We start from the raw sequence: 57,671 nt of genomic DNA on the forward strand, positions 1-57,671 counted from the left end.
CGAACCCGGGGAACTGAAACATCTAAGTACCCGGAGGAAAGGAAATCAACGATACTCCGTTAGTAGTGGCGAGCGAACGCGGACCAGCCGAGCCGTGAGAACGAGTGGAATGGTCTGGAAAGGCCAGCGATATGGGTGACAGCCCCGTACACGAAGTTTGATCGGACGCATTAAGTAGGGCGGGACACGTGTAATCCTGTCTGAAGATCGGGGGACCACCCTCGAAGGCTAAGTACTCCTTGCTGACCGATAGCGAACCAGTACCGTGAGGGAAAGGTGAAAAGCACCCCGACGAGGGGAGTGAAACAGTTTCTGAAACCGGACGCCTACAAGCAGTCGGAGCTTCCTTGAGAAGTGACGGCGTACCTTTTGTATAATGGGTCAACGACTTGGTCTTACGAGCAAGCTTAAGCCGATAGGTGTAGGCGCAGCGAAAGCGAGTCTTAAAAGGGCGACGAGTTCGTGGGATCAGACCCGAAACCAGATGATCTAGCCATGTCCAGGATGAAGGTTGGGTAACACCAACTGGAGGTCCGAACCGACACCCGTTGAAAAGGGTCCGGATGAGGTGTGGCTAGGGGTGAAAGGCCAATCAAATCTGGAGATAGCTGGTTCTCCGCGAAAGCTATTTAGGTAGCGCCTCGGACGAATACCTGCGGGGGTAGAGCACTACATGGATGATGGGGGCCCACAGCCTTACTGAGTCTAAGTAAACTCCGAATACCGCAGAGTACTATCCGGGAGACACACGGCGGGTGCTAACGTCCGTCGTGAAGAGGGAAACAACCCTGACCAACAGCTAAGGCCCCCAATTCGTGGCTAAGTGGGAAAGCATGTGGGATTTCCAAAACAACCAGGAGGTTGGCTTAGAAGCAGCCATCCTTTAAAGATAGCGTAACAGCTCACTGGTCTAGTCAAGAGATCCTGCGGCGAAGATGTAACGGGGCTCAAGCCACGAGCCGAAGCTTTGGATGTGCAGCAATGCACGTGGTAGCGGAGCGTTCTGTGATATAGCACCGCCCGACTTTAGCTCTCCTTCGGGAAAGCCTTGGTCGGACAGGTGCTGACTGTGAAGCCGGCCTGTGAGGGATCCGGTGGAGTGATCAGAAGCGAGAATGTTGACATGAGTAGCGACAAAGAGGGTGAGAGACCCTCTCGCCGAAAGTCCAAGGGTTCCTGCTTAAAGCTAATCTGAGCAGGGTAAGCCGGCCCCTAAGGCGAGGCCGAAAGGCGTAGTCGATGGGAACCACGTTAATATTCGTGGGCCAGGAGGATGTGACGGATGCTCACTGTTGTTCGACCTTATCGGATTGGTCGGGCAGCTGCGGTGTCCCTGGAAATAGCCCTCCATATGACCGTACCCTAAACCGACACAGGTGGACAGGTAGAGTATACCAAGGCGCTTGAGAGAACCACGTTTAAGGAACTCGGCAAAATGCCTCCGTAAGTTCGCGAGAAGGAGGCCCCATTGATAGGCAACTATCGGTGGGGGGCACAAACTAGGGGGTGGCGACTGTTTACTTAAAACACAGGGCTCTGCGAAGCCGTAAGGCGACGTATAGGGTCTGACGCCTGCCCGGTGCTGGAAGGTTAAAAGGAGGGGTGCAAGCTCCGAATTGAAGCCCCAGTAAACGGCGGCCGTAACTATAACGGTCCTAAGGTAGCGAAATTCCTTGTCGGGTAAGTTCCGACCTGCACGAATGGCGTAACGATCTCCCCGCTGTCTCAAACGTGGACTCAGCGAAATTGAACTGTGTGTCAAGATGCACACTACCCGCGGTTAGACGGAAAGACCCCATGAACCTTTACTCCAGCTTTGCACTGGCATCAGGATTGTGATGTGCAGGATAGGTGGTAGCCTTTGAAACCGAGACGCCAGTTTCGGTGGAGGCTCCCTTGAGATACCACCCTTCGCACTCTTGATGTCTAACCGCGGCCCGTTATCCGGGTCCGGGACCCTGCATGGTGGGGAGTTTGACTGGGGCGGTCGCCTCCCAAATCGTAACGGAGGCGCGCGAAGGTAGGCTCAGACCGGTCGGAAATCGGTCGTTGAGTGCAATGGCAAAAGCCTGCCTGACTGCAAGACTGACAAGTCGAGCAGAGACGAAAGTCGGTCATAGTGATCCGGTGGTCCCAAGTGGGAGGGCCATCGCTCAACGGATAAAAGGTACTCTGGGGATAACAGGCTGATGATGCCCAAGAGTCCATATCGACGGCATCGTTTGGCACCTCGATGTCGGCTCATCTCATCCTGGGGCTGGAGCAGGTCCCAAGGGTATGGCTGTTCGCCATTTAAAGAGGTACGTGAGCTGGGTTTAGAACGTCGTGAGACAGTTCGGTCCCTATCTGCCGTGGGTGTAGGATACTTGAGAGGAGTTGCCCCTAGTACGAGAGGACCGGGGTGAACGTTCCACTGGTGGACCAGTTATCGTGCCAACGGTAGTGCTGGGTAGCTATGAACGGACAGGATAAACGCTGAAGGCATCTAAGCGTGAAGCCCCCCTCAAAACAAGGTATCCCTTGAGGGCCGTGGAAGACCACCACGTCGATAGGCCGGAGATGTAAGTGCAGCAATGCATTCAGTTGACCGGTACTAATTGCCCGATTGGCTTGATTTGATCCAGTAGCAGCAAGGCTCATGATCAAAAGCAGGTGTACACAAGGTTAGAAAAGAACGCTCCGCGCAGGCGCAATGCCGGAGGCCGCATCCGCGGCACGCGAGCTTCTCCTGATACGCGACTTGGACATGGCTTCTTCCTCGGTTTGGTGGTCATAGCGTTGGCTAAACACCCGATCCCATCCCGAACTCGGCCGTTAAGGGCCAACACGCCGATGGTACTGCGTCTCAAGACGTGGGAGAGTAGGTCACCGCCAAACCTAGTAAGAAGCCAACGTTCTCTCAAAACGATACCAAATACCCCGATCGCAAAACAAAGCCCTCGGGACTAACGCGGGGTGGAGCAGCCCGGTAGCTCGTCAGGCTCATAACCTGAAGGCCGCAGGTTCAAATCCTGCCCCCGCAACCAACGTCATTTGCCTCAAGCCCGTAGCACCGCTGCGGGCTTTTGTGTTTTGGACGATCTCCCCGCTGCAACGCACGTCTCTGCGTCGACCCGGTGCGCAGCGCTTGCTTCCCGTCTTGCGTTCAGCACGTCGCGCCAGTCCCCCAACTTCGACAGAAAAACGACCAAGTAATTGATTTCATTATGGCGAAGATGGCCAAAATGTAACTACAGGCTGGATTTCAGGTCGGTTTCGGCAGGTTGAGGGTGTCGAAGAGGTCCAGTTGTTCGGGGCTCGGTGTGGTGATGCCCTCGAGATTCCGGTCGGCGATCCGTGCCTGGTGGCGATGGATGCGCGCCAACAGATCGAGGGCGGTGCGGGGGCTGGCGGCGTGGCCCTTGGCCTTCAGCCGCATGCGCATCACGCCACATAAACACCACACCAGAAAAACCGCACCAGCACGCATAAGCGGGCAGGCGCAGGCGAAACTGGCTGAACGAGGCACCTAGAATTCGACGCAAATCCCTGCAGTCCACATGCGCTCCCGACGCCCGATTTGACGGTGCAAGCCGTATCCGTCGGGGGCGAGGCCGCGTAACGGCGGCATCCCCTGTTCGTTTGATCACCGACGCCGCAGTCTGGAGCTCTTGCCCAAGAGAAACGCGGCAATGCCCTCGAGCGCCTGCGCTCGGGGTGCTCCCACCAGATCGGCGATCGTCGCCTCGCCACGAATGGCCAAAAGCGCCACCTTCGCCTTGATACCCGGCTGCCATTCTTCGGTTTGCCAGCCGCGCTGTGCGTCCGCGTCTGCATTGGCGGCAAGCTTCGCAAAATGCCGCTGGCGGGGACCACCTCATTTTGCCTGCGAAACATCCGCCGCGACCAGGATAGATAGCGGGACTGGACCTAGACCAGCCCGACGACATCAATCAGCCGCGCGCCGGCGGGCAGGCGTGCGGGCAGGTCGGCAAAGCCGTCATGGCGGACGAGCACGCAGATCACATCGGCCTGAAGCGCCGCCTCCAGACCGACCAGCTGCACGGGCAGGCCGTCGAGCGCGGCGGGCAGGGTCTCGACATGCGGCTCCACCGCCAGAACCTGGCAGCCCAGCTGCCCGAAGGCGCGGGTGATCTCCAGCGCGGGGCTTTCGCGCAGATCATCGATGTTGGGTTTGAACGACAGGCCAAGACAGGCGACCGTCATCTGCGACAGGCTGCGCGACGGGTCGGCCGCCAGCGCTTCGAACAGGGCGGTGCGGCCCTTGTTCAGCGTAAGCGATGGTTTTCCCCATTGAGGTCGAAGCTTTCCGCCTGAGCGTTTGCGGTTGATCCTTCGCGCGACTGCGTGCGGAGGCAAGAGATGGGCGAAGGGTTCATGGGATCGTTTCGGGTCCTGGACGAGACGATGGGGCGGCGGACGTGGCCTGACGAGGAGAAGCTGCGGATTGTCATGGAGAGCTACGTTCCCGGCGCCCGGGTCGGTGACGTGGCGCGGAAGTATCGCCTGCTTCCGTCGCAACTGACCACTTGGCGGCGGATGGCGCGCGAGGGGCGTTTCGGTCTGCCACCGGACGTGTCCGGCGTTCCGGATGTCGGCGCCTTCGTGCCGCTGATGCTGGATGGCGGGTCGGCGGCCCCTCAGGCGATCCGGGATGATCGGATCGAGATCGCGTTCGGCGAAGTGACGATCCGCCTGCCTGCCACGGTGTCGGCCGCACAGCTGGCCGAGATCGCCGGGGCACTTGGGGCGCGGCGCGGATGATCATCCCCGGCCAAAGGATGCCGATCGTGATCGCGACACGGCCTGTGGACTTTCGCTGTGGCCATGACGGGTTGGCGGCGAAGGTCCAGAACGAGCTGAAGCTCGATCCGCATTCCGGTTTGACGGTGGTGTTCCGATCGAAGCGCGGTGACCGGTTGAAGATCCTTGTGTGGGATGGCAGCGGCCTGGTGCTGATCTACAAGCGGCTGGAGAGCGGCAGCTTCGTCTGGCCGAAGGTGCAGGACGGGGCGATGCGGCTCTCGCGGGCGCAGTTCGAGGCGCTCTTCGAAGGTCTGGATTGGCGCCGGATGATGGCGCAGCGCATTGCCCCGCCGACTGCGGCGTGTTGAATCAATCCCCTTGTTTTGCTGGGTTCGGGGCGGTTCCTCGGGTAAAATCGGTCCATGTCCACCGCGCTCGACCCCGATCTTCTGGCCCAGTTGCCGCCCGCCTTGCGCGCGGCGCTCGAGGCGCAGGTTCAGGCGCTTGCGCTGGAGAATGCCGAATTGAAGAGCCGCAACGCGCGGCTTGAACATCTGGTGCGGGAGCTTCAGCGCGCCCGTTTCGGGCCGCGTTCCGAGAAGCTGCATCCCGAGCAGATGGAACTGGCATTCGAGGATATCGAAGTGGCGCTGGCTACGGCGACAGAAGAGCACGACACGGCCGTCTCGACCCGGACCGGGGAACGCCCGGCGCGGACACCGCGTGGCCCGCGGTCTCTGGCGAAGGATCTGCCGCGCGAAGAACGGGTGCTTGAGCCGAAGGATCTGAGCTGCCCTTGCGGCTGCGGGCAGATGGTGCGGATCGGAGAAGACCGGTCGGAACGGCTCGACGTGACGCCCGCGCAATTCCGGCTGATCATCACCATTCGCCCCCGCTACGCCTGCCCGAAGGGGCGCGCCGGGATCCGTCAGGCGCCGCCAGCCCCCGCCCTGATCGAAGGTGGTCTGGCCACCGAGGCACTCCTGGCGCATGTGGCGGTGGCCAAATTCGCCGATCACCTGCCCCTATACCGCCAAAGCCAGATCATGGCCCGGCAGGGGATCGAGATCGACCGTTCGACCCTGGCCGACTGGATGGGCAAGGTCAGTTTCCACATCGCCCCGATCGTCGACAGGATGGCCGCGGAGTTGAAACGCTCGGGCAAGCTCTTTGCCGACGAGACCACGATGCCGGTTCTGGCGCCCAGCACGGGCAAGACGAAGAAAGGCTTTATCTGGGCGATGTTGCGGGACGATCGGCCATGGGGCGGCGCCGACCCGCCGGGGGTCGTGTTCACCTATGCCCCCGGCCGGGCCGGCATTCACGCCGAGACGATGCTGAAGGGCTTCGAGGGTGTGCTGCAGGTCGATGGATACACGGGGTACAACCGCCTCGCCGATGGCCGACGGGCTGAAGGGGGCCGGGTGCAACTCGCCTTCTGCTGGGCACACGCAAGGCGCAAGCTGATCGACGCGCGCCCCGCCGCAGGATCCTCTTTCGTCGACGAGGCCCTGAACCGGATCGCCGAACTCTATGTCCTCGAAAAGGAAGTCCGTGGCCAGAGCCCTGAGGCCCGCCTGGCGACCCGGCAGGAACGCTCGGTGCCGCTGCTGACGGCGATGCACCCCTGGTTGTTGCAACAGGCGGCCCGGCTCCCGGCAAAATCGAACCTCGGGATGGCCGCTGCCTATGTCCTCGAACACTGGCCCGGCCTCATCCTCTTCGCCGGAGACGGCAGGATCGAGATGGACTCGAACCTCATCGAGAACCGCATCCGGCCGCTGACCCTTGGCCGCAAGAACGCCCTCTTTGCCGGCCATGACGAGGGCGGACAGTCCTGGGCGCGCTTCGCCTCGGTCATCGGCACCTGCAAGCTGAACGGTGTAGAGCCTTATGCTTGGCTGAAATCCACGCTCGAAGCGATTGCCGCCGGGCATCCGAACTCCCAGATCGACGCGCTGCTCCCGTGGAACTTCCCCAAGGCTGCAATCAAAACTGCAGCTTAAGCCGCAAACGAAGCCCTGTCAGGCGACCCGAACGGCTTCAAAAGCCGCAATCTCAATGGGGAAAACCATCGCTTACTGTTCAGCACCCAATGCGGCTTGCTGTCATTGCGCTGCCGCGCCGCCCGGATCAGCTGTGCCTCTTCGGGGGCAGAGGCGACGATGAACCAGGGGTCCACCGCGATGCAATGTCCGCCGACGCCCGCCCCCGGCTGCAGGATGTTGACCCGCGGATGGCGGTTGGCCAGCCGGATCAATTCCCATACGTCGATGCCAAGCCGGTCGCAGATCATCGAAAGTTCGTTGGCAAAGGCGATCTGCACATCGCGCGAGGCGTTTTCGGTCAGCTTGCACATTTCGGCCGTGCGGGCGTCGGTGATGACGCAATCGCCCCGCACCACAATCTTGTACAATGCAACCGCCATCTCCGAGGCGCGGCGCGTCATGCCGCCGATGATGCGGTCATTTTCCACCAGTTCCCGCACCACCTGGCCCGGCAGAACCCGCTCGGGGCAATGTGCGACCTGAACCTCGGCCGCCTCGCCCGCCTGTTGCGGAAAGCTCAGATCGGGGCGCAGCTCTGCCAGCCAGGCCGCCATCTGCTCGGTGGCCCCGACCGGAGAGGTGCTTTCCAGGATCACCAGATTGCCCTTTGCCAGCACCGGGGCGATCTTTTCGCAGGCCGCGCGGATGAAGCTCAGGTCTGGCTGATGCCCCTCGGCAAAAGGGGTGGGCACGGCGACGATGAAGGCATCGGCCGGTGCGGGCACCAGTGTCGCGCGCAGCTTGCCCGCGGCCACTGCGATATGCACGATGCCCGCCAGTTCCGGTTCCACGATGTGGATCTGGCCTGCGTTGATGGTGTCCACCACGCGGGGCGACACGTCCACCCCGATCACGTCCATCCCGCGCGCGGCAAACAACGCCGCCGTGGGCAGCCCGATATAGCCCAGACCCACCATCGAGATCGTCTTGAACATCTGTACCTCTCCTTGCGTGGGTCAGGGTTGCAGCACGGCGGCGATCCGCCGCGATGCCTGGCCGTCGCCATAGGGGTTCAGGGCCCGGGCCATTTCGGCATGGGCCGCCGGGTCGTCCAGAAGGCGCAGCGCCTCGGTTTCAATCCGGTCGGCGTCGGTCCCGACCAACCTTACGGTGCCCGCCGCCAGCGCCTCGGGGCGTTCGGTGGTTTCGCGCATCACCAGCACCGGCTTGCCAAGCGCCGGCGCCTCTTCCTGCACCCCGCCCGAGTCGGTGATGATCAGATGCGCCCGGTCCATCAGCCAGACAAAAGGCAGGTAATCCTGCGGTGCGATCAGATGCACCGCCTGCGCATCGCCCAGGATCCGGCGCACCGGTTCCTGCACATTGGGGTTCAGGTGCACGGGATAAACCACCTGCACCTCACGCGCGGCGGCGATGCGTTTCAAGGCCTGGCAGATCTGTTCAAAGCCGGTGCCGAAGTTTTCGCGCCTGTGGCCGGTGACCAGGATCATCCGCCGCCCGCCCGGCGCATCCAGGAAGGGAAACCGCGTCGCGATATCGGCTTGCAGGCCCTCATCTTCCCGCAGGCGCGCCACCACCTCTTGCAGCGCGTCGATCACCGTGTTTCCGGTCACATGGATCGCCCCGTCGGCCACGCCCTCGGCCCGCAAGGCGGCACGGGCGGTTTCCGTCGGTGCGAAATGCAGATCGGCGATGCGTCCGACCAGACGACGGTTCATTTCCTCGGGCCAGGGCGCGAAAATGTTGCCGGTGCGCAGCCCCGCCTCGACATGGCCAACCGGAACACGCGCATAAAACGCCGCAAGCGAGGCCGCCATCGTGGTCGTGGTGTCGCCATGCACCAAAAGCCGGTCATAGGCGCCGTTGGCCAGGACATCCCGCAGCGCGGTCAGGATCGCGGCGGTGATATCGGTCAGATCCTGTCCGGGCTTCATGATGTTCAGATCGACATCGGGCACGATGCCGAACAGCGCCAGAACCTGGTCCAGCATCTGCCGGTGCTGGCCGGTGACGCAGACATGCACCTTCAGGCCGGGGGTGGCTTGCAGGGTCTTGACGACAGGCGCCATCTTGATGGCTTCAGGCCGGGTCCCAAAAACGATCAGAATTTTCACAAATCTGTCCTTATGGAAGCGTCAAACACCAACCTTGATAGCGACGTGCCCTGAAATTGCAACTGAACAGCCGTTGCCGGGCTCATGTTTGCTGCTCAATCCGCGGGACGCCGAAAATAAGGGCATCCGGCACGGCCCCGGCCGCCGCAGCCAGATCGGCGGCCCGCGCCCGCGCCGCCGCCGAAGCCACCGCCAACAAATCCGGCGAAGCGGTCAGCTCCGCCAGCGCCGCCACCACCGCTGCCGGGTCATCGGCCGCCACCACCCGGCCCGCCCCGCTGTCGCCCAAAAGCGCCGGCGGCGTGCCGCGATCATAGCAGATCACCGGCCGCCCCGCCGTCAGGGCTTCCAGCACGGTACGGCCATAACTTTCGGCGAAATGCGACAGGCTCAGCACCACATCGACTTGCGCCAGCGCAGCCACGGGGCCGTCGGCATAGCCCGCATGCTGCAGGTTGTCGGGCAAAGGGCCAAGGGCCGCCAGATCCGCCGTCGCAGGCCCGATCAGCACGAAGCGAAGCGCCAGCCCCCGCGCCGCCGCCAGCTGCGCCACGGCGCGCAGATCGCCGATCCCCTTCTTGGCGGTGTTCGATCCGATCAGCCCGACCCGCAGCGGGTTTTGGGGCGCGAAAGGCAGGGCGGCAAGATCCGGGTCGGCGCTGTTGGGCAGCACCACCAGCCGGTCGGAGGGCATGGCCCCCTCCGGGTCGATCCAACGCGCCGTGGCTTCGGAATTGGCAATGAAACGGTCGGCCTGTGCCAGCAAGGCCCTGCGCAGGGGCTCCGCCCGCTGCCCCAGCCGGGCGCAAAGTTCGTCATCCTGATCGGGGCGTTCGCGCAGATGCACCACCGCCGGGACCCCGGCGCGGCGGGCCGCCAGCAGCGGCGCGTCCAGCACCAGCGTGTTCTGATGCAGCTCGATGGCGCCGCTGTCGCGGATCAGCCCCTCGATCCGGGCCAGCGTGGCCGGATGCGGCACCCGACCGGCCCGCCGCCAGGGACAGGGCAGCACATGCACCCGGCGCGCCCGCGCCCGGATCGCCGCCAGATAGCCGGGGTCAAGGCATTGCGGCAGCGCCACCTCTGGCACCATCCCCGCCCGAAGCGCGCGGTCCAGCAGGTGCAGCAGGCTGCGCTCTGCCCCGAACTGCTGACCAAGCGCCTGATGTGCAAAGACCAGCAGCACCGGCCCCTGCTGGTGCGTCAGCATGCCGGGCAGGCTGGGCAGCCCAGCCTGTGGCAGCGCCGTGTTGGCCTGCAGCCGGTCCAGATGGTGCAGCAGCGGGTTTTGTCGGCCGGTCTCGGCCTGGAGCCGGTAACCGCTGCTGGAAAACAGCGGGCCGGGGTCGCGCCCCTCGGCCGCGCCATGGGTCAGGTAATGCCAGGCCGGATCCACCGTCCAGCTTCGCCCCAGCCGACGCAGGCCGGTCAGATCGGGATAGCTGCTCAGATACCAGTCCGCGTCGAACAGGGGCGTGTTGCGCAGGCGGGCCCGGTCGCGCCACAGTCGCCACAGCCGCTTCATGCTTTGGCCTCCCCTGCACGGGCGGCGGCCGGGGCGGGCTCCAGCTGCGGCGGAACGGCAAAGGGGCGTGGGCCGGGACCGGCGGGCAGATAGGGGGCGGGATCGGCCGCATGCCATGCGGCGGCCGCGGCCAGATAGGCGGTCCGCGCCGCCGCCCCGCTTTGGGTAAACAGCCCGGTTTCGGCCGCGCGCGTCAGCGAGCCGTGCCAGACCCGGCCAAAAGCCAGCGGCACCCCGGGCAAGACAGGGCGAATGGCCGTCGCGCCATAGACGCGGGCGATCCGGGCCAGATATTCGCTGTCTGCCGCGCTGCGGACCTGATCCCAATAGCCGATCCTGTCCACCACCGCGCGTCGCATCAGCAGGGATGACAGGTTCGGATGCACGATCCCCACATCCGGGCGCAGGCCGGTGGGCAAAAGCGCCTCGGTCATCCGGGCCCAGAACGACAGACAGGCCGGTGCGTCGGGGGCGCTGCGCAGCATCTGCATCTGGCGGGCGATCCGATCGGGGTGCGACCAGTCATCGGCGTCATGCAGCGCGATCATCGCCCCCGCCGCCTGTTGCAGGCCAAGGTTGCGCGCGCCATAGGCCCCCCGCGCCGCCGCACCGTCGATCACGCGGATCCGCGGGTCGCGCGCCTGCCATCGCGCCAGACGCGATGCGGTGTCATCCTGCGAGCCGTTGTCGACGACCAGGATCTCCAGCTGGCGCCAGCTTTGTGCGACCAGCCCCGACAGGGCGGTGTCGAGCATGGCGCCGGCATTGCGGCTGGGCAGGATCACGCTCACCAGCGGCCCATCGGGGATCACCGGACCGGGGGCGGCCGTCAGCCGATCAAAGGCGCTGTCGCCGACGGCGCTCTCCGGCACAGGTATTGCCAGACCGGCAGAGCGGTAGAGCGGGGCCAGAGGCCGCCGCCAGGCCGCGGGGGTGCCCCCGGGGGCCGACAGCGCCAGCCCGGCCCGGGCCAGGCGCAGGGCCGCCCCTTGGCCAAAGGCCCGCGCGGTCTGGCGCAACAGCCGCTCGGCGTGCTGGCGCCGGCCCAGATGCCAGCAGATTTCGGCCCAGAGCAGCAGCGGCCCCGGCAGGCCCAGATGGTGTTCAAGATCCGCCACCGGGTCCAGAGGGTCCAGCCAGCGCGCCGCGCCGCCCCAGTCGCTGGTGGCTGCCGCGACCCGTGCCAGCGCCAGCCGCGCCCAAAGCCGTTCGGGCGGCTGGTCCGCCCGGCTCAGCCGATCAAGCGTGGCCAGCGCCGTGCCATCCCCGGCCCAAAGCGCGGCTTCGGCTTCGGCGGCGGCGATGGCGCAGGGCAGGCGGCCCTCATGGCGGCCGTGTCTGAGCCAATGCAGCCACACCCCGCCGCGCGCGCCCGCCAGATCGGGATATTGCCGAGCATACCACCCGGCGTCGAACGCCTGCGGCAGCCGCCAACGGCCTGGCAGCGCCCTGTGCAGCGCCCGGTGCAGGGGCCGGGCCACGGCGTTGCGCAGGGTCATCCCCTGCCTGCCGCTCCGGTTCCGGCCCGGGACGTGGCGGCGATCCGCACTGGAATTTTCTTTACTTCATGGCGCATCAAGGCCACTTTCGATCCATCCGTTATTTTTAATCAAACTGACACAACCATAGACCATCCGGGATGTCACGTGCTACGCCCTGAACAGTCCTCTTCTGCCCGTGCCTCGGTCGAGGGGATCCCCCCCGTCCTTCTGGAGATGCAGCGTCGTCATGAGGCGCTGTTCCTGGCTGCAAAAACCCAGGAGCGGCTGGCCATCAGCCTGATTGGCCGTCGACCCCGGCCGTTCCGGCGCCCGGCCCGGCCCGGTTTGCTGACCCGGGGTCTGATGCGGCTGCTGCCCCCGCTTGCGAAGCGCTGGCAGCTGAAGGTGCTGCGCCAGTCCGGCCTGTTCGATGCGGACTGGTATCTGCGGCAGTATCCGGATGTGCGCGACAGTGGCGCCGACCCGGCGCGGCATTTCCTGAACTGGGGCCTGCTGGATGGCCGCGATCCCGGTCCCGGCTTTTCCACCATGCATTACCTGCGGCTTTACCCGGATGTGCGGGCGGCCGGGATCAATCCGGTGATCCATTATCTGACCGCCGGCTGGGACGAGAAACGCTCGATCCACCCGATGATGCCGGAGGGACAGGCATGAGCAATCCGGCCCGATCGGCGGGCAACTGGCGCTTTCCACGCCGTCTGGCCTATGTCGTCAGTCACAGTCAGCCCTGGTCCAGCAATGGCTATGCCGTGCGCACCGATGCGGTGGCCCGCGCGCTGGCCGACGCGGGACATGAGGTGATCGTCTTCACCCGCCCGGGCCGCCCCTGGGATATCGAGGGGTTTCCGGCCGAGACCGAGGTGCCGCTGGATCAGCGCATCGACGGGCTGCGCCACATCTGTCTGCCGCTGCCGCCGCTGCCCGGCGCCACCCCGACCGCGCGGATCCGGGCTGCGGCCGATATCCTGACCGAGGCCTTCTATGCCTTCCGGCCTGCGGCGGTTCTGGCGGCGTCCAGCTGGGAAAATGCCGAACCTGCCCGGCGGGCCGCGGGGCGGACCGGGGCCGCGTTCTTTTATGAGCAGCGCGGCCTTTGGGACATGGACGGCACCGCGGAAACCGAGGCGGAGCGGACCGCGCGCCGCCACGAGGCGGAGATCGCCAAATCGGCCCGTGCCGTCTTCACCCTGAACGGGCCGCTGCGCCAGACGCTGGTGCAGACGGGAGTGCCCGAGGGCCGCATCCATCTGGTGCCCAATGGCCTGCCGCTGCGCCCCAAGGCGGCACGGCGGCTGACGCGCGAGGCGATCGGGTGCCGGACGCGCTATCTGCTGGGCTATATCGGCTCGCTGTCCGCCTATGAGCGGACCGAAGACCTGCTGCATCTGACGGCGCTGCTGCGTCGGGGCGGAGCGCATGGACCGGCGCTGGATACCGGGCTGCTGATCGTGGGATCGGATGCGCCGAAGGGGCTGGTGGCGCAGACCGGCGGCGGGGCGTCCCCGGCGCAGGACCGGCTGCGTCGGCTGGCGGCCGATCTTGGAATCGCCGGTGCGGTGACATTCGTGCCGCAACTGCCCGAGGCCGATGCGGCCGCCTATTACCCGCTGTGCGACGCCTTCATCCTGCCCCGTGGCCGCGACCGGATGACCGAGATCGTGCCGCCGGTAAAACCCTATACCGCCGCGGCCTGGTCGCTGCCCGTGTTCATGACCGATCTGCCGCCCCTGGCCGAGATCGCCGCCGAGATCAACGGCAGCTTGTTCCCCGAAGGCGATATTCCGGCCCTGGCCGCGATGGTGCACAAGGCCCTGACCCAGGGGCATCCGGCGCTCCTGCGGCCGCTGAACCCGGATCTGGACTGGAGCCGCCGGGTGCGGCCGATCCTGCGCGAGCTGGACCTTGTGGCCGATGCCGAGCGCCTCCGCAATGCCGGGCTGTTCGGCGAGCTTGCGGCCTCGGCTGCGGCGACCGGCTTCGCCGCGTCAGGGACGCCGCGCGGATTCGATCTGTCGATCCTGCCCTCTGTCGCGCTGCAACGCGATCTGGGGCAGGGCCATCTGGCCTGGATCGGGCCCGAGGCCGCGCATCCGCCCGCCGATGCCGCCTGGGTGACGGTGCTGACCCGGACCAACCTGCTGGACGTTCTGGCCCGGGCCGAACCCGGGCGGTTTGTCATTGATTGGGCCGGGCTGCAGGCGGCGCCCCCGGGGGGCGCGTGGGCCGGGTTGTGGTCGATCGACGACATGCGGCTGAACCGGCAGATCATGGATGCGGTGCGGATCGCCACCGACCGCGGCTGGCGAGTGCAGGTCCGTGGCCCCGTGCACCGCTCCGAGGCGCCGCTGTTTCGCACGGTGGCGGCACTGGTCGAGGAAATCGGGCCGCCCGCCGGTCTTGCACCCGTTGACGGAGGGCAGGCATGAAGGTCGCAATCCTGGCGGAACAGAATTTCAACCTGATCGATGGCTCGACGATCTGGTTGCTCAATGTCTGCAAGCTGATGGCGCGTCTGCCCGGGCTCGAGGTGACGGTGCTGTTGCGGTATCCTTTGACCGACCGCATCCTGGCGGATGAGGTGCCAGCCAGCCTGCGGCTGATCGATGCGACCGAGATCGCCCGCGTGACGGGGCTGCATCCGGCGGTGCTGGAGCCTGCGACGCTGGTGCGCAGCCTGCGCGACTGGGAACAGGCGCGCGGCCGTTTCGACAGGTTCTTCGTGCGCGGCGAAGACTTTCTGTCGGTGCTGCTGGCCGATCCCGATCTGGCGCCGCGGGTCATCGGCTATGCTCCGGGGGCCATTCCCGACATCTCGCGGCCCGAACCGGATTGGCTGGTGCGGGGGCGGGCCGGGCGCACGCCCTTCGTGGTGCAAAGCGAGCCGGCCAAGCGGGCGATGGAATCGCTGTTCGATTATCCCGCGCATGTGGTGCATGTGGTGCCGCCCATCGTGTTCCACGATGCCGGGGCCCCGCCCCCCCGGCGCGATCCGCGGGCGGCGGTGCTGTGCTATTCCGGCAAGATCGACCTGCATTACGGTCTGGACTGGCTGATCGCGCTGGCCCGTCGTCTGGGGGCCGAGGCCACGCCCGATCTGGCGCTGAAGGTCAGCCTGATTGCCGGCAAGGACACCTGGCGGCCCCGCTATCCCGACTTCTTCAAGGCGATGGATGGCTTTCGCGCCGATGTTGCGGAAGGGCGGCTGCCGCAGGTCTCGGTGGTGACAGGTGTCCCGCATGCGACCGCCAAGGCCCTGATGGCCGAAGCGGATTTTGCCTGGTGCCTGCGCCATGACCGCTATGATGACGTGATCGAGATTTCCACCAAGATCGTCGAATTCTGCACCGCGGGCGTGGTGCCGATCCTGAATGACACCGCGTTGAACCGGGCGCTGTTCGGGGCGGATTATCCCTATCTGCTGGATATCGTGACCGAGGATGTCGAGGCGCGAGTGATTGCCATGCTGCGCGGCAAGGGCGGGCCCGATCATCTGCGCGCCCGCGCCCGTATCGCCGAGGTTGCGGCCCGGTTCTCGGCCGATCGGCTGGCCGGTGCCCTGGGGCGCGCGATCCTCGGCCCGGGCCATGTGATCCAGACCGAGGGCGGGGCGGTGGCCCCCGCCGCGCCGCTGAGCCCCCGGCCGCGCCATATCCTTCTGGCCACCCATGATCCCAAGTTTCTGCAGCCTTTCCTCGACCGGGTGCAGGGCGCCCCGCAGGTGCGGCTGGATCTGCAGCCCTGGCTGGACACCTCCCGGCCCGCCGCCGCGCCGCAGGTTCCCGCCGGGGTGGATACGGTGTTCTGCGAATGGGTCTGCGAAAATGCGGTCTGGCACAGCCACAACAAACGTCCGGGGACCCGGCTGATCCTGCGCCTGCACCGGTTCGAGGCGTTTCGCGATTTTCCCGCGCGGGTGAACTGGTCGGCGGTCGATGCGCTGATCGTGGTGTCGGAGCATTTCCGCGACCTGATGGTGCAGGGCCATGGCCTTGACCCGGCCCGGGTCCATGTGATGCCGCAGTTCATCGACTGGCATGAATTGCGCCGTCCGAAACTGCCTGCGGCCCGTTTCACCCTTGGCCTGGTCGGGATCAACCCGTTCGAACACAAGCGCTTTGACCGCGCAGTCGAATTTGTGGCGGCCTTGCGGGCCAGAGATCCGCGCTTTCGTCTGGCGGTGCGCAGCGTCATGCCGTGGAAGATCGACTGGGTCTGGAACAACCGCCCCGAGGACCGGGCGCGGTTCACGGCGGTATTCGCCCGCCTGCAGTCCGATCCGCTTCTGGCGGGGGCCGTGCGGTTTGACCCGGCCGGCCCGGACATGGAGGAATGGTATCGCGGCATCGGCACCATCCTGTCCTCCTCCGACAGCGAGGGGTGTCACACCTCGGTGACGGAGGCGATGGCCTCGGGCTGCCTGCCGGTGGTGCATGACTGGCCCGGTGCCCGGTCGCTGTTCGCGCCCCATGTCCATGCCGACATGCGCGAGGCGCTTGCGGAGGTCATCGCCTTTGCCGAGGCCGACGATCCCGCCGCGCGCGAGGCGCTGTCGCAATCGGTGCGGCCGCATGACATCGAAACCTTTACCCGCGCCTTCTTTCAGCTTTGAGGTTGTCCGACATGTCGATCCCGTCCACTACCCCCCCCAAGATCACCTTCGAAGAGGTCGAACGGAAGCGGCGGGCCTTTGCCAGCGCGCTGAAGGAGTTTACCGCCCAGAAGGGGCGTTATCACAACCCCGCACCGGCCCTGCCGGCGGAAAAGCTGGTCGGCTGCGAGGTTCTGCCGAACCGCTTTGCCATTCTTGACCGGCTGCCCAAGGGCGGCGTGATCGCCGAGGTGGGGGTGGACCGCGGTGATTTTTCGCTCGAGATCCTGAACCGGTGTCAGCCGGAGCGGCTGCATCTGTTCGACATGGACCTGACGCGTCTGACCAACAGCGCCGTGCTGCAGGCGATTGCCGGGCACGACGGCCGGATCAAAACCCATGCAGGCGACAGTTCCACCAACCTGAGCAAGATGCCCGACGGCTATTTCGACATGATCTATATCGACGGCGACCACACCTATGACGGGGTGATGCGCGACATCCGCGCGGCGGTTCCGAAGCTGAAGCCGGAAGGCGTGATGGTGTTCAACGACTATACCGTCTGGTCGGCCACATCGATGTTCCATTGCGGGGTGGCCCGCGCCGTGCACGAGTTCTGCCTCGACAATCCGTGGAAATTCCGCTATATTGCCCTGCAAAGCATGATGTACAACGACGTCATGCTGGTGCGCGCCTGATCCGGGCCGCATCGGGTTTTTGGCTCGCCCCGGTCGGGGCGGCCATTTCGCCAGTTGAACATGCTGGCGTTGGCGATCTCAAGAACATTCGTCGCCAGGCCCGGACTGGTAAAGTTGCGGCCGTGCCCAGGCTCTGATCTGGCCCGGTGCCGCCTGACTTCTCCGGCGCGCCTGATCCGCGCGTCGTGACGCATTTGCCTGACCTGCCTCCCCCCGTGCCCGAACTTGAGAGTGCCGCATGAGTTTTCTGTCTGAAGATACCTTTTTCTACAAGAACGCGGGCGAAAGCTGGAGCCAGTCCGTCTCCGGGGACGGAACCTATCGGTTCGAGGTCCGGGACGGCGACTATTACGTCAATCCCAGGGGCACCGATCCCGACAGCGACGAGGCGCAGGGCAAGAACCGCAGCGAACTTGTGACGCTGCAGAAACTGCAGGAAGGCCGGGCCTTCACCTTTGACTTCGATTTCATGGTCGAACCCGGCGCCAGCAACACCGCCGACTGGCTTTTGCTGGCGCAGTTCCACCAGACCGAGGACATCGCCGCCGATGGCACGCTGCTTGATTCGGCCGCGGCCAGCCCGCCTTTGGCGCTGCAGCTGCGCGGCGAACGGCTGGGAATCGTCGGCCGGGCCGATCAGAATGCCAGCACCGTGGTGTCGCCGCCCAATATCCAGATGTATCTGGCCGACGACCCGATCGTCCGCGGCCAGTTCTACAACATCCGTTTCGAGATGGTGTTCGATGATGCCATCGGCGGCGAGGGGCGGTTGCGGGTCTTTCTCGACGGGGTGCAGATCGTCGATTACAGCGGCCCGCTGGGCTATAACGACGCGATCGGCGCCTATGCCCAGTTCGGGGTTTACCGCGAACAATCGCCCGAGGCCTTCGCGGCCCAGTTCCGCAACCTGTCGCTGGTCTCGAGCGAGCCGACCCCGCCGATCAATGGCACGGCGGGCAATGATGACATTTCAGCCGACAGGGTGGGTTTTCTCGAAAACGAGGTGCTGAACGCCTATGGCGGCAATGACACCCTGAACGGAGGCTATGGCGTCGACACCATGAACGGGGGCGCCGGTGACGACTGCTATATCGTCAACAATGTCGGCGACATCGTCAATGAACGCGCGGGCAGTGTGGATCAGGGCGGCCAGGATCTGGTGCGAAGCTATGTCACCTATGCGCTGGCCGAGGATATCGAAGACCTGACCCTGCAGGAGACGGCCAATATCAACGGCACGGGCAATGCCAAGTCCAACGTGCTGCGCGGCAACACCGGCCATAACGTGCTTTCGGGACTGGGCGGGCATGACCGCATCCTGGCCGATCTGGGCAATGATGTCCTGTATGGCGGGGACGGGCTGGACACGCTGCTGGGCGGGGACGGCAATGACACGCTTCATGGCGATGCCGACAATGACCGGCTGCAGGGCGAGGCGGGCAGCGACCTGCTGCGCGGCGGCAGCGGCAATGACAGTCTGGAGGGCGGAACGGGCAGCGATACGCTCGAGGGTGGCGCGGGCGACGACGCCTACACGGTCGAGGACGCCCGGGATGTGGTGATCGAAGCCGCCAATGCAGGCCGCGACACCATTCGCGCGGCCGTTTCTTACGATGCGGGCGCGACCGGCCAGATCGAGGTGCTGAACACCACAAACCAGAGCGGCACCGGCACGATCCACCTGTCGGGCACCGATCTGAACAATGAAATCCGCGGCAACAACGGTCGCAACATCCTGTCGGGCCGGGCCGGGCATGACCAGGTCTTCGGCTTCCTCGGGAATGATGTGCTGCGTGGCGATGACGGCAACGACACCCTGTATGGCGGCAGCGGCCATGACAGCCTGGCAGGGGGCGCCGGGGCCGATCTGCTGCACGGCGAGGATGGCGACGACACGCTGACCGCGGACCTTGGCAATGACAGTCTTTATGGCGGCTTGGGCCGTGACAGTCTGTACGGTGGCGGGGGCGACAACGCCCTTTATGGCGGCACCGAAGCCGATCTGATGCAGGCCGGCGCTGGCAATGACCGCATGGAAGGCGGCACCGGGGCTGACACGATGGAAGGCGGCCTGGGCAACGACCTCTATGTGGTCGATGGCCTGGGCAGCGTGGTCCGCGAATTGGCCGGGCAGGGGGTCGACACGCTGCGGGCCTCGGTGTCGATCGATATCGGCGCGGTGAACGGGATCGAGTTTCTGGCCACCACCAATCAGGCCGCGACCACCGCCATCGATCTTGCCGCCGATGACGGCGCCAATGAGATGCGGGGCAATGACGGGCGCAACCGCCTGACCGGGCGCGGGGGAGATGACCGTCTGTTCGGCTATGGCGGCAATGACACGCTGGATGGCGGTCTTGGGGCCGACAACCTGCTGGGGGGCGAGGGGGCCGACAGTCTTCTGGCGGGCGCTGGCAACGACACGCTGACCGGCGAGGCCGGGAATGACACGCTTTATGGCGGTGCAGGCGATGACAGCCTGCTTGGCAGCGGCGGCAATGACAGCCTGCATGGCGAGAGCGGCAATGACGTGCTGCGCGCGGATGAGGGCAGCGATACGCTGTTCGGCGGCGAGGGCAACGACAACCTTTACGCCGGGGCGCTGGCGACGGTGCTGGACGGTGGCGCTGGCCTTGACACGCTGCGCGGCGGTGGCGGCGCCGACACGATGACGGGCGGGGCGGGGGATGACACCTATTATGTGCGGCATGGGGCCAGCCGGGTGACCGAGGCCGCCGGGGGCGGCATGGATATCGTGCGCACCACGGTCAGCTTCGCGCTCGCCAGCACCGCCGAGGTCGAGATGCTGCGGGTGGACGATCAGGCGACGACCACGGCGGTGAACCTGACCGGCTCGGCGACGAACAATGACCTGCGCGGCAACAACGGTGCCAACCGGCTGGAGGGCGGCGGCGGCGAGGACAGTCTGCGCGGCTTCCTCGGCGATGACATCTATCGCGTCGACAGCGCCGGGGATCTGGTGTTCGAGCTGGCCGGGGAAGGGACGGATACGGTTCTGACCTCGATTTCCTATGCGATCAGTTCGACCCGCTTTGTCGAACGGCTCTACGCGACCGGGACCGATGGGCTGGCGCTGGCGGGCAATCAGATTGCCAACGATATCCGCGGCAACGCCGGAGCCAACCGGCTGTCCGGGGGGGGCGGCAACGACACCCTGGCGGGGCTGGGCGGCAATGACACGCTTTATGGCGGCGAAGGCATCGACCGGGTGGTGCTGGGCGTCGCCTCGACCGCCGCCACGGCCAGCTCCGGGCCGGGCAGCATCCTGCTGAGAACGGCCGAGGGCGTGGATTTCATCAGCAATGACGTGGAATTCGTCGTCTTTACCGATCGGACCCTGACCTGGGCCGAGGCGGCCGCGCTGCGGAGCAATTTTGGCCCCGCCCCGGTCATCGGCACCGATCTTGGCGAGACGCTGAATGGCACCGCCGCAAGCGACCGCATCGAGGCGCTGGGCGGGAATGACTGGATCACGCCGGGCACCGGGTCGGACACGATCCATGGCGGCGACGGGCGTGACATGGTCAGCTTTGTCAGCCTGCCCGACACCCCCGGCCGCACGACTGTGCAATATCGGCTGGATCTGGACCTGACCACGGGGCGGGCCACCACCTCGGGCGTCGATGTCTACGAAATCCACGATGTCGAGCGGGTGACGGCCACAAGCTACGCCGACCGGATCAAGGGCAGCTCCGCGGCGGATGACTTGCGGGGGATGGGCGATTTCGACTGGTTCGTCGCCACCACGGGCGCCGATACCTATGATGGCGGCACCGGCTCGGACATGGTCTCCTATGTCGATTGGGTCACTGCGGCGACCGCGGTATCGGTCGATCCGTTGCTGTCCGACGGGCGGCCGCCGGTCGCGGCGATCACCACCGGCGTGGTCATCGATCTGGGCAACACCGCCAACAATACCAATCTGGCGGCGGGCCACAGCTATATCGGGATCGAACGTATCACCGGCACCAGCCGGGCCGATGTGTTCTGGGGCGACGACGCCGAAAATGACTTCCGGGGGGGTGGCGATTACGACTGGTTCGTTGGCTCGACCGGCGGGCTGGAGCGTTATTTCGGCGGTGCGGGGATCGATACGGTGACCTATTTCCGGTCCACTGCCGGGGTGACGGCGTCGCTGTCGACTGGCGCGGAAACCGGCTTGGGTACCGGGGGGGATGCGGCCCGCGACCTGTATTACGAGATCGAGAACCTGGTTGGCTCCGGGTTCGGGGACCGGCTGACCGGCTCTGCCGGGCGCAACACGCTGATGGGTCTGGGGGGCGACGACTTCCTGTTTGGCGGCGCCGAGACCGATCTGCTGCAGGGCGGGGCGGGCAATGACACGCTGGATGGTGGGGCCGGGTCCGATTACGCGATCTACAGCGGCACTCGCGCTGCCTATACGCTGACCCGCACCTCGGCCACCAGCGTCACCATCACCGGCGCCGAGGATACCGACAGCCTGATCGGTGTGGAATATTTCCGATTTGCCGATGGCGATGTCAGCATCTGGTCGCTGTAAGCCCCTGGTGACGGAATGACCGGTTACGACCGGGGCGTTTTCACCACCTCCCGCCCGGAGGCGGTGCCGTGGGAGACGATCAGCTTGCGCGCGGCGCGCCGCAGCAAGCCCGGCAACCCGGGCGGTTCCGATTTCGCCCACAAGGCCGCGGCGATATCGGGCCAGACATGGGGCGGGATCTGGTCGCGGTAGAGCAGCGTCTCGGGCGGCGGCGGCGGATCAAAGCGGAAGCCGGGTTGCCAGGGGGCGACCAGCGCGCCCAATCGGGCATTGTCGCGGCGGAACTTGGCGCGCAGCTTGTCATATTCGCTTTGGCTGAGCAGGGTCGTCGGCCGCGGCGCGGCGCCATGCAGCACCGTCCCGGTCAAGGCGATCAGGTCTTCGGGCGGGGGGCCGTCGCGACAGATCTGGCACGCCAGCCAGAGCGACAGCGCATCGGGGGAGACGTTATGCGTCTCGGCCGGGGGCGGTGTCAGGGTCTCCGCCCGAAGCGGGACCCCCATCAGGTCCAGAAACGCCTGCGCCACGCCCCCGGGACGGCGGCGGATCTCGTCATAATCGAGCAGGATGATCTGCTCGGGCCGGAAGCCGCTCCGCAGGTGCTGATAGACGGCGTGATGATCCAGCGTCACGCCCCCGCCCATGCCGGTCGCGAAGGCCCGCTCCAGATAGCGGCGCAGGGTCGGGGCCTTGCGGCTGCGCGCGATCTGCACCCAAAGCGAGGCCAGCATCTCGGCCTGCCCGCGCAGGGTATAGACGATGCGCACCTCCTCGAACACCGCCAGACGACGCGCAAGCGCCGCCATGTCCACGCGCTGTGGATCAAAACGCGAGAAGTTTTCGGCAGACAGGAACACCGTGCCGGGGCGCGTCGCATAGGGGCGCAGGATCGCCCGCTCCCACAGCCCGTCGGGGCCTTCGGAGCCAAAGAACCCGGGCGGCAGGTCAATCATGTCAAGCCAGGAGGCGGCCAGCGCGTGATGCGCGTTGTTGGGGCCGATGACGGGATAGTGCAGCCCTGCCGCCGCCAGCTCTTGCCGGTTGTGGTGAAACAGCGCCTGCAGATAGCTGGTGGCGGTCTTGTGCGCCCCGATATGCAGAAACAGCCGTGCCATGCCATCCTCCTGTCAGGGCTGAACGGGGTCGGCGCAGGACGGGTCAAGCTCGGCCGCCTGCACGATCCGCTGCCCGGCCGCCACCAGCACAACGCCGAACAGCCGTTCCAGCGCATGGGCCGTGGTGCCGTCAACCTGTCCCATCTCGGGCTCGAAATCGGCCGCAGTCACCGGCAGCGCGGCCAGGACCTGCAGAGCCTGCGCCTTGATCCAGTAGATCGACCCGGCCGCAAAGACAAGATCGGGGCCCCCCTCCTCGATCCCGCCGATCCGCGCCAGAAGTGCCGCCGCACGGGCGCGGTTGGCGCCCCACCACTGCGCTCCGGCCATGCGATGCCCGTTTGCGACCCACAGACCGGCGGCGGGATCGGCCAGGAACCGCTGCAACCGGGATGCCGTCACCGCCCCGGTTCCGATCACGCCCTCCAGCAGGTCGTTCCGCCAGGCGTCCCCATCCTTGCGGTGGGGGGATTTCTTGCCGTGCAGCTTGCACACCGCAAGATAGGGCGCCAGAACACCCGACTGCACAAGATGCAGGAAAGGCAGGATGTCGCGCCCGTGATTGGGCAGATCCCAGATCCGGGCCCGGGGAAAATCCGACAGGATGCGGGCCCGCAGCTTGTCGCGCCCGGGCTGCGCCGCAACGGCGGGAAGCGTGACGAACAGGTCGAAGGCAAAGCTCTGGCGCGACAGGCGGGCGGCGATCTCCTCCCAGATTTCGGGATAATAGAGATGCAGCACCACCGCGAACGGCGCCGCCGGATCGGGGCGGTCCCTCGGGTCAAGGACCGGCAGGACAGGGGCGGCCGTGCCGGCAGGCCGATCCAGCGCATCGCGCCCCGCTGCCCGCCCCACCGCGATATAATGCGCCAGCGGACGGGTTCCGGGCGGCAGGTCGGGGTTCAGATGCAGATAGGCCCGGGGCGAAAAGGATGCGCTCGGGCACAGGCCCACCGCTTCGCCAACCAGGACATAGTGCCGTTCCGGCAACCAGCGGCAGATACGCGGCAGGCGGGGGGTGCAGGCCAGATACCAGGCCCGGTCGAACATGCCGCTGGCGCGGATGGCGCGGGCGTAACGCGCCTCGGTCGGGGTGGGAAACAGGATGCGCAACCCAAGCCAGGCATAGCGCAGATAACGCCCGATCATGCTGCCTCCCTCCGGGCGTTGCGCCTGCCAGAAGCCGCGCCCGGATCCGGGGTCACGCGCGCGGCTCCTGCGGCCGGGGCGGGCGGGCGGTGACAAGGAGCAAGGTCACGGGCGGGGTCCAGACAACCAATGGCGGATCCGCCCCATTATAACCGGGCCGATACCGCCTCGCCAGCGCAAAGGCGCAACAGACCGGGGCGGGAGCGGCGCTTCGCCGCGCCAGCCCTCAGGCCACTGGGCACCGACCCCGAGACCTGCGCCGCTGATCGAAAGTGCGTCGCGTGAAGTCAGCGACTTGCGTTCTTATTCTGTGCTCAAGCCCACCGAAGAACCCGCTGCCAAGAAGCGATCTCACGCAGGCGCGGCACAGATGGAAGACCGAAGGTCAGCCCGGCGATCTGACAGAAGCAGAAGGGGCTGTGGCCCGCCGCGGCCGAGCCGCAGCAATCGCCTTGGGCGGCCGCAGCGGGAGGGGGCGCGGCGATAGTGAACCGCACCGGGTTTGGCGAAGGCTCCAACTTCGGAGTAGGACGGAGCATCACGAGCAAGACAACGAACAAGTTTTCCCCGGAAGTGCGTGACCGCGCCGTGCGGCTGGTCCTCGACAGTTCGGCGGACCGCGCCACTGATGGAGTGGATGGCTCCCGCTCCCGGCATCGCAATGTGCCACATTGGGTGCAGTCAACTGAACCCATGAAGGGAGCCATCCATGAAGGAGATTACCACGGTCGGGCTCGATCTGGCCAAGAACGTGTTCCAGGTTCACGGGATCGATGCGGAGGGCGCGGTTGTGATCCGGCGCCAGATCCGGCGGGCGCAACTGCTGCTGTTTTTCTCGCGCCTTGCCCCGTGCCTGATCGGCATCGAGGCCTGTGCCGGTGCGCATCATTGGGCGCGAGAGCTGACGAAGTTCGGTCATGAGGTGCGGCTGATCCCGCCCGCTTACGTCAAGCCCTTCGTCACGCGGGGCAAGACCGATGCTGCGGATGCAGAGGCGATCTGCACCGCTGTGACCCAACCCACGATGCGCTTCGTGCCGGTGAAAAGCCAGTTGCAGCAGGCGGTGCTGATGCGCCACCGAACGCTGGATTTCCTCGTCCGGCAGCTGACCCAGCTTGCCAACGCGATCCGCGCCCATCTTGGGGAATTCGGTTTGGTCGTGCCGAAAGGCGTCCACAATATGGGCCGTCTCGTTGCCGAGGCCGAAGCGGCGGAGCTGCCCGCCGAGGCTCGCATGCCGCTTGATCTGCTGGTTGGGCAATTCCGGGATGCCAAGGCGCGCATCGACGCGATCACCGCCGATCTGCGTCGCGCGGCCGAGGAAGACGAGATGGCGCGGCGGCTGCAAATATGAGCCGGGCCAGAAAACGATCCGGGGGATCGTTTTCCCGGCGATTGGCCGGGCATTGGCCCGATCACCGCCAGCTTTCTTGCCGCCACGCTACCGGACGTGTCGGCCTTCCGCGCGGCCCGCGATCTGTCGGCTTGGCTCGGCCTGACGCCGAAGCCGCATTCCAGCGGAGGCAAGGAACGGCTGGGAGCGATCTCCAAAATGGGCAACCGCTATATCCGGCGGCTGCTCTACCTTGGCGCCATGGGGGTGATCTCGACCCGCAAGCGCTCAGACCCGGGCGAGGACTGGCTGGGACGCATGCTCGCGAAGAAGCCGCTGAAGCTTGTGGCCATCGCGCTGGCCAACCGCATGGCGCGTCAGATCTGGGCCATGCTGAGAACGGGCGAGGCCTGGCGGGCGGTGTGACGGCGTTGAATTTCGGGCCGCATGAGGCCTGACCGAAAGGACGAGGGCAAAGTGAGATGATGGCAAACTGACGGACACGAGGCCGGGACACCCCGTTCGGACCGGAGCGCCGCGAGCGCGTGCCATTGATAGGGACCCAGGCCTCACGCGGACGTTCATCAGGGCGCGCGGGTCAACCGCAATCGAGACGCCGAATACATGGCCGCACCCGACCAGTTGCCGCCCCCCTTGTCATGCGGGAGCCATCCATACATGCCGTGTTTGGCCGCAACCCGGTGCTCGCCCGGGCCAGCGCACAAGGCAAGGTTCTGGCCGTCCCGGGCAAATACTGGCCCTGCGATCACCCGGTGGTGGTCAAGGCCATCGAGACCCTCGCCGCCGCGCGACCCGGATTTGCCCAGCCCGAACTTGCTCGGCCCGACCTTGCCAAGGAGACCCGATGATCCCGACCCCGCCCCATCGCGATCTTGCAGTGCCCCTCCCTGTCTGTGGCGCTGACGCCGCTCTGTCTGGCGCTGGATGATCTGGGGCTGGCGGCGCGGTTTTGCGATGAGGTCGCGGTGCTGGAGGACGGGCGCCTGACCGCGGCAGGCCCGCCCGAGACCGCGCTCTCGCCCGAGATTCTGCGCCGCACCTACGGGATCGAGCCCTATCTGGCGCGTCACGAAGGATAGCCGGTGATCTTGCCCAAGGACGTTCTGGCCTAGCGGCGCCGGGTTTCGGCCCCGCCCGCCTGTTGCAGGGCGGCGCTTTCCAGCGCGTCGAAGGCCGCGATCTGCGCCGGGATCATCTGGCGCGACGCATCGCGGCCCAGATAGACCTTGAACATGCAACCGCCGTCGGTGTCGTAAAACTGCACCGAGCGGGTTTCGGTGCCGAAAAGCTTGCGCCGGACAAAGGCGACGCAGGCACAGGCCTCGATCTGCAGATGGCCGCCGATCGGCTTGCCCTTGAAGTTGTACATCCCCTGCGCCACCGTGCCGCCCTGCAGCGGTGCCTTCGCCTCGAGGATCACCGGGCCGGTGTTGACCACAAGCGTGATCTCGCCCCAAGCCGCCATCGCATCGAGCACCTCGACCATCAAGGACCCGGGCAGGGCGGTCACCTCGTCCGCGGGCAGGGCGGCAAGCACCGCAAGCGGCGTGGTGTTGGCCGCCCGGGCGATGTCTTCCAGCGCGGCATGGGGCGTGGCGGCAAGGGCTTCGGCAATCGTCGGGGTCATCGGTGTCTCCGTCAGTTTCGGGAAAGATCGGGGTGGTGGGCAAGCCAGCCCAGCAGGCGGGTGGTCATCGGCACCTGCCAGAACCGCCCGGCGCGGCTCAGCCGGTAAAAGCGGTGCTGCGGTTCCCAGAGCCCGGCGGCCTGCCATTGCGCCAGAAGCGGCGCGAAATGATCGGCAAGGCTTTGGGCGGGGGCGGGGATCAGCGTCTGCAGCGCGGTTTCGGCGCGGGTAAGATCAAGCAGGCCGCGCTCCATCCCCGCCTTGATCGCCTGGGCGACGGGGGCGCTGGCCGCCTGCCGCATCATCCCGGCCACCAGCCCCGTGCCCGCCGCCGCCTGCCCGGAATAGCGCGCCAGATCGGGGGTCAGCCGAAAGCTCAGATCGCCCAGAAAGCCGCCGGCACCGGCGCCGAAGGCCAGGCAATCGGCCCCGCTCTTCACCGCGAGATTATAGGCCGAGCGTTCGCGCAGGCTGCCCTGCCAATGCGAGGTGGAGATCGGCCGCCAACCCATTTCCTCGGCCGCCGCTTCGCCCGCGGCGAAGAAATGGCCGAGCCGGTCGGGGGCGGCCACCTGTTTCTTGCCCTTCTCGATCGCGGTCAGAAGCGGCGTGCCGGGGATCAGGTTCAGCGCGTAAAGGTCCAGCCCGTCGAGCCCCAGATCGGCGCAGATCCGCACATCGGCGGCGACATCCTCGGGGCTCTGGCCGGGCAGGCCATAGATCAGATCGACGATCACCGCGCCCTGATCCAGCGCCACAAGCTCTTGCAGCGCTTGCAGGATCTCGGCGCGGCTGGCCTTGCGGCCAAGCGGGCGGCGGATCGCGTCGGAAAAGCTTTGCACGCCGAGCGAGACCCGCGTCACCCCGGCGTCAAAGGCCGCGCGGGCCTTGTCGGTGCCAAAGGAATGGAGGCGGCCCTCCAGGGTGATTTCGCAATCGGGCGCCAGCGGCAGATGGCGGCGGATGGCGCGGATCAGCCGGGCGATATCGGGGCCAGAGAGCGCCGTCGGCGTGCCGCCGCCCAGATAGACCGCCTGCAGCGGCGGGCCGTCATGGGCCGGATGCCGGGCAAAGGCCAGGATCTGCGCGATCAGCGCATCGACATAGGCCGTGCCCAGATCGGCCCGCCAGGCGTTCTGATAAAAGCCGCAAAACAGGCAATGGTTTTCGCAAAATGGGATATGGACATAGGCCACGGCGCGGCGGCTGCGCGGGGTGGCCATCAGCCGGTCCCATTCGGTGCCCAGCTGCGCCGCGGGCACCGGCGCCATCGGCCCGCCCGGATGCGCGCCGCCCTTGCGCGGGAAGGCGCAGGACAGCGGATCGGCGCCGATCGTGGCGAAGAAGCTTTCGACCGCGGGCGGGGCCGCCAGATGCGCCAGCGCCGCGGTCATGCCGGGCACCGGGCAGGAGAGAGGGGAAATGCAGCCATGTCGAACCTTTCACCTTGCGGGAGTGACCTGGCGACATGCTGGGCAAACGACCCCGAGCCGGGGTCTGCGCGATAGAAGGAATTCTGAGTAATTTTGTCAAGAGGTGCGCTGCCGTGACGGGGCGGGGCCATCCGCCGTATCCGTTCGGGTCCGCGCGGGCGTTGGCGGCGGCGCAGCGTCGAAACGCCGGGTTGATCTTCGATCCGATGCGACCGTAGGAGAGGGGCGCGAACAACAGCACAAGATCCCGGCGATGCGACGCGCATCGCACACCCGCCCGTGTTCCCGGTGAAGACGGCAGTGCGAGGGACAGAGAGGAGACTGGCGCTTGGAACTGATTCATAACTTCTTCAACTGGCTGAACGGGATCGTCTGGGGCGTCCCGATGATCGTGCTGATCATCGGCACCGGCTTCTTCCTTCAGCTGCGTCTCGGCTTCATGCCGATCCGCAAGCTGGCCTACGGCTTCCGGATGATCTGGAAGAGCCGCACCCCCGGCGCGGATTCGGAAGGGGAAATCACCCCCTATGCGGCGCTGATGACGGCCCTTTCCGCGACCATCGGGACCGGCAACATCGCCGGCGTCGCCACCGCCATCGCGGTCGGCGGTCCCGGCGCGCTGTTCTGGATGTGGGTCACCGCCTTTGTCGGCATGGCCACGAAATATGCCGAAGTGGTCGTTGCGGTGAAATATCGCGAAGTCGACGACAAGGGGGAACATGTCGGCGGCCCGATGTTCGCGATCAAGAACGGGCTGGGCAAGAACTGGGCCTGGCTGGCCACCGCCTTCGCCTTCTTTGGCGGCCTTGCGGGGTTCGGCATCGGCAACATGGTGCAGGCCAACGGCATCGCCAGCGCCGTGCAGAATTCCTTCGGCATCGCGCCCTGGATCTCCGGCCTTGTGATGACGGTGCTGACCGGGCTGGTCGTGCTGGGCGGGATCAAGCGCATCGGCGCGGTGGCGGAACGGATCGTGCCCTTCATGGCCATCGTCTATCTGCTCTGCGTGAGCGTGGTGCTGGCGGTCTTTGCCGAAAACATCCCCTCGGCCTTCGCCACCATCCTCACCGATGCCTTCACCGGCACGGCGGCGGCGGGCGGCTTCCTTGGCTCGACCATCCTGATGGCGATGCGCATGGGCGTGGCCCGCGGCATCTTCTCGAACGAGGCGGGCCTTGGCACCGCGGGGATCGCCCAGGCTTCGGGCTCGACCTCGAGCCCGGTGTTCTCGGGCGTGATCGGCATGATGGGGACCTTCATCGACACGATCATCGTCTGCACGCTGACGGGTCTGGCGATCATGGTCACCGGCGTCTGGACCAGTGGCGAGACCGGGGCGATGCTTTCCTCCTCGGCTTTCGAGGCGGCGATGCCGGGCTATGGCAACTATCTGCTGACGATCAGCCTTGCGCTCTTTGCCTTCACCACCATCCTTGGCTGGGCCTATTACGCCGAGAAATGCTGGGAATTCCTGCTGGGCACGATCAGCGAAATGCCGTTCCGGCTGCTGTGGACCGTCGCGGTCTTCTTCGGTGCGACGCTGAGCCTCGATTTCGCCTGGCTGGTGGCGGATACGCTCAATGCGCTGATGGCGATTCCGAACCTGATTTCGCTGCTGCTGCTGTCGCCGATCATCGTCAAGCTGACGCGCGACTATTTCGCCCCGGGCGGCGAAGGCGGGAACTGAGCCGAAACCTGCCGGGGCGTCCTGCCGGATGCCCCGGACCTTCGCACCGCGATGAAAGCCCCGCCCGCGGGGCGCCGCCCACCGTCGAGACACGGTCTTTTCCATCCCATGCGGCAAGGCTGAAAAAAAACGGCAGACGGGATGCCCGTCTGCCGTCGAAATGCACGCCGCTGGCGCCCTCAGGCGACCACGAAGAAATCGGATCGGGTCAAGGCAAGGCCGGTGCCAAGCGTCGCCACAAGCAGCCGGGCCGTTCCGCCGATCCCGTCGGCATCATACCAGAGCGCGCCGGTGTCGGATTCGTAGATGATCCGGTCAAGCGAATCGACCGCCTGACCCGAGGTGTTCACGGTGAAGGCGCTGTAGCTCAGCTTGCCGGTAGCCGCGATGCCGGTGAAGAACGACCGGTCGAGCCGGATCGTGTCATCGACGACGTTGAAATCGGTGATGACATCGGCATTGGTCACCCCCACCGCGGCATTGAACAGGAAGGTGTCCTGACCGGTGCCGCCGGTCAGCGTGTCCCGCCCGGTGCCGCCGTCGAGGAAGTCATTGCCGGTGCCGCCGTCCAGCCTGTCATTGCCGCTGCCGCCGAACAGCCTGTCGTTGCCGCCGCCGCCGCGCAGCCTGTCATTGCCGCCGAGGGAGGACAGCGTGTTGCTCGTGCCGTTGCCGTTGATCAGGTCATTGCCGCCGCCGGTGATGCCGTTCTCGATCATCGTGTTGCGGTCAATGCCGAGGTTGCCCACCAGACCGGCCAGGTTCGAGAAACTGCCCGACACCAGATTGAGCGTCTGATCGGCGTTCGAGAAGCTGACATCGATGGTGTCGCGGCCGCCGGCATCATAGATCGTCATGGTCACCGGCTCGCCGCCATAGGTCGCGGAGCTGCCCGCCACGAGGCTGTCGAACAGCGTTTCCAGATAGCCGCCGACATTCGAATTCCGGCCATAGACCGTGTCGCCCGCGGTGGTGGTCGAGGCGCCATACATCGACTGGATCGCGATGATGTCGGACATCATCGCCGACGTGACCCAGGCAAAGGAAGCGCCGCTGCTCGGATTGTCGTCCTGGCTGAAATAGGACATGATCGAAAGATGCCAGCTGTCATTGGCGAAGGTCGCATCGCCGGGATAGCTCGCCGCGCCGTTGTAGGCGCCCTGATGGCCCAGCCCCAGCGCATGACCGATCTCGTGGATGTAGGTCTGCAGGCTGTAGCTGTCCATCTTGGTGCCATAGCTGGCGATCCAGGCTGTGTCGATGTTCACGAAGGAACTGTTGATCCGCGTGCCGGTGGTGTCCGAGGTCGAATAGGCGCCAGCATCGAAATCGTCGAATTCAATGTCGGCGGTGCCGGTTGTCTCGACGAAGACGAGATTGGCGGTGACGGACCAGGCCTGAAGCGCCCAGCGCGCCAGTTGCTGCCCCTCGCCGGTCAGGTTTTGCAGATCGACGGTGAGGACATTGTCCGCCGTGGTGTCGAAGCGGCGGGCCTGCTCGCCACCGCTTGCCCAGAAGCCGTTCACCAGGAAATCGGCCAGCGTGTCGAGCGTTGCCACGGGCAGCGGGGCCGCCGTCAGCGCTGGGCTGCCGTATCCCGCCAAAGGGGTCGTCCGCAGGCCGTCCCGGTCCCCCGCGCCGCCGCCTGCGCTGGCATCGGCGCCCTCTGTCCCCGCCGCATTGTGCAAAAGCGTGCTGATCTGAGCTGTCATCCGTCTATTCCTTTCCCCAATTCTGCAGGGCGCCTATCGGATCATCGGGCCTGCGTCCCAAAGGCGCTGAAAAAATCCGCGGATCATGCCTGCGTGCAGATCGCGATCCATCACGCTGAAGGCCCTGGTCTCGCCGCTGTTCCAGTCCTCGCCCGGTTGCCGCCAGTCCAGACGGGCGACGATCCCGTTTTTCGTCAGCCGCTCGACATGCAGACGCACGGCGGGCGTGGTGTCGGGCTGCGCTTCGGCCTCGACCCGCGCGATCTTGCGGTCGGGCAGGCTGGTTGCGATCACCTCCTGCATCAGCCCGCACAGATCCGCCACCGCGGCGGTCCGCGGCAGGCAGCTCAGGGTCAGGCCCGGGTCAGCGCTGACCTGGACGGGGGCAAGAGCTGCGCCCATCATCCCCAGAACCCTCCCGAATGCGATCAATTTCGTCACCACCATGGCAGCAGCCTAGCCGCCGCGGGGCCACCTGTCCATCCGCTTGGCAGGTCAGCGGCTGAAGCAGTCGGCGCGGCCGTCGGCCTTGATCGTGGCGGCGCCATCGGCGATCTGACTGGCCCGTCTCGAGACATAGCGCGAGGGCCGGGCGGCGTTGCGATCCTTGGGATCGGGCAGCACCGCGGCCAGCAGCGCCGCCTGCCGGGGCGTCAGTTTTGCCGGGGTGGTGCGGAAATAATGGAAGGCGGCGGCATTGACGCCGAACACGCCCTCGCCGAATTCCGCAACGTTCAGATAGACTTCCAGAATGCGCCGCTTGGTCCAGACCGCCTCGACCGCGGGCGTCAGAAGCGCCTCGAGCGCCTTGCGCAGCCAGCTGCGGCCCTGCCACAGGAACACGTTCTTCGTCACCTGTTGCGACAGCGTCGAGGCGCCGCGATTGGCGCCCTTGTCGATCGCCTGCCGGATCGCCCCCATGTCAAAGCCCCAATGGGTGCAGAAATTCGCATCCTCGGCCGCCACGACCGAGCGCGCCATCACCGGGGCGATATCCTCGAAATCGGTCCATTCCTGATCGAGCGTGCCCAGCCGCTGCTTCTCGCTCCACATCGTGAGGGTCGTCGGCGGATCGAGCACGTCATAAAGCACGATCAGCGCCAGATAGGCGGCCAGAATGCCAAGGCTGATCCGCGCCGTCCAGGCCGCGGCAAAGCGCAGCGGCGCACGCAGAACCCCCCCGACCAAGGCCGCACGCCCCGGGGGAATCGTCGTTTTGATCGGGTGTTTCCTGCGTGCCGCCATTGCGCCATCTGTCATGCCCCGGGGGAGCCGGTCAAGCTGCGCCCGAATGGGAAAGGGCGGGGTCACCGGACCCCGCCCCCCTGTCATGTGCGCCCGGTCACTCGGCCGGAACCGCCTTCGGCTCGTCGGTCAGCGGATGCGGCAGATGCACCAGCATCTCTTTCGGGCAGACCTGCAGGAAGTTTGCCCGCTCGGCCTCCCAGTTCGCAAGGATCGCCTTCGCCTTGACCGAGCCGGTCTCGGCGGCGTGCCGCTCGATCAGGCCCTTCAGCTGCGCTTCCCAATGCGGATGGCCAAGCCCGCAGGTGACAAGGCTTTCAAGGTTCATGTAATCCTCGGCCACATTCTCCGGGTCATAAAGATAGGCCATGCCGCCGGTCATGCCCGCGCCGAAGTTGGCGCCGATCCGGCCAAGGATCACCGCAACGCCGCCGGTCATGTATTCGCAACCGTTCGAGCCGCAGCCCTCGACCACCACCTTGGCGCCCGAGTTGCGCACGGCAAAGCGTTCGCCCGCCCGGCCCGCCGCGAACAGATAGCCATCGGTCGCGCCGTAAAGCACGGTGTTGCCGATGATCGTGTTCTCGGCCGCGGTCAGGGGCGAGGACATCGGCGGACGCACGACGATGATCCCGCCCGAGAGCCCCTTGCCGACATAGTCGTTGGCATCGCCCGAGACCTCCAGCTTCAGCCCCTGCGCCGCGAAAGCACCGAGCGACTGGCCGCAGGAGCCGGTCAGTTTCACCGTCAGATGGTCGGGCTGCAGCGCGTTGCGCATCCCGAAATTCTTGACGATATGGCTCGAGGCCCGGGTCCCGATGGTGCGCAAAGTGTTGCGCACGGCATAGGACAGCTGCATCTTCTCGCCGTCCTCGAAGAAGCGGTGACCATCCTTGATGATCTCGGCATCCAGCGTGTCGGGCACGAAGTTGCGCGGTTTCGACCGGTCGTAGACGATCTTGTCCCAGCCATCGACGGTGATCAGAAGCGGGTTCAGGTCAAGGTCGTCAAGGTGGGCAGAGCCGCGGTTCACCTGCGTCAGCAGATCCGCTCGGCCGATGATTTCGTCCATCGAGCGCGCGCCGATCGAGGCCAGCAGTTCCCGCACTTCCTGCGCATAGAAGGTGATCAGGTTCACCACCTTGTCCGCCGTGCCGGTGAATTTGGCGCGCAGTTTCGGGTCCTGCGTGCACACGCCCACCGGGCAGGTGTTCGACTGGCACTGCCGCACCATGATGCAGCCCATCGCGATCAGCGCGGCGGTGCCGATGCCGTATTCCTCGGCCCCCATCATCGCGGCCATGACGATATCGCGGCCGGTGCGCAGACCGCCATCGGTGCGCAAAGTCACCCGCTCGCGCAGGTTGTTCATCGCCAGCACCTGATGCGCCTCGGTCAGACCCATCTCCCAGGGCAGACCGGCATACTTGATCGAGGTGGCAGGCGAGGCCCCGGTGCCGCCATTATGGCCCGAGATCAGGATGATATCCGCTTTCGCCTTGGCCACGCCCGCAGCAATCGTGCCGACGCCCGAAGACGCCACCAGCTTCACCGTCACCTTGGCGCGCGGGTTGATCTGCTTGAGGTCATAGATCAGCTGCGCCAGATCTTCGATCGAGTAGATGTCATGGTGCGGCGGCGGCGAGATCAGCGTCACGCCCTTGGTCGAGTGCCGCAGCCGCGCGATCAGTTCGGTCACCTTCATGCCCGGAAGCTGGCCACCCTCGCCGGGTTTGGCGCCCTGGGCCACCTTGATCTCCAGCTCTTCGCAGGCGTTCAGATATTCGGCGGTCACACCGAAACGGCCCGAGGCCACCTGCTTGATCTTGGCCGACGGGTTGTCGCCGTTCGGTTCGGGCACGAAATGCGCCGGGTCTTCGCCACCTTCACCCGAGTCGGATTTCGCACCGATGCGGTTCATCGCGACGTTCAGAAGCTTGTGCGCCTCGGGCGAAAGCGCGCCCAGCGACATGCCGGGGGTGACAAAGCGCTTGCGGATCGCGGTGATGCTTTCGACTTCCTCAATCGGCACCGGACGGCCCAAGGGCTTGATGTCCAAGAGATCGCGAATGTGGATCGGCGGATTGGCCCGCATCATCGCGGAATATTGCTTCCACAGATCAAAGCTTGACCGGTCGCAGGCCGCTTGCAGCATGTGCATGGTCTGCGCTTCCCAAGCGTGTTTCTCGCCGGTTTTGCGCGCCTTGTAGAAACCGCCGATCGGCAGAACCTCTTGCCCGCCCAGCCAGCCCTTGCCGTGCACCTGCTCCAGCTTGTGCTGGATGCCGTGCAGACCGATCCCCGAGATGCGGCTTTGCATGCCCGGGAAATATTCGGCGACCATCGCACGCGACAGCCCCACGGCTTCGAAGTTCAGACCACCGCGGTAAGACGAGATGATCGAGATCCCCATCTTCGACATGATCTTCAAAAGACCCGCGTCGATCGCATCGCGATAGCGGCGCAGCGCATCTTCCAGCGTGCCGTCCAGCAACCCGCGCTCGATCCGGTCGGCGATGCTGTCTTGCGCCAGATAGGGGTTCACCGTCGTCGCGCCGGACCCGATCAGCACGGCGAAATAATGGCTGTCGATGCATTCGGCCGAGCGCACGTTGATCGAGGTGAAGGTCCGCAGCCCCTTGCGGGTCAGCCAGGAATGCACCGCCGAGGTGGCCAGGATCATCGGCATCGCCACTTTGGACGGGCTTTGATGCTCGTCGGTCAGCACAAGGTGCGACGCACCCGAGCGGACGGCATCCTCGGCCTCGGCGCGGATGCGCTCCAGCCCCTCGCGCAGGGCTTCCTGATCGGCCCCGGCCGGGAAGGTGCAGTCGATCTGCGCCACTTTCGTGCCGAAGGTCTTCATCATCACCGCAAATTCGCTGTTGGCGACGAAGGGGCTTTCAAGGATCCAGATATCGGTTTGCGAGCCGTCCTCATCCAGCACGTTCTTCAGGTTGCCAAAGCGCGTCTTCAGCGACATCACCCGGCTTTCGCGCAAGCTGTCGATCGGCGGGTTGGTGACCTGGCTGAAGTTTTGCCGGAAGAAATGGCTCAGCGGGCGGTATTGCTTCGAGAGCACCGCGGGCGGCGTGTCGTCGCCCATCGAGGCCACGGCTTCCTTGCCGTCCTCGGCCATCGGCGCGAGGATGTTTTCCAGCTCTTCAACCGAATAGCCCGCCGAGATCTGGCGCTTGCGCAGCTCGGCGCCGGTGTAGACCGCCTTTTCCGGCACGTCGCGCAGGATCGCGTTCAGATCGACGACCTTCTCGACCCATTCGCCAAAGGGCTGGCTGTTGGCCAGTCGGTTCTTGATGTCCTTGTCGTGGTAGAGCTTGCCCTCGCGCATGTCGACGGCGATCATCTGCCCCGGCCCGAGCGCGCCTTTTTCGCGCACGTTCATTTCATCGACCGGCACCATCCCGGCTTCCGACCCGGCAATCAGCATGCCGTCGCCCGTCACCACATAGCGCATCGGGCGCAGGCCGTTGCGGTCCAGCCCGCCGCAGACCCAGCGGCCATCGGTCATCGCCAAGGCGGCCGGACCGTCCCAGGGTTCCATCACCGAGTTGCAATAGGCATACATGTGCTGCCAGGCTTTCGGCATGTCGGTCGTGGCTTTCGACCAGGCTTCCGGCACCAGCATGGTTTTCGTCATCGGCGCCGAGCGGCCCGAGCGCACCATCACCTCGAACACCGCATCCAGCGCGCCCGAATCCGACACCCCCGCCGGGATGATCGGCTTGATATCCTCGGCCGCATCCCCGAACGCCGTCGAGGCCATGCGGATCTCGTGGCTTTTCATCCAGTTGATGTTGCCCTTGATCGTGTTGATCTCGCCGTTATGGGCGAGCATGCGGAAGGGCTGCGCCAGCCACCATTGCGGGAAGGTGTTGGTCGAATAGCGCTGGTGATAGATCGCGAAGGCCGATTCAAAGCGGTCGTCCTTCAGGTCGGGGTAGAATTCGGCCACCTGTTCGGCCAGCATCATGCCCTTGTAGATGATCGAGCGGCAGGACAGCGAACAGATGTAAAGCCCGGCGATCTGCGCGGCGATCGCGGCTTTCTCGATCCGGCGGCGGATCACGTAAAGCTCGCGCTCAAAGGTCTCGTCGTCGATGTCCTTTTCGCAGCGGATCAGGATCTGCTCGATCTCGGGACGGGTCGCATTGGCCTTGTCGCCCAGAACGCTGGTGTTCACCGGAACGTGGCGCCAGCCGTAGATGTAATGGCCCATCCGCAGCACTTCGGATTCGACGATTGTGCGGCAGCGTTCCTGCGCGCCGAAATCGGTCCGCGGCAGGAAAATCTGCCCGACGGCGATGCGTTTTTCCATGTCCGGCTCGTGGCCGGTGCGGCGGATCTGGTCGTAGAAGAAGGGCACCGGGATCTGCACATGGATGCCCGCGCCATCGCCGGTCTTGCCATCGGCATCGACCGCGCCGCGGTGCCAGATCGCCTTCAGCGCGTCGATGCCCGAGGCCACGACCTTGCGGCTGGCCTTGCCATCCAGCGCCACCACAAGCCCCACGCCGCAGGACGAATGTTCGTCCTCGGTCTTGTAGAGCGAATGTTCGTCCATCCACTTGCGCTTGGCTTCCTCGGCGGCAACCCAGGCTTCGTCGTAGTTCGTCATCTCAAGGCCTCCTTCGAGGGATGGTCAAGCGACAGATCGGTCATCATCATGTCGCAGTCATATTGCGGTGTGGCGGCGGCGAAATCGGCGTCGCCGGGAAAGGCGAAGGTCACCGGCCCTTCGGTGGTGGTGACCCGGTCGCCGAAGCCGTTTTCGTAAGTCTCGGTCTGGGCAAAGAAGACACGCATCTGCCGGCTGATCACCTGTATCCCCTTGCGGGTGGCGACCAGGTTGCCGGCCTCGTCCTCGATCTCCATCTCGAAGCTGCAGCGTTCGAGGGGCACGCCGTCGATGGTGACGCTTTCGCCGGTCAGCTGGTCATAGCCCTTGAAGCGTTGCATCAGCCCGGTGTTGGTGCGGGTGACGAAATCGTAATCGTCGCGGCCGGTGGCCAGAAGCGTGCTGAACGAGGCGTTGTCCTTTGACGCTGCCGCATCCAGCTTTTGCACCGTGCCGTCCTGCAGGCTGACCGATTCCATCCAGCGGGTTTCGGCATCGGTGCGGCTGACGAAGAATTCGCCCGCGCCATCGGCCACCGAAACCCATTGGTCGCCCGGGGCGTCGCCCGCACAGGTATAGTAATTCGCCACCTGGCAGGCATGCATCTGCACCGTGGTCGTCAGGGTGCAGCCCGGCGGCGGGGTGAATTTCGGCTCTGCCGCCGCGGGAAGGGTGGCAAAAAGCCCCCCGATCGCGGCCAGAATGCCCCCAAGACCTGCCCGATGCCGAAGCATGGCTTTGTCCTTTCGCGGATTGCGGATCACTCGGCGGCGACGCGACCGGCGCCGTCGAGGTATTTCACCATCTCTGCCCCGGCCTCGCGGCCATCGCGGATCGCCCAGACCACAAGCGAGGCCCCGCGCACGATGTCGCCCACGGCATAGACGCCGGGCAGGCTGGTCGCATGGGTGCCGAAGCTCGCCTTGACCGTGCCCCAGCGCGTGGTTTCGAGCGCCGAGACATTCCACATCGCGGGCAAGTCTTCGGGTTCGAAGCCAAGCGCAGTGATCACCAGATCGGCCGGTTCTTCATAGAGGCCGCCCTCGATCGGTTCGGGGCTTTGACGGCCCGAGGCGTCGGGGGCGCCCAGCCGCATCCGCTGCACGGTGACGCTGTCGACCGGATTGCCCGAGAACGCCTTCGGCGCCGCAAGCCAGACGAATTCCGCGCCTTCTTCCTCGGCATTCGTCACTTCGCGCTGGCTGCCCGGCATGTTGGCCCGGTCGCGGCGATAGAGGCATTTGACCGAGGTCGCGCCCTGACGAATCGCCGTGCGCACGCAGTCCATCGCGGTGTCGCCGCCGCCGATCACCAGCACGCGCTTGCCGGTAGCGTTCAGCGTGCCGTCGTCGAATTCCGCCACGTCATCGCCGAAGCTCTTCTTGTTCGAGGCGGTCAGATAGTCGATGGCGCGCACGATCCCCTTGGCATCCGAACCGGGGTCGGTGAGCGCGCGGGTCTTGTAGACGCCGGTGGCGATCAGCACCGCATCATGCTTGCCGCGGATCGCGTCAAAGGAAATGTCGGTGCCGACATTGCAGTTCAGCACGAATTCGACGCCGCCCTGTTCCAGCTGGCGGACGCGGTTCATCACCACGTCCTTTTCCAGCTTGAAGCCCGGGATGCCATAGGTCAGCAACCCGCCCGCGCGGTCATTGCGGTCATAGACCGTCACCTGCACCCCCGCCCGGCGCAGCACATCGGCCGCGGCCAGACCGCCGGGGCCCGCGCCGATGATGCCGACCGATTCCGGCCGCTCGACCGCAGGCGCGATCGGCTTCACCCAGCCGCGGTCCCAGGCGGTGTCGGTGATGTATTTCTCGATCGCGCCGATGGTCACGGTGCCATGGCCCGAGTTTTCGATGACGCAATTGCCTTCGCACAGACGGTCCTGCGGGCAGATCCGGCCGCAGATTTCCGGGAAGCTGTTGGTGGTCTGGCTGACCTGATAGGCCTCTTCCAGACGGCCCTCGGCGGTCAGGCGCAGCCAGTCGGGGATGTTGTTGTGCAGCGGGCAATGCGCGTGGCAATAGGGCACGCCGCATTGGCTGCAGCGCCCCGCCTGTTCCGCCGCCTTCGCATCGGCGAATTCGGCGTAGATCTCGTCGAAGTCATGGGTGCGCGCGCTGGCATCGCGTTTTTCCGGCGTCTCTTTCGCCGTTGTGACGAATTTGAGCATGCGTTGCTGAGCCATGGCTGCGCCTCCCACTGGGGTCAATTCGGGAGGCCTTGTTACACCCGGTCCGATCAAAATAAAAGTCAGCAACTATGACCTTAAATGGGGATTTATCGTCGCAACCACCCCTTGTTGCGGGTTATAGGTGAAATAATGTGGCAGCCATACTTACCTAATGCGCGAAACCGATAAGGATCTTGTTCAAAACTGCAGTGATTCGGTTCTTTTGGAAAGCTCAGACCAGAACGCCCGCCGCGCCCAGGGCCAGCAGCACGCCGCCAAAGACGATGCGGTAGATCGCGAAGAAGGTGAAGCGATGCGACTGGATATAAGTGAGCAGCCATTTCACCGCGATGAAGGCGGTCACGGTGGAGACGGCAAAGCCGATGCCAAGCGCGGTCCAGTCCTCGGCCGGGCCGTCGCCCTTGAGGGTCTTCAGCAGTTCGTAGCCGGTGGCGGCATACATCGTCGGGATGCCGACGAGGAAGGCGAATTCGGTGGCGGCGGCGCGGTTCGTCGTGCCCATCAGCATGGCGACAAAGATCGTCGCCCCCGAGCGCGAGGTGCCCGGAAACACCCCGGCGATGATCTGCGCCACGCCCACGGCAATGGCGACGCGCAGGGTGATCGTGGCGCAATCGGGCTTCTTGCCCGCCAGCCATTCGGCCACGATCATCCAGACCCCGCCCAGCACCAGCGCCCAGGCGATCGGCATCACGGTTTCGGGCAGCTCGAAGCCGAGCTTCTTCACGACGAGGCCCAACACCGCGGTGATCCCGAAGGCGACGGCAAGCTTGATCAGGTAATCGCGGTTTTCCGCCTGACCAAGGCCGAGGAACAGCCCGGTGATCCGGCGCCAGTAGATCAGCGTCACCGCCAGGATGGCGCCCGCCTGAATCGCGATATTGTAGGTGTCCGACCTTGCGCCCAGCCAGGCCTCGGCCAGAAGCAGATGCCCCGTGGAGGAGATCGGCAGGAATTCCGTGATCCCTTCGATCACCCCAAGGACGACATCGGCCAGATAAGACAAGCTTACACCTTTTTCAGATTCTTGGCCGAAGCCTGGATCGCCTCATATTGCCCATGCGGGCGGAAACGCCAGAGGTAATCGGGCAGCACCGCCGCCATCGGGGTAGCCGTAATGCCCAGATCGGCAAAGGTCTTCGCGCTCTTGCCCACGACATTGTGACGGCCGAGGTTCTTCAGCTGGTCCGTGGTCAGGATGCGGTTGGTGATCAGCCCGCCGGTCAGCCACTGCACCGTGTCGCCAATCGCCGCGGTGGTGCGGGCGACGACCTGCGGCAGGCCGATGACGATGTTCTTGCGCCCGATCACGCGCAGCATCAGCTTCATGATGTCTTCGAAGGTCGCGACTTCGGGGCCGCCCAGTTCGTAGACCCCCTCTGCCTTGCCCAGGATGCCCTGCACCGCGGCGGCGGCGACATCATCGACATAGACCGGCTGGAATTTCGTGAGCGGTGCGGTGATCGGCAGGAACGGGCCGAATTTCGCCATCGCGGCGAAGCGGTTGAAGAACCCGTCCTCGGTCCCGAAGATCACCGAGGGGCGCAGGATCACCGCCTTGGGGAAAGATTTCAGCACCGCCAGCTCGCCCCAGCCCTTGGTGCGGGAATAGGCGCTGTCCGATTCGTTGTCGGCGCCGATCGCGGAAATGTGAACCAGCTTCGCGACGCCCTGTTCGGCGGCGATGCGGGCGATCCGCCCGGCGCCATCGGCCTGCACGTCCATGAAGGTGTTGCGGCCCTCGTTGACCAGAATGCCGACGCAGTTCACCACCGCATCCGCGCCCAGCATCGCCTGCCGCACCGAGGCGTCGTCGCGGATGTTGCAGAAGAACGGTTCGACCTGGCCCACGGCGCCATAGGGTTTGACGAACAGCGCCTCGTTCGGGCGGCGCACGGCGACGCGGACGCGCCAGCCTTCCTTCGCCATGCGTCGGGCAATGTAACGCCCCACGAATCCCGACCCGCCATAGATGGTGACAAGTTTCGACATCGTTTCCGCCCCCATTGCATACCGCCGTGCACAGATTTAGCCGCAGGACCCCAGTCAAACAAGCCCCGGATGGCCGGAGGGTAGGGCATCTGACAGGTCGGTCAAATTTTTCTTGCTGACCCCTGTTGACACTCCCGGCGGGCCCGGCTAAACCCCGCCTCACGAAGACGCCCAGATGGCGGAATTGGTAGACGCGCTGGTTTCAGGTACCAGTGCCGCAAGGCGTGGAGGTTCGAGTCCTCTTCTGGGCACCATTCCAACGGCAAGCCGTGCAATCTCAATGAGATGCACGGCTTTCTGTTTTTCGGCCCAGGCCTGAGGGCGCGGGGGAAGGCGGCCCCTTCCGGCGGTGTCGCCCCTGACCTTTTGTGCCGCACCTGCGCCGCTTGTCGCTCTCATCGACCGATCCGGGCCGCACCTCCGCTGGCGTCATCGCGGCGCGATACCGCGCCGCCTTGCCCGGGGTTTCAGCGTTCCGAAAGAATTTTGCGGTGGTCGCGATGCAGCAGGATCATCCCCAGAGCGCCGATCAGCAGCGCAACCCCGTAAACGTAGATCTCGGACACGTAAACGGCGTCATAGGTGTCATAAATCCCCTTGCGCATCATCATGATGACATGGGTCGGCGGCACCAGCAGGCTGATCATCCGCGCATGTTCGGGCATGTTGTCGACCAGGAACAGCACCCCCGTCACCAGGAACATCGGCCGGTTCAGCACCGCCCAGATCATCTGCCAGGTCGGAAAGAGGCTCATCAGATAGCAGTTCAGCAGGCCGACCGCGGTGCCAAGCGCGATCAGCATGCACCAGGCGCGGCCAAGGGCCGGAAAATTCAGGTTGATCTGGCCATGCTGCGTCGCGATGGCGACGATGGTGACGATCGCGAAGACCTGCAGCTGTGTCAGCGTGGTCAGGATCAGCCGCGCCGCGATGGCGTCGATATAGGTCACGCTCGGATAGGCCAGCAGCGCCTTGGAAAAGCGGATCGACATCGCGACGTTGTTCGAGATCGCGTTATAGGCGGTCAGCGTCAGATATCCGCTGGCGTAGAACAGGATGAAGCTCTGCCCCAGCGGCGGTTTGTGCACGACCATCGAGAACACCACCGAAAGCAGCGCGATCGCCGCCACCGGCTCGGCGACGGTCCAGAAATAGCCGCCGATGGACTTGCCGTAGGTCGTCGTCATCTCGCGCAGGATCAGCGCGAAGATGGCGCGGGCGCCGATCAGCCTGCCCCGGTTGGTTCGGACGGAAACAGCGGCTTTTGCCATGGAAAACGGGCCTCCGAGGGGGGGTCAGCCCGATTTTCCTAGTGCGTTTTTGCTTGCAATGCGAGGGACAAATACCCATGAGTTGCTTCACCTCGATGGCGCGACGGGAGTAAGGACGATTAACAAGCAGCTGTCGGAAGCGGCTGATGCCGCTGTGAAGCAAGGACCGAAGCCGATCCCCAATCCTGCCGCGGCCCGGCCACGGTTCCGGCACAAGGTTCTCTTGTCCAGCTTTGCCCTCGGCGTCGTCGCCCCGACCGTTCTGGCCGTCGTCTATCTGTATCTGATCGCCGCCGATCAATATGCCTCGAAAGTGGGCTTCACCGTTCATTCCGAAGACATGAGCGCCGCAGGCGCGCTGCTGGGCGGGCTGTCGATGCTGACGCAAAGCAGCTCCTCGGATGCGGAGGTGATCTACGAATTCATCCAGAGCCGCACCCTGGTCGAGCGGATCAACCGCAAGATCGATCTGGCGCAGGTGTTTTCGCGGCCCGCCTTCGATCCGGTCTTCGCCTATGACACCGATGGCACGATCGAGGATCTGGTCGACTACTGGCAGCGCATGGTGCGGATTTCCTATGCCTCGAACAGCGGCCTGATCGAGGTCGAGACCCGCGCCTTCCGCCGCGAGGATGCGCTGGCGATCTCCCGCGAGATCGTCGCGGAATCGACCGCGGTGATCAACGAGATGTCGGCGATCGCCCGCGAGGATGCCACCCGCTACGCCCGCGAGGAACTCGCCGTGGCGATCGAGCGGCTGAAACAGGCCCGCGAGGAACGCACCCGCTTCCGCTCCAAGACCCGGCTGATCGATCCGGCGGCGGATGTGCAGGGGCAGATGGGGCTTCTGACCTCGCTCGAACAGCAGCTGGCGCAGGCCTATATCGACCTGAACCTGACGCTGGAAACCTCCTCGGGCGACGATCCGCGGGTGTCGCAGTCGCGCCGCCGCATCGACGTGATCCAGACCCTGATCGAACAGGAAAAAAGCAAGTTCGGCATGGGGGACACGGAAAACCCCGATGTCGAATCGCGCGAGGATTACCCGACGCTGATGGCCGAATACGAGCGGCTGAGCGTCGATGTCGAATATGCGAATTCGGCCTATCTGGCGGCAATGGCCTCGCTGGATGCGGCCAAGGCCGAGGCGCAGCGGCAAAGCCGCTATCTGGCCAGCTACACGACGCCCTCGATGGCCGAGGCCTCGACCTATCCGCAGCGCGGTCTGATCTCCGTGCTGACGGCGGTGTTCCTGACGCTGGCCTGGTCGATCTGCGTGCTGATCTTTTACAGTCTGCGCGACAGGCGCTGAGCCGATGATCGAGCTGCGGAACCTGAACAAGACCTTCCGGCTGAACGGCGTGTCGAAAACCGTTGCGCGCAACATCAATTTCGTCTTTCCGACCGGCGAGGCGGTGGCGCTTCTGGGCGGCAATGGCGCGGGCAAATCCACCATGCTCAGCATGATCGCGGGCACGGTCGAGCCCGACAGCGGCGAGGTGCTCTCGGACGGGTCGGTGTCCTGGCCGATCGGCTTTGCGGGCAGCTTTCACGGCGATCTGACCGGGGCGCAGAACGTGCGCTTCATCGCCCGGGTCTATGGCATCGACACCGACGAGGCGATCCGCTTCTGCCGCGACTTCGCCGATCTGGGGCAGCATTTCCACCTGCCGACGCGGACCTATTCCTCGGGGATGCGGTCCCGGCTGGCCTTTGCCATGTCGATGGCCGTGCCCTTCGACACCTATCTGATCGACGAGGTGATGTCGGTCGGCGACACCTCGTTCAAGGCGAAATGCCAATCCTTCATGGAGGAGCGGCTGAAGACCTCGAGCGCGATCATCGTCTCGCACCAGTTCGCGGAACTCAAGCGGCTCTGCGCCTCGGGGGTCTATCTGGAGGGCGGGCGCCTTTATTACTACCGCGAGGTCGGTCAGGCGATCGAGCATTACCAGAAGGCGATGCAGCGCAACGGCGCACCGCTGCCCGCCGGCGGCGTCTGAGCGCCGTTGCCGATCCGCCGTCGCGGGCGCGCGCCGCGCTGCGGCCATCTTAACCCTGTCGCGGGAAAGCTGGGGCCGTTCATCACCCGCGGAGATCACCATGGCCGATCAAACCCCGCTTCTGGGGCTGCCCCTCCTTCTGCCGTCGCAGGCGCAAAAGCATGTCACCCACAACGAGGCGCTGAGCCTGCTCGATGCGATCGTGCAGCTGGCCGTGCTGGACCGGGTGCGGGCGGTGCCGCCCGCCTCGCCGCAGACCGGCGACCGCCACATCGTTGCCGCGGGCGGGGCGGCGGCCTGGACCGGGCAGGACGGGTCGGTGGCGCTCTGGACCGGCAGCGGTTGGCTGTTCGCGCGCCCGCAGCCGGGCTGGATGGCGCGGGATCTGTCGGACGCGGCGCTTTTGATGTACGACGGCAGCAGCTGGGGGCTGGCCCCGGTTGCGACCGACGCCCTGCCCGGGCTGGGCATCAACACCAGCCATGACGCGACGAACCGGCTGGCGGTTCAGGCCGCGGCGACGCTGCTCAGCCATGACGGCGCGGGGCACCAGCTGAAGATCAACAAGGCGCTGCCCGGCGATACCGCAAGCCTGCTGTTCCAGACCTCCTGGTCGGGCCGGGCCGAGATGGGCACGGCGGGCAGCGACAGTTTCGCGATCAAGGTCAGCGCCGATGGCACGGCCTGGAAGACGGCGTTCAGCTTTGCCGGGGCGACGGGGCTGGCCTCGGGGCTGGCGGTGCAGCAGGCGCGGACCGATGTGACGGCGGGGCGGCTGATGCGGGCGGATTGGGGCTACGGGCCGGGGAACCTTCTGGGCACGGTGGCGCAAAGCGCGGGCGTGCCGACGGGGGCGGTGCTCGAACGCGGCACGACCACGAACGGCGCGTATATCCGCTTCGCCGACGGCACGCAGATCTGTTTCGCGCAGCGCCTGCTTGGCTCGATCACCGCGCAGGGCGCGGGAACCTTCGCCGCGCCCTATCGGACCGCCGATGCCAGCTGGACCTATCCCGTGGCGTTCCTCGAAGCGCCCGTGGTGACCTGCCGCGGCGTGGCGCCGCCCGGCCTGACCCAGGACCGGCGTCTTTGCGCGGGCGGCGTCGGTGATCTGGATGCCACGGCGGCGGCGGGCATCCATGTCTTGCGGCTGGGCAGCGCCGCCAATGCCGATGTCTTCAAGGCGGATCTGATCGCCCTCGGCCGCTGGGTCTAAAGCCGCCGCAGCAGCACTGCTGCATAAAGCGACAGCTGCCCGTGCAGGCCTTGCCGGTAGATCCCCGCTCGGCGGATCGCGGCAAGGCTTTGCAGCGGCGGCAGGGCGCGGGCGGTCTCAAAGGCCGCCAGAAGAGCACGGTTTTCCGGCGTCAGCAGATCCTCGATCCTCCGCAGGGCGGCGATGTTGCGTGTGCACCAGTCGGAAAACCGTCCCGTCACCAGCATATGCGCGCGAACCAGCGTCGCCAGCGCACCGCGGTTCGCGCCGATCACATTGCCCGCATGCTGGCGATAGAGCAGATACGGCGTCTCGTCGAAGATCACCCGGCCGCCGATGCCGGTGATCACCTGATAGATCCACCAGTCATGGATCACCGTATCGGGGGTGCGCAGCGCGGCGCTACGGATCGCCTCGGCTCCGGCGCGGTTGAGCACCATCGTATTGCCGCCCGCGATATTCTGCACCAGAGCATGGGCAAAGGCAGCAGGCCAGGGGGCGCCGCGCGACAGCCGGTGCCCGGTCAGATCCTCGTTCACCTCGAAGGACCGGCCGCAATAAAGCGCGGGCTGATCCGGCGGACCCTGCGCCAGCGCCGTGGCCGCGACGCGCAGCTTTTCGGGCAGCCAGACATCGTCCTGATCGGAGATCGCCCGCAGATCGGTCTCGACCGGCAGGCGCAGCAGCGACAGGAAATTCTGCGCCGCCCCGGCCCGCGGCCCGGCCAGCACCGTCACCGCGATGTCGGGATGGGCGGCGGCCCAGTCGGTCAGCACCTGCACCGTCGCATCCGTAGAGCCGTCGTCGCTGACGATCAGCCTTGCGGGCACAAGGCTTTGCGCGGCGAAACTGTCGAGCTGCGGGCGCAGCCGCGCTGCGCCGTTCCAGGTCGCCATCAGGACCGTGACCGAGGCCACCCCCGCCTTACCCTTCCAGCAGCTTGCGCAGGTAATCGCCGTAATCGTTCTTGCCGAACAGCTTCGCCCGGGCACGCAGGCCCTCGGCATCGATCCAGCCGCGCTCGAAGGCGATCTCGTCCGGGCTGCCGGTCTGCAGGCCCTGACGTTCCTCCAGCGTGCGCACGAAGTTGCCCGCATCCAGCAGGCTGCCATGCGTGCCGGTATCCAGCCAGGCATAGCCGCGGCCCATCTGGCAGACCCGCAGGCTGTCCTCGGCCAGATACATTTCGAGAAGCGTGACGATTTCCAGCTCGCCCCGCGCCGAGGGGGTGACCCTGCGGGCGCGTTCGGGGGCGCTGCCATCGAGGAAGTAAAGCCCGGTCACGGCAAAGTTCGACGGCGGCACCGATGGTTTTTCGATGATCGCGCGGACCTTGCCCTGCGCGTCGAAATCCACCACGCCATAGCGTTCGGGATCGGCGACGCGATAGCCGAAGACGGTGCCGCCCGTCGTCTGCGCCCCCGCCCCGGCCAGCAGCGCCGAGAGGCCGTGGCCGAAAAAGATGTTGTCGCCCAGCACCATCGCCGAGGGGGCACCATCCAGGAACTCCTCTGCCAGGATATAGGCCTGCGCCAGACCATCGGGCGAGGGCTGGGCGATATAGGTCAGGCTGAGACCCCATTGCGAGCCGTCGCCAAGCGTGCGCCTGAATTGCTCCTGATCGATCGGCGTGGTGATGATCGCGATCTCGCGGATGCCAGCCAGCATCAGCACCGAGAGCGGATAATAGATCATCGGCTTGTCGTAGACCGGCAGCAGCTGCTTCGAGACGCCGATGGTGATCGGGTAAAGCCGCGTGCCCGAGCCCCCGGCCAGAATGATGCCCTTGCGTGTCGTCATGTCAAATCTCCAGTTCTTTCAAAACCCTGGAAAGACCGACCTTCCAGTCGGGCGGGGCGATGCCGAAATCGCGGGCCAGTGCCGCGCAGTCCATCCGGCTGTTGAGCGGGCGCAGCGCGGGCGTCGGATAGGCGGCGGTCGGAATGCCCGTGACCGTCACCTTGCGCCCCGAAAGCGCAAAAATCTCGCGGGCGAAATCGGCCCAGCTGACCCAGGGGCTGCCGCCGAAATGATAGGTGCCGCCGGGCTGTCCGGCGATCATCTGCCGTGCCATCGTGACAAGGGCCGTCGCGATATCGGCCGCGGGCGTCGGACCGCCGATCTGATCCTCGACCACGGAGAGCGCGTCGCGGCTCTCGCTCAGCCGCAGCATGGTCTTCACGAAATTCGTCCCATGCGCGGAAAACACCCAGGAGGTGCGCAGGATCGCGCTGTTGCCCCCGGCGGCCTGCACGCCCTGTTCCCCGGCCAGCTTGCTGCGGCCATAGGCGTTTTGCGGCGCCACCGGATCGGTCTCGACCCAGGGCGCGCTGCCCAGACCGGAAAAGACGTAATCGGTCGAGATATGCAGGAAGGGAAGACCCCTGTCGGCGGCGGCCCGGGCCATCGCCGCGGGGGCCGCGCCATTCACCACCGTCGCCGCCGCTTCCTGGGCCTCGGCCTTGTCCACCGCGGTCCAGGCGGCGGCATTGATCACCGCCTCGGCGTCGCTGTCCCGGATCGCGGCCGCGCAGGCGGCCGGATCGGCAAGATCGGCCGCCTCGCGCCCCAGAAAGCAGGCCTCGGGCAGAAGGCGTTGCAGCTCGGTGGCCACCTGGCCGGTCTTGCCGAAGACGAGGGCGCGCATGCCTCAGCCCTTTCCCAGGCGCTGGCCGACGCCGTCGCGGTCCTGCAGCGCCCGCCACCAGCTCTCATTGGCCAGATACCAGTCGACGGTGCGCTCCAGCCCCTCTTCGACGGTGACCGAGGGCCGCCAGCCCAGTTCGTCGCGAATGCGGCTCGGGTCGATCGCGTAACGGGCGTCATGGCCGGGGCGGTCGGTGACGAAGGTGATCTGATCGGCATAGCTGCCCGCGGCCTTCGGGCGCTTGCGGTCGAGAATGGCGCAGAGCGTGCGCACCAGGTCAAGGTTCGTGCGCTCGTTCTCGCCGCCGATGTTGTAGCTGCGCCCGACCTGACCTTTTGCGACCACGGTCAAAAGCGCATCGGCGTGATCCTCGACATAAAGCCAGTCGCGGATGTTCGAGCCGTCGCCATAGATCGGCAGCGCCTTGCCCGCCAGCGCATTCAGGATGATCACCGGAATGAGCTTTTCCGGGAAATGGAACGGCCCGTAATTGTTCGAGCAATTGGTCAGCACGACGGGCAGGCCATAGGTCTCGTGCCAGGCGCGGACCAGATGGTCCGACCCCGCCTTCGAGGCCGAATAGGGGCTGCGCGGATCATAGGGCGTGGTTTCGGTGAACTTGACCGAGGGGTCATGCGGCAGCGATCCGAAAACCTCGTCGGTCGAGATGTGATGGAAGCGGAAGCTGTCGGGGCGACCGCGGCCCTCCCAATACTGCCGGGCGGCCTGCAGCATCTGATAGGTGCCCATCACATTCGTCTCGATGAAGACGCCCGGCCCGTCGATCGAGCGGTCGACATGGCTTTCCGCCGCCAGATGCATCACCGCGTCGGGCTGATGCCGCGCCAGGATCGCGGAAATCGCGGCGCCGTTGCGGATGTCGGCCTGTTCGAACGCATAAAGCGGCGAGGCGGCGACCGAGGCCACATTGTCGAGACAGGCGGCATAGGTCAGGGCATCGACATTGACCACCGCATGACCGCGCGCGATCGCCAGACGCACCACCGCGGAGCCGATGAACCCTGCCCCCCCGGTCACGAGAATCTTCATGGCAAATTCCATCTCTGCTGGTTTGAAACAGGCTTACTTGCGCGGCTTGCAAAGGACAACCGGCCTTTGCAAGCCTGTCGGTGCGTCTCAGCCCTGCCAGGTGAAAGCGCTGTCGAAATCGGCAATCCGCCCCGCGACCGCATCCTTGGCGGACAGAACCGGCTGCAGATCGCCCATGCCCCAGTCGATGCCGATATCGGGATCGTTCCAGATCAGCGCGCCCTCGGTTTCCGGGTGATAATAATCCGAGCATTTGTAGATGATCTCGGTTTCCGGCGCGCGGGTGACGAAGCCATGCGCGAAGCCCCTGGGCACCAGCAGCTGACGGCCGTTTTCAAAGCTCAGCTCGGCGCCGAACCACTGCCCGTAGGTGGGCGAGCCCTTGCGGATATCGACCACGACATCGAAAAGACAGCCCCTGCCGCAGCGCACCAGCTTGTCCTGGGCATGCGGCGGGTTCTGGAAATGCAGGCCGCGGATCGTGCCCGGGGTCATCGACAGCGAATGGTTGTCCTGCACGAAAACTGTGTCGATGCCATGACCGGCCAGCGCCTTGGCCGAATAGCTTTCCGAGAAGAAACCCCGGTGGTCGCCGAAGCGGCGCGGGGTGATCAGCTTGACACCGGCAAGCGGCGTGTCTTCGACGAGCATCGCGGGCCTCGTTGCGATAGGGGGTCCGCGTCTCCTTAACAATTGCCCGCGGCAAAGTCACCCGGCCTGTCGTCAGACCAGCAGGTAATGCGTCTCGGCGTTGATCTGAAACGTCAGACGTTGCAGGCTTTCGGCATCCACCACCGTCCAGATCGCATTGCCGGTCGGGCGATAGATCAGCTGCACGTCCTGCACCGCGGCATCACCGCCCAGATCGACCCATCTGAGCCCGAAATCGCTGATCTGCGCCCCGGTGCGGCTGAAGACAAGCCGGTCCTCGGCGGTGTAATCGGAGATCCAGTCGGTGCCCGTGCTCACCCAGCCGTCATGCGCGAAAGCGTCCCTGCCCAGCCCGCCGATCATCCGGTCGTTGCCGCCCTCGCCGTAAAGCCAGTCGTTGCCGTCGCCGCCGTCGAGCAGGTCGGCCCCGCTGCCGCCGCGCAGGGTGTCGTTGTGGCTGCCGCCGCGCAGGGTGTCGGCCCCCGCGCCGCCCCAAAGCGCGTCGGCGCCGCCGCCGCCCGACAGGCTGTCGCCCAGATCCTCGGGTGTCTCGGTTCCCAACCCGCCGTAAAGGCGCTCATTGCCGTCGCCGCCCACAAGGGTATCGGCGCCCGCGCCGCCGACCAGCAGATTGACCCCGGCACCGCCGTTGATCCGGTCGTTGCCCGTGTCGCCGCGCAGCGTGTCATTGCCCGCGTCGCCGTAAAGCGTGTCATTGCCCGCGCCGCCGTTCAGCTGGTTGACCCCGGCGCCACCGCTGATCCGGTCGTTGCCCGCGTCGCCGTAAAGCGTGTCATTTCCCGCATCGCCCAAAAGCGTGTCATTGCCCGTGGCGCCGACAAGGATGTCGTTGCCCTCGCCGCCCGAAAGCAGATCGTCGTCGTCGCCGCCGTTCAGCAGGTCGTCGCCCGCCCCGGCCAGCAGCGTGTCCCGGCCAAGATCCCCCACGATATTGTCGTTGCCGCCATTGCCGACCAGGGAATCGGCGCCCGCCGCGCCGTCGAGCCCGTCATCCTCTTCGCCGCCGATCAGCGTGTCATTGCCGGTGCCGCCGTCCATGCTGTTCGCGCCCTCGCCGCCGATCAGGGAATCGTCGCCGTCATTGCCGGTGATCGAGTCATTGCCGCTGTCGCCGAAGATCACGTCATTGCCGCCGTTGCCCTGAATCACGTCGCTTGCCTCGAGGCCGTGGATGGTGTCGGCTTGGCTGCTGCCGATCAGCGTGTCGCGACCGAACGTGCCTTCCAGCGCGCCGCCAAGACTGTCCGCCACGGTCCGCTCGCCCTGCAACTCGCCCAGCAGCATCAGCCGGTCGGGCAGGCCGAAGCTCAGCCCCGACCAGATGTCGCGCAGCGCCAGTGGCTGCCCGTTCGCCGAGACGATCTCGATCACTGTGCCGGCATGGGACAGCAGCAGTCCGTGGTCGGTGGGGGTCGCGATCAGCTGCGCGGTCGAGCGCAGCATCGGCAGGCCGCTCAGATCGATGCGGTCGCCGGGGCTGTAATCCATCACATATTGCCGATTGGCGGAATTGCGGATCACGAAAGTGTCGTTGCCCGCGCCGCCGAACATGGTCGTGCTGCCCGGACCCGAGACCAGAACATCCTCGCCCGCGAGCCCCATCAGCGTGTCGCGGCCGGAGGTGTTCGCGACCAGCAGGTCATCCAGCGCCGAACCGTCGCGGCGCAGGTTGCCGCCTGTGGCGCCATTCACCGTCACGCCCAGAGCGGCCAGATCGATGTGCAGAAGGCTGAGCCCGGATTGCGCGGCCGAGGCGACGAAAATCTGCAGCTCGGTGCCGACCACCGTCATCGCCACCGCGGTGATGTCCTGCAGGCCAAGCCCGGTGTCCTGCTCCAGCGTCTGCAGATGCACCAGCCGCCCGTCGGCCAGAAGCGTGAACAGGCTCAGCCCGTCGTCGCCGCCGCCCGCCACCACGAAGACCCGGCCCTGCACCACGACCGCCTCCAGCGCGGTGATCATGCCAAAGCGGCTGTCAAGCGTGTCCATCAGGTGATCGGTCGGGCGCAGGCTGCCGGTCGCGGTCAGTTCCATCGCCGAAATCGTGCCGCTGCCGCCCGCCCCCAGCAGCACGAAGGTCTTGCCGAACGCGGTCACGGTGGTCATCACGCTGGGGTCGTTCACGCCCAGACCGTTCGACGCCCCCAGCGCGCCGACCTGCACCAGCGCGCCATTGGCCTCGACGCGGTAGCTGGCGACGCCGTCGAAACTGGTGTCGGCGCGCAGCAGGAACTCCTGCCCGGCCACCGCCGCCATTTCGAGCAGCACCTGCCCGCCGACCGCCCCGCCCGAGGGGCTCGCGGTTGTCGAGACCCAGCGCGGAACGCCGCTGGCGTCGATCGCATAGCCGTTCAACGCGCCGCTGATCGCATCGGCGACATAGATCATGTCGGTGCCGTTGGCGATTTCTGCCGTCAGAAGGCCGTTTTGCAACCAGGGGCTGTGGGCGTCGTCCAGCCGGATCGTCGTCTGCCGCCCCAGATCGCCGGGGGTGGCGCTGTTGGCGCTGAGCAGATCGCCGCCCTGGGTCACGCCGAAAAGAACCCGGGTGTAGCCGTTGAAGGTCGCCCAGGACAGATCCAGGGTCGCCATCCCGGTCAGGCTGCCGGGGAAATAGAAACTGTCGGCGAGGCCCGGCGCGGCCTCTGCCCCGAGCCGCCAGGTCAGCAGACCGCCATTGCTGCCGGTCGCGCTGTAAAGGAAGCTGCCCGAAGCCGTGGTGACGGTTTCGAGCCGTTTGATATCGGTATCGAGCGAGGCAAGCCCCGACTCAACCCTATTGGTGAAAACTATCCGCATCGCACACCCCCAAGATGAGCGGGGACAGGCTCTGCCGTTCCGTCGTCCCGGCAGCGTCGCAGATGCGGCGAAATTGTGACTCTTGGGCGCAATTTTGCACAAATCGCCAATCTGGAAACGGTCCGTTTCGGTGGCGACCCTGGCCGGTTGCGGTGCGGTCCTGTCGCTCTGCGCTTGCCAAGGACGCCGGGACGGGTCTAATCGGACCATGACCCAATTTGCCCTTGCCGCCCTTGCCGCCACCCGCGCCCTGCGCACGCTCTTCGAGCCGACGCCCTTGCAGCGCAATGAGTTCCTGTCCAAACGCTACGAGGCCGAGATCTGGCTCAAGCGCGAAGACCTGACGCCGGTGCGCAGCTACAAGCTGCGCGGCGCCTTTACCGCGATGCGCAAGCTGCTGGAGCTGACCCCCGAGGCGCGGCAGTTCGTCTGTGCCAGCGCGGGCAATCACGCGCAGGGCGTGGCCTTTGCCTGCCGTCATTTCGGCGTGCGGGGAACGATCTTCATGCCGGTGACGACGCCGCAGCAAAAGATCGACAAGACCCGCACCTTTGGCGGCGACGCGGTCGAGATCGTGCTGACCGGCGATTATTTCGACCAGACGCTGGCGGCCTCGCAGAAATTCTGTGCCGAGGCGGGGGCGCATTTTCTGTCGCCCTTCGACGATGAAAACGTGATCGAGGGCCAGGCCTCGGTGGGGGTCGAGATCCTCGATCAGCTGGGCCGGGCGCCCGATCTGGTGATTCTGCCGGTGGGCGGCGGCGGTCTGGCGGCGGGGGTGACGGGCTATCTGCGCGCCACCGCGCCGCAGACCGGCTATCGTTTTGTCGAGCCTCTGGGCGGCGCCAGCCTGACCGCCGCGGTCAAGGCGGCGGCGCCGGTGACGCTCAAACAGGTGAACAGTTTCGTCGATGGCGCGGCGGTGGCGCGGATCGGGGCCCTGCCGCTTGCGGCGCTGGATTGGGTGACCCCCGGCGAGATCCTGCTGGCGCCCGAGGACCGGATCTGCCTGACCATGCTCGAGATGCTGAACCACGAGGGGATCGTGCTGGAACCGGCCGGGGCGCTGGCGCTGAACGTGCTGCCGGAACTGGCCGAGGCGATCCGCGGCAAGACCGTCGTCTGCGTGACTTCGGGCGGGAACTTCGATTTCGAGCGGCTGCCCGAGGTCAAGGAACGGGCGCAGCGCTATTCCGGGCTGAAGAAGTATTTCATCCTGCGGATGCCGCAGCGGCCGGGGGCGTTGCGCGAATTCCTGTCGATGCTGGGGCCGGAAGACGATATCGCGCGGTTCGAATATCTGAAGAAATCCGCCCGCAACTTCGGCTCGGTGCTGATCGGCATCGAGACGAAGCAGGCGGGCGCCTTCGATGCGCTGACGCAAAAGCTGGACGCCGCGGGCTTTGATTACCGCGACATCACCGATGATTCCGCGATCGCCGAATTCCTGATCTGAGCCTCAGGCGGCGGACAGGAATTCGTCGACCCGGCCCATGAAGATGTCCTTCGAGCGGCCGTAACAGTCGAGCACGGCGGCAATGTCCACCGTCGCGGCATTGCCCGCGGCGCAGCGGCGTTCGCCGTCCTGACAGATCGCCCCGAAGTCGCGAAAGCCCAGATTCCAGGCCGAGCCCTTGAGGAAATGCAGCTCGTCGCCCAGCTTGTCCGGCTTGCGGCCCAGATTCATCACCACGCTCTCGACCTCGTCGAGAAACAGCTCGAGCACTTCGGCAAACCCTTCGGCGCCGATTTCGGATCGCAGCTCGGCGACCCGTTCCCAATCGATCATAGTTCCCTCCACAGAGCCCATTTCTCACCACAGCCAAAGGCTACGGGCCATTTCTTGCGGAAGCTTTAACCTCCGATCAGGATTACGGCGATTTACCTGTTCTTAAGGCCGATCGCGCAAAGTGCCTCCTGCGCAGTTCCGGTGAGCCCGTGAGAGATCCGATTTCAGACCGTCCAGATCCGACCTCAGCTTCCGAGCCTGCCCCCGTGCCGCGCCGGGTTCTGGTGGTGGACGACAGCAAGATGCAGCGTCGCATCCTGTCCGCGCTGCTCTCGCGCTCGGGCTACGAGGTGCTGGAAGCCGCCACGGCGGAAGAGGCGCTGGAGATCTGCGACCGGATCGAGCCCGATTTCGTGCTCTCCGACTGGATGATGCCCGGCATGTCGGGGATCGAATTCTGTCAGCAGTTCCGCGCCATGCCGCGCGAGGGCTATGGCTATTTCATCCTTCTGACCTCGAAGACGGACAAGCATGACGTGGCCGAGGGGCTGCAAAGCGGCGCCGATGACTTTCTGGCCAAGCCGGTGAATGGCGACGAGCTGCGGGCCCGGCTGATGGCGGGGGAACGCATCCTCACCATGGAACATGCGATGAAGGAGAAGAACCGGCAGCTGTCTTCGGCGCTGGGCGAATTGCAGTCGCTTTACGATTCGATCAACCGCGATCTGGTCGAGGCCCGCAAGCTGCAGCAATCGCTGGTCAAGGAACGCCATCGCAGTTTCGGCAATGCGCAGGTGTCGCTGACGCTGCGGCCCTCGGGCCATGTCGGCGGCGACCTTGTCGGCTTCTTCCCGATCAACATTCGCCGCGTCGGGCTTTACGGCATCGACGTGTCGGGGCATGGCATCACCTCGGCGCTGATGACGGCGCGGCTGGCGGGCTATCTGTCGGGCACCTCGCCCGAGCAGAACATCGCCCTGATCCAGACCGAATTCGGCTTTTACGACGGCCGTGATCCGGCCGATCTGGCGGCCTATCTGAATACCCTCGTGCTCGAGGAAATGCAGACCGACAGCTATTTCACCCTGATCTATGCCGATGTGGACCTGATTTCCGGCAAGGTCGCGCTGGTGCAGGCGGGCCATCCGCATCCGGCGGTGCTGCGCGCCGATGGGTCGGTGGAGTTTCTGGGCGACGGCGGCCTGCCTGTCGGGCTGATCGAGGGGGCGAGCTACGAAACCGTCACCACCCGGCTTGCGCCCGGGGACCGGCTGTTCCTCGGCTCTGACGGCATCACCGAGGCGGAACCGCCGCGGCGGCCGCAGATCGGCGAGGAGGGGCTGGCGATGCTGCTCAAGCGGCTGAACCTGTTGCGCGGCCCGGCCTTTCTGGATGCGCTTTACTGGGAATTGCAGCGCATGACCTCGGACAACCTGTCCGACGATGTCTCGGCGGTGCTGTTCGAATTCAACGGCGCCAAGGAAAACGTCGGTTAAGGCTCGCGCAGCGCCTCACGCGATTTGTAAAGCGGCTTGAGCAGATATTGCAGCACGGTCTTTTCGCCGGTGTAAAGCTCCACCGTCGCCTGCATCCCGGGCCGGATCTCCAGACGGCGCTGCCGTTCGGTCAGCTGCGCCAGATCGACCCGCAGGGTCACCTTGTAATAGGGTTCGGCATCGGGCTTCTGTTCGTCCTTGAACGTATCCGCCGAGACGAAATGCACCGTGCCCTGCAGGCTGCCGTAAATCGTGTAATCATAAGCCGACAGCTTGATCGTCGCCGCCTGACCCAGCTTCACGTTGGCGATGTCCTTCGGCGCGATCCGGGCATCGATGAACAGCTCCTCGTCCAGCGGGATGATCTCGAGGATCTCCTCGCCCGGCCGCACGACGCCGCCGATCGTCGTCACCGACAGCTTGTTGACGATCCCGTGCATCGGCGAGGTCAGCGTGGTCCGCGCCAGCTGGTCTTGCGACAGTTTCAGCTGCTGGCGCAAGGTGCCCAGCTTTTCCAGCGTCTCGGAATAGTCCGAGGCGCGCTCCAGCTTCGCCTTGGTGGTGATGTCGTTCAGCTGCGCCTCGGCATCGGAATAGGCCTTGCGCGCCTTGGTCACCTCGATCAGCGGCGCCACCTCGCGTTCGAACATCGTCTCCAGCATGTCGCGCTCGGCCTTGGCCTGTTTCAGGATCGCCGCCGCCCCCTTCCTGCGCGAGGCATAATCGCTCAGCCGCGCCCGCAAGAGCGCGCTTTCCGATTTCACGATCTCGGGCACAAGCCGATCCTGCTCATCGCTCGGCACGAATTCATCCAGCCCGTTCATCTCGGCCTCAAGCCGCAGCTGCCGGATTTCCAGCGCCGCGATCTGCGCCTGCAGATCATCGACCTGGGTCCGGTACGAGGTCTCGTGCA

42 protein-coding genes, 2 tRNA genes, 2 rRNA genes and 2 pseudogenes (2 of these 48 running past the window's edge) are annotated in these 57,671 nt (G+C 65.6%); 21 read left to right on the forward strand and 27 right to left on the reverse strand.

What is annotated here, in order from left to right:
* The 3 genes from AC4PTB_RS00830 to AC4PTB_RS00840 form a co-directional block, all read left to right on the forward strand.
* Positions 1-2,618: ribosomal RNA gene (locus AC4PTB_RS00830) — 23S ribosomal RNA — on the forward strand (it extends 217 nt beyond the left edge of the window).
* 144 nt (positions 2,619-2,762) lie between these two features.
* Positions 2,763-2,877, forward strand: a 5S ribosomal RNA gene (rrf, locus tag AC4PTB_RS00835).
* A 72-nt stretch (positions 2,878-2,949) separates the two neighbouring features.
* Positions 2,950-3,026: transfer RNA gene (locus tag AC4PTB_RS00840), tRNA-Met, on the forward strand.
* A 218-nt stretch (positions 3,027-3,244) separates the two neighbouring features.
* Here the strand turns inward: AC4PTB_RS00840 and AC4PTB_RS00845 are convergent.
* Both AC4PTB_RS00845 and AC4PTB_RS00850 read right to left on the reverse strand, forming a co-directional pair.
* Positions 3,245-3,451, reverse strand: a pseudogene (locus AC4PTB_RS00845) (IS1634 family transposase); the annotation flags it as partial.
* A 458-nt stretch (positions 3,452-3,909) separates the two neighbouring features.
* The gene (locus AC4PTB_RS00850) at positions 3,910-4,206 is read right to left on the reverse strand and encodes a UDP binding domain-containing protein (RefSeq protein WP_492191245.1); all 297 of its coding nucleotides are present in this window, start codon (positions 4,204-4,206) and stop codon (positions 3,910-3,912) included.
* A gap of 156 nt (positions 4,207-4,362) precedes the next feature.
* Here AC4PTB_RS00850 and AC4PTB_RS00855 point away from each other — a divergent pair, with 156 nt between their 5' ends.
* From AC4PTB_RS00855 to tnpC, 3 genes are read left to right on the forward strand one after another with little or no spacing between them, the layout of a single operon-like run.
* Positions 4,363-4,764 carry a transposase gene (locus AC4PTB_RS00855; protein WP_492191246.1) on the forward strand — a complete coding sequence of 134 codons (402 nt, stop codon included), beginning with the start codon at positions 4,363-4,365 and terminating at the stop codon, positions 4,762-4,764.
* Positions 4,765-4,781: 17 nt separating this feature from the next.
* On the forward strand, positions 4,782-5,114 hold the full coding sequence (gene tnpB / locus AC4PTB_RS00860) for an IS66 family insertion sequence element accessory protein TnpB (RefSeq protein ID WP_492191247.1): 333 nt from the start codon (positions 4,782-4,784) through the stop codon (positions 5,112-5,114).
* Positions 5,115-5,168: 54 nt separating this feature from the next.
* Positions 5,169-6,752, forward strand: a complete 1,584-nt coding sequence (gene tnpC / locus AC4PTB_RS00865) for an IS66 family transposase (protein WP_492191248.1) — start codon at positions 5,169-5,171, stop codon at positions 6,750-6,752.
* Here the strand turns inward: tnpC and wecC are convergent.
* The 4 genes from wecC to AC4PTB_RS00885 form a co-directional block, all read right to left on the reverse strand.
* Positions 6,749-7,729 carry a UDP-N-acetyl-D-mannosamine dehydrogenase gene (wecC, locus tag AC4PTB_RS00870; protein ID WP_492191249.1) on the reverse strand — a complete coding sequence of 327 codons (981 nt, stop codon included), beginning with the start codon at positions 7,727-7,729 and terminating at the stop codon, positions 6,749-6,751. The genes tnpC and wecC overlap by 4 nt on opposite strands.
* 21 nt (positions 7,730-7,750) lie before the next feature.
* Positions 7,751-8,824, reverse strand: coding sequence for a non-hydrolyzing UDP-N-acetylglucosamine 2-epimerase (gene wecB / locus AC4PTB_RS00875; protein ID WP_492191250.1), 1,074 nt, complete (start codon positions 8,822-8,824; stop codon positions 7,751-7,753).
* A gap of 127 nt (positions 8,825-8,951) precedes the next feature.
* Positions 8,952-10,394: a glycosyltransferase family 4 protein gene (locus AC4PTB_RS00880; protein ID WP_492191251.1), complete on the reverse strand. Its 1,443-nt coding sequence runs from the start codon at positions 10,392-10,394 to the stop codon at positions 8,952-8,954.
* On the reverse strand, positions 10,391-11,893 hold the full coding sequence (locus AC4PTB_RS00885; RefSeq protein ID WP_492191252.1) for a glycosyltransferase family 2 protein: 1,503 nt from the start codon (positions 11,891-11,893) through the stop codon (positions 10,391-10,393). The genes AC4PTB_RS00880 and AC4PTB_RS00885 overlap by 4 nt, the downstream gene beginning before the upstream one ends.
* Positions 11,894-11,926: 33 nt before the next feature.
* On the opposite strand from AC4PTB_RS00885, the gene AC4PTB_RS00890 reads away from it, so the two are divergent.
* The 5 genes from AC4PTB_RS00890 (at position 11,927) to AC4PTB_RS00910 (ending at position 21,725) form a co-directional block, all read left to right on the forward strand.
* Entirely contained in the window at positions 11,927-12,550 is a 624-nt protein-coding gene (locus AC4PTB_RS00890) for a hypothetical protein (protein WP_492191253.1), read from the forward strand.
* Positions 12,547-14,322 (forward strand): glycosyltransferase family 4 protein, encoded by a 1,776-nt coding sequence (locus tag AC4PTB_RS00895; protein WP_492191254.1) that lies wholly within the window; start codon positions 12,547-12,549, stop codon positions 14,320-14,322. The genes AC4PTB_RS00890 and AC4PTB_RS00895 overlap by 4 nt, the downstream gene beginning before the upstream one ends.
* Complete coding sequence (locus tag AC4PTB_RS00900) at positions 14,319-16,505, forward strand: glycosyltransferase (protein ID WP_492191255.1); 2,187 nt, start codon at positions 14,319-14,321, stop codon at positions 16,503-16,505. The genes AC4PTB_RS00895 and AC4PTB_RS00900 overlap by 4 nt, the downstream gene beginning before the upstream one ends.
* Positions 16,506-16,516: 11 nt before the next feature.
* On the forward strand, positions 16,517-17,182 hold the full coding sequence (locus AC4PTB_RS00905) for a class I SAM-dependent methyltransferase (RefSeq protein ID WP_492191256.1): 666 nt from the start codon (positions 16,517-16,519) through the stop codon (positions 17,180-17,182).
* A 238-nt stretch (positions 17,183-17,420) separates the two neighbouring features.
* Positions 17,421-21,725: a heparin lyase I family protein gene (locus tag AC4PTB_RS00910; protein WP_492191257.1), complete on the forward strand. Its 4,305-nt coding sequence runs from the start codon at positions 17,421-17,423 to the stop codon at positions 21,723-21,725.
* A gap of 23 nt (positions 21,726-21,748) precedes the next feature.
* On the opposite strand, the gene AC4PTB_RS00915 is transcribed toward AC4PTB_RS00910, so the two are convergent.
* Positions 21,749-22,840, reverse strand: coding sequence for a sulfotransferase domain-containing protein (locus AC4PTB_RS00915; RefSeq protein ID WP_492191258.1), 1,092 nt, complete (start codon positions 22,838-22,840; stop codon positions 21,749-21,751).
* A 12-nt stretch (positions 22,841-22,852) separates the two neighbouring features.
* A complete protein-coding gene (locus tag AC4PTB_RS00920; protein WP_492191259.1) occupies positions 22,853-23,989 on the reverse strand; it encodes a rhamnan synthesis F family protein in 1,137 nt (378 codons plus the stop codon).
* A 709-nt stretch (positions 23,990-24,698) separates the two neighbouring features.
* On the opposite strand from AC4PTB_RS00920, the pseudogene AC4PTB_RS00925 reads away from it, so the two are divergent.
* From AC4PTB_RS00925 to AC4PTB_RS00935, 3 genes and pseudogenes are all read left to right on the forward strand, one after another.
* A pseudogene (locus AC4PTB_RS00925) lies at positions 24,699-25,748 on the forward strand (IS110 family RNA-guided transposase).
* Between the two features lie 233 nt (positions 25,749-25,981).
* Entirely contained in the window at positions 25,982-26,191 is a 210-nt protein-coding gene (locus AC4PTB_RS00930) for a hypothetical protein (RefSeq protein ID WP_492191260.1), read from the forward strand.
* A gap of 24 nt (positions 26,192-26,215) precedes the next feature.
* Complete coding sequence (locus AC4PTB_RS00935; RefSeq protein WP_492191261.1) at positions 26,216-26,422, forward strand: hypothetical protein; 207 nt, start codon at positions 26,216-26,218, stop codon at positions 26,420-26,422.
* A gap of 29 nt (positions 26,423-26,451) precedes the next feature.
* On the opposite strand, the gene hutX is transcribed toward AC4PTB_RS00935, so the two are convergent.
* Together hutX and hutW are read right to left on the reverse strand one after the other, a co-directional pair.
* Positions 26,452-26,970: a heme utilization cystosolic carrier protein HutX gene (gene hutX / locus AC4PTB_RS00940; RefSeq protein WP_492191262.1), complete on the reverse strand. Its 519-nt coding sequence runs from the start codon at positions 26,968-26,970 to the stop codon at positions 26,452-26,454.
* Positions 26,971-26,981: 11 nt separating this feature from the next.
* Entirely contained in the window at positions 26,982-28,364 is a 1,383-nt protein-coding gene (hutW, locus tag AC4PTB_RS00945; RefSeq protein WP_492192570.1) for a heme anaerobic degradation radical SAM methyltransferase ChuW/HutW, read from the reverse strand.
* A gap of 367 nt (positions 28,365-28,731) precedes the next feature.
* On the opposite strand from hutW, the gene AC4PTB_RS00950 reads away from it, so the two are divergent.
* Positions 28,732-30,090: an alanine/glycine:cation symporter family protein gene (locus AC4PTB_RS00950; RefSeq protein WP_492191263.1), complete on the forward strand. Its 1,359-nt coding sequence runs from the start codon at positions 28,732-28,734 to the stop codon at positions 30,088-30,090.
* 179 nt (positions 30,091-30,269) lie between these two features.
* Here the strand turns inward: AC4PTB_RS00950 and AC4PTB_RS00955 are convergent, their stop codons facing one another.
* The 8 genes from AC4PTB_RS00955 to AC4PTB_RS00990 form a co-directional block, all read right to left on the reverse strand.
* Positions 30,270-31,802, reverse strand: a complete 1,533-nt coding sequence (locus AC4PTB_RS00955; protein ID WP_492191264.1) for a M10 family metallopeptidase — start codon at positions 31,800-31,802, stop codon at positions 30,270-30,272.
* Between the two features lie 33 nt (positions 31,803-31,835).
* Complete coding sequence (locus AC4PTB_RS00960) at positions 31,836-32,207, reverse strand: hypothetical protein (protein ID WP_492191265.1); 372 nt, start codon at positions 32,205-32,207, stop codon at positions 31,836-31,838.
* A 90-nt stretch (positions 32,208-32,297) separates the two neighbouring features.
* Positions 32,298-33,047, reverse strand: coding sequence for a monofunctional biosynthetic peptidoglycan transglycosylase (gene mtgA / locus AC4PTB_RS00965; RefSeq protein ID WP_492191266.1), 750 nt, complete (start codon positions 33,045-33,047; stop codon positions 32,298-32,300).
* 97 nt (positions 33,048-33,144) lie between these two features.
* Positions 33,145-37,683, reverse strand: a complete 4,539-nt coding sequence (gene gltB / locus AC4PTB_RS00970; RefSeq protein WP_492191267.1) for a glutamate synthase large subunit — start codon at positions 37,681-37,683, stop codon at positions 33,145-33,147.
* Positions 37,680-38,417: a hypothetical protein gene (locus AC4PTB_RS00975; protein WP_492191268.1), complete on the reverse strand. Its 738-nt coding sequence runs from the start codon at positions 38,415-38,417 to the stop codon at positions 37,680-37,682. The genes gltB and AC4PTB_RS00975 overlap by 4 nt, the downstream gene beginning before the upstream one ends.
* Before the next feature lie 26 nt (positions 38,418-38,443).
* Entirely contained in the window at positions 38,444-39,877 is a 1,434-nt protein-coding gene (locus AC4PTB_RS00980) for an NAD(P)-dependent oxidoreductase (protein ID WP_492191269.1), read from the reverse strand.
* Positions 39,878-40,094: 217 nt separating this feature from the next.
* The gene (locus tag AC4PTB_RS00985) at positions 40,095-40,889 is read right to left on the reverse strand and encodes an undecaprenyl-diphosphate phosphatase (RefSeq protein WP_492191270.1); all 795 of its coding nucleotides are present in this window, start codon (positions 40,887-40,889) and stop codon (positions 40,095-40,097) included.
* Positions 40,890-40,891: 2 nt separating this feature from the next.
* Positions 40,892-41,875, reverse strand: coding sequence for a complex I NDUFA9 subunit family protein (locus AC4PTB_RS00990; protein ID WP_492191271.1), 984 nt, complete (start codon positions 41,873-41,875; stop codon positions 40,892-40,894).
* 169 nt (positions 41,876-42,044) lie between these two features.
* Between AC4PTB_RS00990 and AC4PTB_RS00995 the strand changes: the two genes are divergently transcribed.
* Positions 42,045-42,129: transfer RNA gene (locus tag AC4PTB_RS00995), tRNA-Leu, on the forward strand.
* A gap of 213 nt (positions 42,130-42,342) precedes the next feature.
* On the opposite strand, the gene AC4PTB_RS01000 is transcribed toward AC4PTB_RS00995, so the two are convergent.
* A complete protein-coding gene (locus tag AC4PTB_RS01000; RefSeq protein WP_492191272.1) occupies positions 42,343-43,146 on the reverse strand; it encodes an ABC transporter permease in 804 nt (267 codons plus the stop codon).
* A 223-nt stretch (positions 43,147-43,369) separates the two neighbouring features.
* On the opposite strand from AC4PTB_RS01000, the gene AC4PTB_RS01005 reads away from it, so the two are divergent.
* From AC4PTB_RS01005 to AC4PTB_RS01015, 3 genes are all read left to right on the forward strand, one after another.
* Positions 43,370-44,458 carry a KpsE/RkpR family capsule polysaccharide export protein gene (locus AC4PTB_RS01005; RefSeq protein WP_492191273.1) on the forward strand — a complete coding sequence of 363 codons (1,089 nt, stop codon included), beginning with the start codon at positions 43,370-43,372 and terminating at the stop codon, positions 44,456-44,458.
* A 4-nt stretch (positions 44,459-44,462) separates the two neighbouring features.
* Positions 44,463-45,149, forward strand: a complete 687-nt coding sequence (locus AC4PTB_RS01010) for an ABC transporter ATP-binding protein (RefSeq protein WP_492191274.1) — start codon at positions 44,463-44,465, stop codon at positions 45,147-45,149.
* 100 nt (positions 45,150-45,249) lie between these two features.
* Positions 45,250-46,365, forward strand: a complete 1,116-nt coding sequence (locus AC4PTB_RS01015) for a DUF2793 domain-containing protein (protein ID WP_492191275.1) — start codon at positions 45,250-45,252, stop codon at positions 46,363-46,365.
* On the opposite strand, the gene AC4PTB_RS01020 is transcribed toward AC4PTB_RS01015, so the two are convergent.
* From AC4PTB_RS01020 to AC4PTB_RS01045, 6 genes are all read right to left on the reverse strand, one after another.
* The gene (locus AC4PTB_RS01020; RefSeq protein WP_492191276.1) at positions 46,362-47,261 is read right to left on the reverse strand and encodes a glycosyltransferase; all 900 of its coding nucleotides are present in this window, start codon (positions 47,259-47,261) and stop codon (positions 46,362-46,364) included. The two genes, AC4PTB_RS01015 and AC4PTB_RS01020, sit on opposite strands and share 4 nt — an antisense overlap.
* A gap of 28 nt (positions 47,262-47,289) precedes the next feature.
* Positions 47,290-48,165, reverse strand: coding sequence for a glucose-1-phosphate thymidylyltransferase RfbA (gene rfbA, locus AC4PTB_RS01025; protein ID WP_492191277.1), 876 nt, complete (start codon positions 48,163-48,165; stop codon positions 47,290-47,292).
* A 1-nt stretch (position 48,166) separates the two neighbouring features.
* On the reverse strand, positions 48,167-49,012 hold the full coding sequence (rfbD, locus tag AC4PTB_RS01030; RefSeq protein ID WP_492191278.1) for a dTDP-4-dehydrorhamnose reductase: 846 nt from the start codon (positions 49,010-49,012) through the stop codon (positions 48,167-48,169).
* 3 nt (positions 49,013-49,015) lie between these two features.
* Positions 49,016-50,062 carry a dTDP-glucose 4,6-dehydratase gene (gene rfbB / locus AC4PTB_RS01035; RefSeq protein WP_492191279.1) on the reverse strand — a complete coding sequence of 349 codons (1,047 nt, stop codon included), beginning with the start codon at positions 50,060-50,062 and terminating at the stop codon, positions 49,016-49,018.
* A gap of 87 nt (positions 50,063-50,149) precedes the next feature.
* Positions 50,150-50,713, reverse strand: coding sequence for a dTDP-4-dehydrorhamnose 3,5-epimerase (rfbC, locus tag AC4PTB_RS01040; protein ID WP_492191280.1), 564 nt, complete (start codon positions 50,711-50,713; stop codon positions 50,150-50,152).
* 72 nt (positions 50,714-50,785) lie between these two features.
* Positions 50,786-53,533, reverse strand: a complete 2,748-nt coding sequence (locus tag AC4PTB_RS01045) for a calcium-binding protein (protein ID WP_492191281.1) — start codon at positions 53,531-53,533, stop codon at positions 50,786-50,788.
* Between the two features lie 208 nt (positions 53,534-53,741).
* On the opposite strand from AC4PTB_RS01045, the gene ilvA reads away from it, so the two are divergent.
* Entirely contained in the window at positions 53,742-54,989 is a 1,248-nt protein-coding gene (ilvA, locus tag AC4PTB_RS01050) for a threonine ammonia-lyase IlvA (protein WP_492191282.1), read from the forward strand.
* Positions 54,990-54,992: 3 nt separating this feature from the next.
* Here ilvA and AC4PTB_RS01055 read toward each other — a convergent pair whose 3' ends face one another.
* A complete protein-coding gene (locus AC4PTB_RS01055; RefSeq protein ID WP_055211186.1) occupies positions 54,993-55,322 on the reverse strand; it encodes an Hpt domain-containing protein in 330 nt (109 codons plus the stop codon).
* Between the two features lie 206 nt (positions 55,323-55,528).
* Between AC4PTB_RS01055 and AC4PTB_RS01060 the strand changes: the two genes are divergently transcribed.
* Entirely contained in the window at positions 55,529-56,758 is a 1,230-nt protein-coding gene (locus AC4PTB_RS01060) for a PP2C family protein-serine/threonine phosphatase (protein ID WP_492191283.1), read from the forward strand.
* Here AC4PTB_RS01060 and AC4PTB_RS01065 read toward each other — a convergent pair.
* Positions 56,755-57,671, reverse strand: the 3' portion of a protein-coding gene (locus AC4PTB_RS01065; protein ID WP_492191284.1) for an HlyD family type I secretion periplasmic adaptor subunit. Its footprint extends 256 nt past the window's final position; 917 of the gene's 1,173 nt are visible here — the last part of the coding sequence; its start codon lies beyond the right edge, outside the window; the stop codon is at positions 56,755-56,757. The two genes, AC4PTB_RS01060 and AC4PTB_RS01065, sit on opposite strands and share 4 nt — an antisense overlap.

Source organism: Rhodobacter sp. 4.3.4 (assembly GCF_058724655.1).

What these genes read in the sequence shown, in the direction of transcription:
- AC4PTB_RS00910 (WP_492191257.1), top strand. Translation starts at nt 17,421, where the DNA reads ATGAGTTTTCTGTCTGAAGATACCTTTTTCTACAAGAACGCGGGCGAA.
- AC4PTB_RS01010 (WP_492191274.1), top strand. Translation starts at nt 44,463, where the DNA reads ATGATCGAGCTGCGGAACCTGAACAAGACCTTCCGGCTGAACGGCGTG.
- hutX (WP_492191262.1), bottom strand. Translation starts at nt 26,970, where the DNA reads ATGACCCCGACGATTGCCGAAGCCCTTGCCGCCACGCCCCATGCCGCG.
- AC4PTB_RS00905 (WP_492191256.1), top strand. Translation starts at nt 16,517, where the DNA reads ATGTCGATCCCGTCCACTACCCCCCCCAAGATCACCTTCGAAGAGGTC.
- AC4PTB_RS01055 (WP_055211186.1), bottom strand. Translation starts at nt 55,322, where the DNA reads ATGATCGATTGGGAACGGGTCGCCGAGCTGCGATCCGAAATCGGCGCC.
- AC4PTB_RS00960 (WP_492191265.1), bottom strand. Translation starts at nt 32,207, where the DNA reads ATGATGGGCGCAGCTCTTGCCCCCGTCCAGGTCAGCGCTGACCCGGGC.
- AC4PTB_RS00980 (WP_492191269.1), bottom strand. Translation starts at nt 39,877, where the DNA reads ATGGCTCAGCAACGCATGCTCAAATTCGTCACAACGGCGAAAGAGACG.
- AC4PTB_RS00880 (WP_492191251.1), bottom strand. Translation starts at nt 10,394, where the DNA reads ATGAAGCGGCTGTGGCGACTGTGGCGCGACCGGGCCCGCCTGCGCAAC.
- hutW (WP_492192570.1), bottom strand. Translation starts at nt 28,364, where the DNA reads ATGACCGCGGCGCTGGCGCATCTGGCGGCCCCGCCCGCGGTCGAAAGC.
- AC4PTB_RS00975 (WP_492191268.1), bottom strand. Translation starts at nt 38,417, where the DNA reads ATGCTTCGGCATCGGGCAGGTCTTGGGGGCATTCTGGCCGCGATCGGG.
- AC4PTB_RS00930 (WP_492191260.1), top strand. Translation starts at nt 25,982, where the DNA reads ATGCGGGAGCCATCCATACATGCCGTGTTTGGCCGCAACCCGGTGCTC.
- AC4PTB_RS00895 (WP_492191254.1), top strand. Translation starts at nt 12,547, where the DNA reads ATGAGCAATCCGGCCCGATCGGCGGGCAACTGGCGCTTTCCACGCCGT.
- rfbB (WP_492191279.1), bottom strand. Translation starts at nt 50,062, where the DNA reads ATGAAGATTCTCGTGACCGGGGGGGCAGGGTTCATCGGCTCCGCGGTG.
- tnpB (WP_492191247.1), top strand. Translation starts at nt 4,782, where the DNA reads ATGCCGATCGTGATCGCGACACGGCCTGTGGACTTTCGCTGTGGCCAT.
- AC4PTB_RS00855 (WP_492191246.1), top strand. Translation starts at nt 4,363, where the DNA reads ATGGGCGAAGGGTTCATGGGATCGTTTCGGGTCCTGGACGAGACGATG.
- AC4PTB_RS00955 (WP_492191264.1), bottom strand. Translation starts at nt 31,802, where the DNA reads ATGACAGCTCAGATCAGCACGCTTTTGCACAATGCGGCGGGGACAGAG.
- AC4PTB_RS00920 (WP_492191259.1), bottom strand. Translation starts at nt 23,989, where the DNA reads ATGATCGGGCGTTATCTGCGCTATGCCTGGCTTGGGTTGCGCATCCTG.
- rfbA (WP_492191277.1), bottom strand. Translation starts at nt 48,165, where the DNA reads ATGACGACACGCAAGGGCATCATTCTGGCCGGGGGCTCGGGCACGCGG.
- ilvA (WP_492191282.1), top strand. Translation starts at nt 53,742, where the DNA reads ATGACCCAATTTGCCCTTGCCGCCCTTGCCGCCACCCGCGCCCTGCGC.
- AC4PTB_RS00885 (WP_492191252.1), bottom strand. Translation starts at nt 11,893, where the DNA reads ATGACCCTGCGCAACGCCGTGGCCCGGCCCCTGCACCGGGCGCTGCAC.
- rfbD (WP_492191278.1), bottom strand. Translation starts at nt 49,012, where the DNA reads ATGCGCGCCCTCGTCTTCGGCAAGACCGGCCAGGTGGCCACCGAGCTG.
- mtgA (WP_492191266.1), bottom strand. Translation starts at nt 33,047, where the DNA reads ATGGCGGCACGCAGGAAACACCCGATCAAAACGACGATTCCCCCGGGG.
- AC4PTB_RS00990 (WP_492191271.1), bottom strand. Translation starts at nt 41,875, where the DNA reads ATGTCGAAACTTGTCACCATCTATGGCGGGTCGGGATTCGTGGGGCGT.
- rfbC (WP_492191280.1), bottom strand. Translation starts at nt 50,713, where the DNA reads ATGCTCGTCGAAGACACGCCGCTTGCCGGTGTCAAGCTGATCACCCCG.
- tnpC (WP_492191248.1), top strand. Translation starts at nt 5,169, where the DNA reads ATGTCCACCGCGCTCGACCCCGATCTTCTGGCCCAGTTGCCGCCCGCC.
- AC4PTB_RS01020 (WP_492191276.1), bottom strand. Translation starts at nt 47,261, where the DNA reads ATGGCGACCTGGAACGGCGCAGCGCGGCTGCGCCCGCAGCTCGACAGT.
- wecB (WP_492191250.1), bottom strand. Translation starts at nt 8,824, where the DNA reads ATGGCGCCTGTCGTCAAGACCCTGCAAGCCACCCCCGGCCTGAAGGTG.
- gltB (WP_492191267.1), bottom strand. Translation starts at nt 37,683, where the DNA reads ATGACGAACTACGACGAAGCCTGGGTTGCCGCCGAGGAAGCCAAGCGC.
- AC4PTB_RS00915 (WP_492191258.1), bottom strand. Translation starts at nt 22,840, where the DNA reads ATGGCACGGCTGTTTCTGCATATCGGGGCGCACAAGACCGCCACCAGC.
- AC4PTB_RS00900 (WP_492191255.1), top strand. Translation starts at nt 14,319, where the DNA reads ATGAAGGTCGCAATCCTGGCGGAACAGAATTTCAACCTGATCGATGGC.
- wecC (WP_492191249.1), bottom strand. Translation starts at nt 7,729, where the DNA reads ATGTTCAAGACGATCTCGATGGTGGGTCTGGGCTATATCGGGCTGCCC.
- AC4PTB_RS01015 (WP_492191275.1), top strand. Translation starts at nt 45,250, where the DNA reads ATGGCCGATCAAACCCCGCTTCTGGGGCTGCCCCTCCTTCTGCCGTCG.
- AC4PTB_RS00850 (WP_492191245.1), bottom strand. Translation starts at nt 4,206, where the DNA reads ATGACGGTCGCCTGTCTTGGCCTGTCGTTCAAACCCAACATCGATGAT.
- AC4PTB_RS01000 (WP_492191272.1), bottom strand. Translation starts at nt 43,146, where the DNA reads ATGGCAAAAGCCGCTGTTTCCGTCCGAACCAACCGGGGCAGGCTGATC.
- AC4PTB_RS01045 (WP_492191281.1), bottom strand. Translation starts at nt 53,533, where the DNA reads ATGCGGATAGTTTTCACCAATAGGGTTGAGTCGGGGCTTGCCTCGCTC.